Source organism: Mesorhizobium sp. P3_A2, assembly GCF_056403115.1.
Genome location: NZ_JBFUGC010000011.1, coordinates 52,365 through 107,820 on the forward strand (window position 1 = coordinate 52,365; position 55,456 = coordinate 107,820).

A 55,456-nucleotide genomic window follows, 5' to 3' on the forward strand; every position below is an offset into this window, starting at 1 on the left:
GTCCAAAACGTTCCGCTCTCCGGGTCGCAAATGCCCGAACACAAAATTTATCGCACGGAAACGTGATAGTTGCAAGATAGCGCCGCGGGCCGCGACCATCGACGCATCCCAGCGCAGGCGCTTCGATAAACCCGGCCCCGTTGGTGGTCATCAGCCAGAGCCCGGCCACGCATGGTCCAGCTGATATAGTCCAAGGTTAAAACAGTGTGGGGAGGGGTATCGCATGGCTCCACCGCGCCGCAAACAGGGGTTGCATTTGGCAAGGGAATGGCGAGGATCGACCGGCGCTTTTTGCGCCGGGACGGGGTTTCCCGAGGGTGGCATATTCATGAGATTTCTTGCGACGATCTTCTCGCGCCAGGGTTTTACCATTCTCTTCCTGTCGGGTCTTCTTGCGGCCTGCACCGTCGTCGTCGATGACGGGCCGGGACCCCGTCCGCGGCCGCCACGGCCGGAACCGGAATTCTGCACCAGGGAATATGAGCCGGTCTGCGCGCGGCGCGGCGGTGACCGCCAGACCTTCGCCAATGCCTGCCTCGCAGAGCGCTCGGGCTACCGCATCGTGCGAGACGGCCCTTGCCGTGACGGCGGCGGTGAGGAACCGACATTCTGCACGCGCGAATATGCGCCCGTCTGCGCCCGCCGTCATGGCGAACTGCGCACCTTCCCAAATGCCTGCGAGGCACGTGCCGCCGACTATCGCGTCGTCGACAACGGTCCGTGCTGAGAGGGCAAAGGATGGGGCGAGACCCATGACTCGCCCCGGGCGGTGGATCGCCGCGCCAGCGCCGAGGCCGGGAAGGGTGGCTGGACGGAATGAGACGAGCGCTTGGGGTTGGCGCGCGGATCAGATCGGAATGGTTGCCTACGCCGGATACGCCCCGTCGGCGGGGCCGGCGTAGAGCTCTGCGCCGTTCTCGTCGCAGATACGCAGACGGTCGGGGATCTGCGGCATGGCCAGTGTATGAAACAGCGCGGTGGCGCCCTGCAGGGCGGCGCGCAGGTTGGGCGCTTCCAGCGACACCTTGTCGAGCGTGGCTTCGTCGGCGTCGCGCGAACGGTAGAACTCGATGAAGAAGTTCAAGCAAGTCTCCGTGGCAGAGCGTTGCGCGAGCTTGTTGCCGTCACCTAAGGCGACGGAGGGGCGCACGAGGCGCCCCTGGCTGGTCAGTTCTTGGACTTCGGCTTCAGGCCGCTCTCGGCCTGCTTGACCGACGAGCCGAAGGGGGCGGCGGGCTTGGCCACGACCTTATCCTTCTTCGGTTTGCGCGTTTCGCGGTTGCTTCGCTGTTGACCCTTGGACATGGACTGCTCCTGGTGCGTGTTGGCTTGGCTTTGCCGGCGTTTCAGGCGGCCGGGTTGTTGGAAACAACCGGGTTGTTGGCAGCAACCAGATCGTCGGCCACTTCGAGATTGTCTTCCGTGGTGACCCGCTCATAGGTCTCCTGCTCGCTGCGGATGCGGTATTGCGGCGAGCCGTCCTTGACCGGCAACCTGCTCTTGATCTCGAACAGTTCCACGGGCTTCTGGAGCATCCCGATGCGGCTCTTCATGCGGACCGTCTGGCCGACGGCGAAGCGGTGCGAGGGCGTGTCGGTGCGCGGACGCGCATTCTGCTGGAAGCGGATCATGCTGCGTTCTCCTGGTCGCGCCTCAGCGCTGTTTCGAGTTCGAGGTAGTCGATGGCGACAAGCTGGCTGGTGGTCGGGTTCTTCACCGCCCTTGCCGGCAAATGGATGAAGGTGGCGACGCGACGCCAGGCAAGCCGCGACATGCCTTCGATCAGCTCCTCATCGTGATCGATGTCATAGTCGCCGGCCGGCAGTTGCCCTTCCAGTCCGCCGAGCACGAAGGGTGCCGCGAAATGGGCGATGGAATGGGTGGTGCGCTCCGACATTGACTTGGCTCTGGTTCCGCCTGGACGCGCTGCACGCCACTGTGCCGGCAATTCAGATATCGGCGATTTGGAATGAGTTTGGCGGGTCGAGAACTTCTGACGCCGCGATATGCCAAGCTTGGCCCAAAAACGATCTTACAACTCATAGCCCTAAACAGCGGCTTGTTCAAGATAATTTCCATCTCGATTCAGCCATCCTAAAAATTTAAACCTATAAATCTTGGATAAAACTGCTATGACCTCATTATATCAACAAATCCCTTATCGATGGCGCGCCGGAATAATTGTCCTGTCGCCTGCTTTTATTTTTCCTGAAAAGGCGAAAACTATGAGAATCATGAAAACACCGGACGGCCCAGCCATAGCCATCGCGCCAATCGTCGCATTCCCGAAAGCCCTCTCTGTGCGCCTGACGATAAGGAGCGACGAAGCGGCACGGCGCAAGGTCGCTGACACCGACGGCACGCTGCGGCGCGAGCGCCGGCTTGCCGAAAGCAACCGGTTGATCTGATCGGGCAAGCGTTGTCGTGACCTGAGTGCTGCGCGCTCGCTGGACACCTCCGCAGAACTTTGATTTTACACACGGTTGTTGCCCTGACCGAAGACGATACCCGGCTGCGATCTGCCCTTGAATCTGTCTCTTCCATGCCTTAGGTCCGGCAAGCGGACAAACACGGCAGGTTTCCCATCAACAGAGATCAGAGAAGAGCTGCGGGTGCTGGAGCTGGCGGACAGCCGCCGCTGGGCCTCGACCAATATGTGCAGCAGGCGCTGCAACTTCATCAGGCCGGGCGCCGGCAGGAGGCCGAGACGCTCTACCGACAAGTGCTGGCGCGCAAGGCCAATCACGCGGCGGCGGCGCATTTCCTTGGCCTGCTGCTGCACCAGACCGGGCGCAGTGCCGAAGGGCTGGAGCTGATCGAGCAGTCGGTGCGTCTGCAGCCGAAGAATCCCGATTTCCTCAACAATCTCGGCACGGTGATGCGCGATCTCGGTCGCGTTGCAGCAGCGGCCGATTTCTTCCGTGGTGCGGTCGATCTCAAGCCCGACCAGCTCGCGGCACGCGATAATCTGGGTTCGGCGTTGAAACAGCTCGGCCAGTTCGAGGGTGCGGAGGACATTTATCGTGGCACGGTCGGGCGCAATCCCTTCCATGTCCGTGCCCGCATCGGGCTTGCCGAAACGCTGCAGGAGGCTGGGCGTCTGGACGAGGCGCTGGCGACCTTCCGCGAGGCGTTGGCGATCCGGCCCAAGGATGCCGACCTGTTGCACGGGCTCGGCGTCGGGTTGATGGAAAAAGGCAAGCTCGATGAAGCTGCCGACCTGTTCCGACAGGCGCTGGCGATCTCGCCCGGCATGGCCAAAGCCTGGCTGATGCTGACGCAGGTCAAGCGCCAGAAGGAGCGCGATGTCGAACTCGCCGGCATGGAGGCACAGCACGCGAAGGCGCCCGCCGACAGCCTGGCGCGCATGCAACTCTCCTTCGGCCTCGGCAAGGCCAATGACGATTTGAAGGATTACAGCAGGGCCTTCGACTATTTCGCCGAAGGCAATGCTATTCGCCGCAAGGGCATCGACTACGATCCCGTCAGGACACGCGACGAATTCGAGGCGATGAAGACGGTGTTCGACACCGGCTTTTTCGAAAAGCACAAGCCGAGCCCGATTTCCAATGACACGCCGATCTTCGTCGTCGGCATGCCGCGTTCGGGCACCACGCTGGTCGAACAGATCATCGCCAGCCATCCTGAGGTCTACGGTGCGGGCGAGCTCAGCATTTTGAAGACCGCGGTCGGCAAGCAGTTCCCGACAAATATGCCCGGCGGCTTCCCCTGGGGACTGGTTGATGTATCCGACACGGAGTTTGCCGAGGCGGGCCAAGCCTATCTCGATATGCTGCATGCCCGCTATCCCGACTTCAGGCATGTCACCGACAAGATGCCCGGCAACTTCCTGCTCATCGGCTTTATCCATATGATGCTGCCGAAGGCGAAAATCATCCATTGCGCGCGCGATGCGGCCGCGACGTGCCTTTCGATCTACAAGGTCCATTTCCGCGGCGACAGTCACCGCTACGGCTATGATCTCGGCGAACTCGCCGACTTCCACAATCTCTACACCGACATCATGGCGCATTGGCGCAGCGTGCTGCCCGGCGTTGTCCATGACGTGCGCTACGAGGATTTCGTCGCCGACCAGGAGGGACAGACGCGGGCGCTGATCGCGCATCTCGGCCTGCCCTGGGACGACAAGGTGCTGTCGTTCCACGAGACCGATCGTCCGGTGCGCACGGCCTCGGCCGCGCAGGTACGCCAGCCGATGTATCAGGGCTCGGTCGATCTGTGGAAGCGCTATGGAGACAGGCTGAAGCCTCTCCTCGACAAGCTGGCCTGATATTGAGGTCAGGCCGGCCTGCGAACGGCTGATACCTGCGCTTCCGGTGCTCACGTACTTTAAGTACGCTCCGCTCCGGTTCTCGGTATCAGCCATTCTCGGCTCGGCCTGACCTCAATCTCGACCTAGCTTGGAGCGATTGCGTCAAAGTTCCACGAACGGTTGGAAGCCGCCGTAGATCATGCGCTTCATATCGAAGGGCATAGGTCCCCAATCGGGTGTGAAACGCGGGTCGGCCATCACCTTGGGCATCACCGTGTCGCGGCTTTCCCTGGATTCATAAACCACCCAGGCGAAGACGACGATCTCGTCGTCCTTGGCCTGAACGGCACGCGGAAACGAAGTGACCTCGCCATTGGGCACGTCGTCGCCGATACATTCGACATAGGCGAGCGCGCCGTGCTCCATCCATATCGGGCCCGCGAGGTTGGCCAGTCTCTTGTAGTCATCGAGATTTGCCTTGGGCACGGCGAGCACGAAACCATCGACGTAGGACATTGGGTTCTCCCTGGAGTGTCTCAAAAAGCTGCCTCACCGGCGCCAGCCGGTGAGGGACTTCGTCGTTGGCGATGGTCAGCCTTTCTTCGCCGGTGCGTTCATCGCCCACTCGACACCGAAGGGATCGCGCATATTGCCCCATCGGTCGCCCCAGAACATCAGCTGGAGTGGTACGGCGACTTCGCAGCCGGCATCGACGGCGCGCTTCCACCAGGCGTCGATGTCGTCGGCGCCGAGATGGAGCTGCATGGTGTAGCCCTGCGGCTTGACGGCGGGCATGCCGTTTTCGGGGTAGAAATCGGAGATCATCAGCGTCGAGCCGTTGATATGGAGATGGATGTGCATGGTGCGGCCCTGGTCGTCGGGCGGATAGAAGAACACCTGCTCGGCGCCGAAGGCCTTCTTGTAGAATTCGGCTGCCTTGAAGGCGCCGTCCAGTTGCAGATAGGGGGTCAATCCACCGAGAACTTTCGCGGCCGGCTGAACGGGGGTCTGGTCGGTCATATCTTGCTCCTCTTTGCGTTTGGTCTGGGCGCTTGATCTGGTCTTGCGAACCCTAGGACGAACGAGGCGGCGGCAATCCTACATGGCCCGATGGGATTTTTTTGGCGTGAAATGAACTTGCGTCGGCGGCGCCCAATCAGAGCGCAATCCTCGCAGCCCGCGGGCTAGAAAAGGGACCGCTTCTTCAACCCGTTGAGACGACGATGATCCTCTACTACCAGACCCATTCGCCCTTCGCGCGCAAGGCGCTCGTCTTCGCCCATGAGGTCGGCCTTGCCGATCAGCTCGAGGTCATTCATCACGAGACCAGCCCGACCTTGCGCAATGCGCGCGTCTATTCCGAAAATCCGCTCGGCAAGGTGCCGGTGCTGTTGCGGCCGGACGCGTCGCCGCTCTTCGATTCCGATGTCATCTGCGCCTATCTCGACACGCTGCATGACGGCCGCAAGCTGGTGCCGCAAGACGGCGAGGCGCGCTGGCAGGCTTTGCGGCTGCAGGCGGTCGCCCAAGGCTTGGCCCAGACGGGCATAGGCTTGCGATGGGAGACGGAAAGGCGGCCCGAACAATTGCGTTATGCCACGCTCGCCCAGGGATACCGGGACAAGATCGAGGCGAGTTACGACTGGATCGACAGCATGCTGGATGATGAGGTGCCGCTCCATGTCGGCCACATAGCGCTCGCCACCACACTATCCTGGATGGCGTTCCGCCAGCTGCCGTCGTTTCGCGCCCGGGTGCGGCTGACGCGCTGGTTCGAGGCGTTCGAAAAGCGCGCATCGATGCAGGCGACGCCGCTTTCGGGCGATACGCATGACTGAGCAAAGGTTGCCCGGCGGCGGCCTGCATCGATACTTCCCGACGGCATGGTCAGGGCGCCCTGCAGATCCGCGGGCCGTTTTGCGCGTCGATGACGATTTCCGGCCAGCCGATATCCTTGCGCAGTTCGATCGGCAGGGCCAGCAACTCGCGCTCGCTGCGATGGCGGGCGCGGTTCTGTGCGTAACGGGTGGCGACGCGGCCTATGGATGACAGAATGGACATGATGCTTTCTCCTCAGATGAAGCCGGCATCATCGTGTCGGCATCCCAAGGACGCGGCAGGTTTAGGCGATCCGACAGAGCGCGGAGAAATTTATTGGCCGCAAGGCCGGATTCAATCGAAGACGGCTCAGATGACCGCTGCGGCCAGAGCGGTGTCGTAATACTCCACCATCCCGATAATCTTGCCGTCGCGCAGCGTCCAGAAATCGGCGGTGCGCATGACAAACTCCTCGCCGGTGGTTCGGCGCGTCATATGGATCTCGACCTGCGCCGCAACCTTGTCGCCCTCTTCGATGATCTCGACCGGGATGAAGCTCCGGTATTCGAAATCGTCGTCAAGCGCCAAAAGCCGAGCAAGGAACTCCTGCTTACCCTTGGCCACTCCAGCGTAGCGCGACTGCGCCGGGTCGGCGATCCAGCGGAAGACGATATCATTGGCGCAGTCGACCAGCGCGCCCTCGATGTCACGTTTTGCATAGGCATCATACAGGTTCCTGACGACGTCCGCGCCACGCATGATCGGTTTCCTCCCTCGGTTTGCGAGACCTCAGAATGCGCCTTTTTCGACTTTTGCGAAAGCATGACGAGCAGTCCTGATGGAGGGCCGGCCTGTCGGCCAAACCCTCAACCACCTGGTTCGGCCACCGAGCGGAAGAATTCTTCCGGGTCTTCGACTTCGGTCAGCTTCCGCCTGTCGATCAGCCAGAAGCGGTTGCCGATGGCGCGGATGAAGGAGCGGTCGTGCGAGGCGAGCACGCAGCTTGCCTGGTGCTTGAGCAATTCCTCCTCCAGCGCTTCCTGGCCGTCGATGTCGAGATGGTTGGTCGGCTCGTCCAGCAGGTAGAAATTGGGATTGGCGAGCCTGAGCGCCAGCATCATCAGCCGCGCCTTCTGGCCGCCCGACAGCACGCCGATCTTCTTCTCCTGCATCTCGATGACCACGCCGGCGCCGGCAAGCAGCGAGCGGGCGCGCTGCTCGCCGACATCGTAGCGGCGCGAGACCATGGCCAGCGGCGTGTCGTCGCCGCTGATGCCGGCCAGCGCCTGGTCGCTGTAGCCAAGTACGGTCGACGGCGTCACTTTCACACCGGGCGCCGAGTCCGGCTCGGCGATTGCGTTGCGGATCAGATTGACGAAACGCGACTTACCGACGCCGTTGCGGCCGAGCAGCACGATGCGGTCGCCCTGGCAGATGTGGCGCTTGCCGGTCCTGAACAGCAGCGTGCCGTCAGGCGTTTCCACGGCTGCGTCGTCAAGCGTGATCAGCACCTTGGCATGCGTGCCGCGGTTCGCCAGCCTGATCGCTCCGGCTGAGCGCTCGCGATGCGCCTGCACGGCTGCGTCTTCCAGCTTCTCCGCCCGTTCTCTCAACTGCTTGGTCTTCACCGTCAAAAGGTCACTGCCGGAATTGATGCCGATGTTGTTGAGCTTGGCCGCCTGTTTGCGCAGTTGCTGCGCCACCTTCATGTCGCGCTCGAATCTGCGGGCCATCGTGGCGTCGAGCTCGTCGAGGACCCGCCTCGCCCGCGAATAGGGCAGCGCAAACACCGGCGATTCCTCCGGGCGCAGGAACAGCGTACGGTTGGTGGTGGCGTCGAGAAAGGCGCGGTCATGGCTGGCGATCACCACCGGCACCTCACGCGGCAGCGCGTTCAGCCAGGTCTCGAGCTGGCTGATCTTGGCGAGGTCGAGATGGTTGGTCGGCTCGTCGAGCAGAAGCACATCCGGGTCGGTGACCCAGACGCGGGCGATCAGCGCCAGCCTTTGCCAGCCGCCGCTCAGCGCCTGCATGGGCCGTTCGCGCATCGGCTCGGGCACGTCGAGCGAATCCAGCACCACGTCGACCCGCCACATCTCGCTGTCGACCTGCTCTGGTGGCAAGGCATCGGCCACCACCTGATGGAAGGTGCGACCGAGAAGGGCAGGGGGAACCGACTGCTCGACATGGCCGACGCGCAGGCCGCGCGTGCGGCTGATGTCGCCGGAACTCGGCTCCATCCCGCCGGTCAGGCATTTGAGCAAGGTCGACTTGCCACGGCCATTGGCGGCAACAATGCCGAGCCGGTCGCCGGTGCCGATGGTGAGATCGAGATTGGAAAACAGCGGCGCACTCATGGTGACGCCGAGGGATTTGAGGCTGATCAGGGCCATTGTGATTTCTCTGGTCTAGCCGGAGACAACTCCGGATGCACTTTGACGGCGCGCGTGCCGGCCACCAGGCTCAGTGTTGCGCACCACGAAGGGCAGACCAAAAATCGAAGCGGGAAAAAACCCGTGATGTCCCTGGTCAGCCCTGCAAGCAAGCTCGCAGGGCAGAAATCGGGCCACGCTGACGATGGTGACGAATAAACGTAAACACGTGAGCCCTCCTTTCAAGACAAGACGTTGAGTGTGCGGGAGCGATTACACCAAAGGCCGGGGTGGAGGCAAGGGGCTGGGGGAGTGCGGGGCGGCGAGACTGCTGATCTCCCCCCTTGGTGTGGGGGAGATGTCCGGCAGGACAGAGGGGGGCGCTGTCCCGCCGGCGTTTTGAATGAATTACTTCCCCGGCCTGCCGGTCTTGCCCGGTCGGCGCTTTTCGCGACGGGCGTCGCCTGGGTCTTCGTAGGAACCAATACCGGCGCGCTGGCGAACGATTGGCTTGGCGGAATCGCTGCGATCCTTCGCGCCCCCCTCTGTCCTGCCCGTCCTTCGCTGCGCTGCAGCTTCGGAGGGTGAACCGGACATCTCCCCCACAAGGGGGGAGATTGGCTGTGGCTTGGCCGGCACTTTTCCTTCGACCGGCTTTTCCGTGCGCCGCACCGTCATCTCGTCCAGCGAGTTCTTCTTGAACAGCGGCTTGGTGGCGTCGCCGGGAATGCCGAAGTCGGAACCGTGCGCTTCCTGCGCCGACTGTTTCTTGAACAGCGAACGGGATACCGCGCCTGACGGTGTTGGCATGTCGGTACCAGGCCCCATATCGTCCAGCGACGGCTTGGCAAACAGCGGCTTCTTCACCGGCACGGCGCCGTCGGCGCCCATTTCGTCGAGCGCCGGTTTGCGGAAGAGGTTGGACCGGGCAGCCCTGGCCGCCTCTTCGGCGGCGCGTGCCGCGTCGAGCTTGCGGAAACGCTCCTGTTCCTCCGCCGTACGATGCTTGGCCACGCCCTTGTTGTGCTTGCCCTTCTCGCGGCCCGAAACCGGGCTTTCCATGTCGGCATACTTGGCCAGCGGGTCTTCCGAGATCGACAGTTCCATCTCGCGCAGCCGCTTGATCTCGTCGCGGATGCGGGCGGCCTTTTCGAAGTCGAGATTGGCGGCGGCGTCGCGCATCTGTTTCTCCATGGCATCGAGATGGGCCTTGAGATTGTTGCCCATCATGGCGCCGGCGCTGTCGGTGAACTGCGAGATGTCGGCGCGGACGTGGTCCTTCTCGTAGACCGAATCCAGAATGTCGGAGATGCGCGACTTCACCGATTCCGGCGTGATGCCGTTGGCCGCATTCCACTCCATCTGCTTTTCGCGGCGGCGGTTGGTCTCAGCCATCGCCCGCTCCATCGAGCCGGTGATCTGGTCGGCATAGAGGATGACCTTGCCGTCGACGTTGCGGGCGGCGCGGCCGATGGTCTGGATCAGCGACGTTTCGGAGCGCAAAAACCCTTCCTTGTCGGCATCGAGAATGGCGACGAAGCCGCATTCGGGAATGTCGAGACCTTCACGCAACAGGTTGATGCCGACCAGCACGTCGAAGGCGCCGAGGCGCAAATCCCTAAGGATCTCGATGCGCTCCAGCGTGTCGATGTCGGAGTGCATGTAGCGCACGCGGATGCCTTGCTCGTGCAGATATTCGGTCAGGTCCTCGGCCATGCGCTTGGTCAGGACGGTGACCAGCGTGCGGTAGCCGGCGGCGGTGGTGTCGCGGATCTCGCCGACGACATCGTCGACCTGGCTCTTGGCCGGACGCACCTCGACCGGCGGGTCGATCAGGCCCGTCGGGCGGATGACCTGCTCGGCAAAGACGCCGCCGGCCTGTTCCATCTCCCAACTGCCGGGCGTCGCCGAAACGGCGACCGAGAGCGGGCGCATGGCGTCCCATTCCTCGAAGCGCAACGGACGGTTGTCCATGCAGGAGGGCAGGCGGAAGCCGTATTCCGCCAGCGTCGCCTTGCGCCTGAAGTCGCCGCGATACATGCCGCCGATCTGCGGCACGGTGACGTGGCTTTCGTCGACGAAAACCAGCGCGTTGTCGGGAATGTATTCGAACAAAGTCGGCGGCGGATCGCCCGGCTGGCGCCCGGTGAGATAGCGCGAATAGTTCTCGATGCCGGCGCAGGAGCCGGTCGCTTCCAGCATTTCGAGATCGAATCGGGTGCGCTGTTCCAGCCGCTGCGCCTCCAGCAGACGCCCAGCCTTTTCAAGCTCTTGCAGGCGCTGCTTGAGCTCTTCCTTGATCGACTTGATGGCTTGATTCAAGGTCGGGCGCGGCGTCACATAGTGCGAGTTGGCGTAGATCTTGACGCTCTTCAGCTCGCCGGTCTTCTGGCCGGTGAGCGGATCGAATTCGGTGATCGCTTCGATCTCGTCGCCGAACATCGAGATGCGCCAGGCGCGATCCTCAAGGTGGGCCGGGAAGATTTCGATCGTGTCGCCGCGCACGCGAAACGAGCCGCGGACGAAATTGATGTCCTGGCGCTTGTATTGTTGGGCGACGAGGTCGGCGAGCAAAGCGCGCTGGTCGAGCCGGTCGCCGATCTGCATCTGGAAGGTCATTGCCGTGTAGGTCTCGACCGAGCCGATACCGTAGATGCAGGACACCGAGGCGACGATGATGACGTCGTCGCGCTCGAGCAGCGAGCGCGTCGCCGAATGGCGCATGCGGTCGATCTGCTCGTTGATCGAGGATTCCTTCTCGATGAAGGTGTCGGTGCGCGGAACGTAGGCCTCCGGCTGATAGTAGTCGTAGTAGGAGACGAAATACTCGACCGCATTGTCGGGGAAGAATTTCTTGAATTCGGAATAGAGCTGCGCGGCCAGCGTCTTGTTGGGCGCCAGGATCAAAGCAGGGCGCTGCGTCTCCTCGATCACCTTGGCCATCGTGAAGGTTTTTCCCGAACCGGTGACGCCGAGCAGCACCTGGGTGCGGTCATTGTTTTCGACGCCTTCGACCAGATCCTTGATGGCGGTCGGCTGGTCGCCGGCCGGCTCGAAATCCGACACCATCTTGATGGCGATGCCGCCTTCGGATTTTTCCGGGCGGGCAGGGCGGTGCGGTGTCCACAGCACGCCGTCCTTGTGCAGCGGATTGCCGGATTCGATCAGCGCCGACAGCGCCGCAACCGTTGCGGTGACACTGCCGGAGGCCATCGTCTCGGCGTCTTCCAGCGAAATGTCGAGACCGGCGACCGGATTGAGGCCGGCTGCGGTTCGCTCCCTGGCTGTTGCCGCACCGCCCATCGATGTGCCACGCGAACTGCGGCCGGGAGCGGCGGAACGCTCCGGGATCTTTTTCGCCGCCTTTGGCGATTTGCCGCCGTCACCCTTGCCGGAGAGGCGGCCTTCCTTCTCGGCCTCCTGCTCGATCTGCTCAGCCCAGTCCGCAATCGAGCCGGTCAGCGGCGTGCCGGTGAAGTCGGCTTGCGGCGCCTCGGCGAAGCCGCCCTTGTGCAGAGGCTCCGAGGCATCGAGGAAATCGGTCAGCGGGCTGCGCCGCTTGGGCGAAGCGCTGTTGTCACCCGCCGTCGAGGGCGTCTTTTTATCAGGGAGTTTGGCCATGCCCCGAATATGGGCAGAGTCCGCCAAAATGGAAAGGGTGCAGTGGCGAGGGGCGTGGTGCCAACCGAAGCTACTGACACAAGGGTGTCAGGAGCAGTGGCGCGAGTGCCTGGCGATTGTCCTCAGTTGAACCACAGCGCAAAGGTCAAAAACCCGGCGCCGCCGAACTGGCGCTGGATCTGGTCGAATTCGTCGCTGGTCAGGATCTTGCCGCTCTCGAGATAGGGCGCGATGGCAGGGCCGGTGATCGACAGTACCAGGTCGAACGGTTTGGGTTCTTCGAAGAAGCGCTTCATGTTGATGCCCTTGTCGGCGATACGGAAATGCGGCAGCAGCACGCGGCCTTCGAGCAGATCCTCGGCCATGGTCAAAGTGGCAAGCCATGCTTGTACCTGCTCCTCGCCGACCTCGAGGCCGGTCAGCGGGTTGGGGCCCTTCTGCTGCGGGCCGGGCAGCCATTCGCGGTCATTGTCGGTCTCAGTGCGGATCGCCTTCCAGTCCTCGCGCGACAGCCGGATCATTTCCAGAAGGTGGCGGCGCGCCGCCTGCCGGCGTTCCGGCTCGACCACCGGCCAGTTGACGAGATGCACCAGCGAGATGAAGTCGGCAATGCGCCATTCGGAGGCCAGCATGCCGCCGCTGGTGCCGCCGTCCAGCGGCACGAGAATGTCCTGCAGTGGTAGTTTGGCGTGCGGGAACAGCATGTGGAACGAGCCGTCGAACATGTTCCTGAAATCATGCGCCAGCCAGAAATCAGCTTGAGCCATGAGGAATTCGGCGTAGCCCTGCAGCCAGTAACCGTCGGCGCGGTCGAAGCGGAAGGCGAGCGACGGCGCGGTATCGTCCGGGGCGATGCCGCCGCGCGCCAGCGACGCCATGATGGCAGCCATGCTTTCGTCGGGCGCGATGGTGCCGTCCTCGTTGAGATCGATGCCGACATGGGTGAGGTCGATGACCATGCCGATATCGGCGTCCGCCGGCACCGAGCCCAGCGTGTCGGCGGACTTTTCCAGCCGGTCGCGGAAGGCGACCAGGATGGCGCGGAATTGATCATAGGTCAGCGGTTCGGGGTTGGGATTGTCGGGAACCGGCAGCCGCATCAGCGGCAGCATGAAGGATTGCGGGCTGTCGAAGCCGTGGCGGTGCAGGCCGCCGGCGAGGATTTCCAGCGCGGTGAAGAATTCGCCGGCGCCGGCGGCGTAGGCCGACGCCGGATCGCCTGGTGCCGCAGCCTCAAGCGTGGTCAGCGCGGTGTTGCGGTCGGCCACGGTCCTGGCTTCGAACAGGGCGGTTGCCGCTTCGGGCGCCGCGGCCGACGCCGAAGATAGTGGCAGTAGCAAAATCAGGGCGGAGGCCAACAGGCTTGCTACACGTGTCATCTCATTCCTCCCCTATGCGACTGCGCGGACATTACACGCATTTGGCGCCATGTCTGCCGGCGGCAGTGTTTCAAGGACTGACGGTCGACACTTCCCGGGCAGACCGTCTACACAAGGCAAACGATTGGGCGTCGCGTGTCAAATTATCCGCTCTCCTACAAACTGTCATGGCTGCCGCGCCTCCTGAAGCCGTCACTCGGCGGCGATGTCAGGGACTTTGCGCCGATTGCGGCGACAACCATCATCGATCCGCCGCTGGCGCGGAGGGTACGGCTGGCTTTCGTCGGCGACATTTCGGCGGTGGCAAACCGCAGCGCGCCGGAGTGCGATCCGATGATCGCAAAGCTCTTGGGCTCGGCCGATCTGGTGATCGGCAATTGCGAAAGTCCGGTCGTTGAGCGGCCGAGCATGGCACTCGGCACGCGGCTCGGCACGCACCATGCGATGAGCGAACGGTTTCTCGCCGACGCACTTACCGCCGTCGGTATCGCGCGCGAAAAACTGGTGCTGTCCCTGGCCAACAACCACGTGCTGGACCAGGGCGTCGCCGGTTTCGACGAGACCGTTGCGGCGCTAAAACGGCTCGGCATCCGCACCATCGGCACCGCGAAAAAGGGTCCGGTGGAGCGGGTTGCAGCCGGGCCGCTGACGATCGGCTTTGCCGCCTTCACGCTGTGGCGCAATGCCGACGCTGCGTTGTTCAATGAGCGTGTGTCGATGCAAAGCGATCCAGCGACATGGCAGCGAGGCGCGGCCGACAAGAGCATCGATATGCGCTGCGCCATTCCGCATTGGGACTGGGAGTTCCGGCATTTTCCGCACCCGCAGACGCAGGCGCTGGCCAGGCAGCTTGCCTCGCATGGCGTCGGGCTGATTGCGGGTCACCATGCCCATGTCGTGCAGCCGGTGCAGTGGGTCGGCAAGACGCTCGTCGCCTATGGGCTCGGCGACTTCTTCGGTACCGCTTTGGCGCGCCAGCCATGGCCCGGCCGCATCGGCGGCATTTTCGTCGTCGATGTCAGCGCCGATCTCGGCAAGCGCGGCACGATCGCCGGTTACCGGATGTACCCCTTCATGCGATTGGGCGCCGGCGGGCATGAGCGGCTGGTTCCAGTCGAGGCGCTGGTGGGGCGGATGAAGAGCAAGGTCGAGGCCCGGCTGAACGCGATTTTCGGCGACTGACGACTTTCCGCAAAAACGGTATGATAGGCGAAATGGGGCTTGCGAGGGGGCGATGGAGACAGCGGATTTCATGCCTGATGAAACGGTCATCGCCGGCATCAGGAAGAACATCGAAACCTATGAGGCCGGACGCGCCTCGGCCTATCGCCAGGTGCGCTGGCGGGTGCCGGTGTTTCTGGGGCTGCTGCTGGTCTTTGTTGCGCTGGTGGCCTGGCTGTTCAACAAGGTCGCCGACTTGAACGAGCAGTGGTTCTCGACGCCGCATGTGTTCCTCTATGTCGGCGGCTTCTTCGCAGCGCTGCTGCTCTATTTCCTGGCGATGAGACCGGCGACGCGGCTGCAGCAATCGTTCCGCGATACGCTGCTGCCGATCATCTTCGGCTTCATCAGGGATGTGCGCTATCAGCACAGCGTGACGCCGAATTCCTTCGACCGGCTGCCGCGCGCCGTGGTCGGCGCCTTCAACCGGCAGAGCTTCGACGACATCGTGTCAGGCCGCTACGAGGAGTTTCCGTTCGAACTTTACGAGGCGGAGTTGCGCCAAGGCTCGGGCAAAGGCTCGTCGACGGTCTTCAAGGGGGTCATCGTCGCCTTCGAGACGATCGCGCCATTTCCCGGCACATTGGTGGCGACGCGGCGCAGCAATGCGGTCGTCGGGTTCTTCCGCGGCATCTTCGCCGGCAAGATGCAGGAACTGTCGAGCGGCGATCCCCTGCTCGATGGCGACTATGAATTCCGCACCGACAATGTCGCCGCCGCCCAGCCGCTGGTGGCTGGCCGGCTGGCAAAGGCGCTGAAATGGCTGCATGAGACATGGCGCGATGATCCGGCGCGGGTCGCACTCAACGGCAGTGACGGTTTCCTGCTGTTGCCGCAGCCGAAGAATTTTTTCGAATTGCCCGCCATTTCCGTGCCGCTCGACTACACCAGCCATATTGCGCCGATGATCGCCGATATGGGCGCGATCCTGGCCACGGCGGCGCTGGTGCGCAAGATCGGCGCGACGGATGGCGAGGTTCAGTCCAGCTGACGCGGATCAGCAGTCGAAGCTGTGAGATAGCCCGAACGGCGCGTCCGCTCACAACCCGCCGGGCACCAGCCCTGCCAGCCAGTTCGCAGACCGCTTGGCCATACCGACCGTTGCTGACGCGGCGCGGCCGAGGTCGGTCTTGACCAACGCATAGCCGTTCCTGGTGCGGTAGAGCACGCCGGTTCCGCCATCGACCACTTGCTCGTAGGCGACGGGCCGGGCTGCTGCTGCTTCCATGGCCGTCGTCGGCGAGCCGACGGGAACGCTCGGCCTACGGCTCAGTTCCGGTGGCAACGGGCTTTCGGATTGAACACTCCGACTGGCCGGCTTCAGTTCCGGGCGGGATGCGGTTGCCGCCAGTTGCGAAGAGGATGCCGAACCCTTGGTGCGGCAGATACCGGAAACCAGCGGATAGTCGAAGTTCTTCTGGCGCAGCATCTGGCTTTTCATCGCCGCTTCGCAGTCGGCGATGGTCGCCCACTTCGCCGGCGTCTCGCCGATATATTCGCAAAGCTTGGCGTCGCAGTCGCAACCGACGATGGTCATGGCGACAAGGGCGGTCTTGATCACGGTCTTGTCCTTCGGATTGCCCCCCGGCAGCCCACCTTTCCATCGCGCGCGAACAAGGCGGGATTTTGGCCGCGCGCGCAATGAGCCCAGGCGATACGTTTTCGGGAGCGGCTCAATATAGGTGGATTCGAAACGCCCGGAAGCAGATGGGGTTGCGGCCATGGCGCGTTTGCGGAAAGAAGCGCGAAATAAACAGTGCCTTCTATCGCCGCGACAACTGTTTCCTGGAGCGGTTTTCTATTACGATACTGACGGGGCGATACAACAAATATCGGAGGGGTTACCATGGGAAGAATTGTCCGGTCCGCGGTGGTGTCGAAAGGCAGGCCGGGGCTTGAGGCCGTTGCAGGCGCTGAAGACGACGAAGGCGGGCAGAACGGTCAGGGCGAAACGGACTCGAAAGGCGGCGACGGCTATCTCGACCGGGTGGCGAAATATGTGCCCGCCGAAGTCGTGGCGTTCTTCATCTTCGTCAACTCCATCCTCGCCAATGCGGTCGAGAAGCCCGTCGCCAAGGCAATGGCGGCGGCATCGAATGATGAAGCCATTTCCGGTAAGGTGCGGGAGGCGATCGATCTCGAAAAAATGGCGGGCATCAGCGTCTGGACCATTTCATGGGCCGTGCTGTTCATCGCGTTGGCAATGACGCCAGTGTATCTGAAATCGGTGAGCGATTCCGCCGACAATGCTGAGGCTCCCGGCGCCAACATCGTCATGTCGATGCTCGCCTTCCCGTTCTGGGCTTACGCCGTCGATGCTCTCGCCTTCAGGCCATGGCATGACGGGGCGCTGGCCAGCATCATGCTGGCCACCTTCACGATCATCAGCGGCGCCATACGGCCGGAATATATAAACGCTGGTCTCAATTTGATCCCGGGCATCGGGCCAAAGAAGTAGGCCGGCGCGGGGGCCGGCCTCGTCGCAGGACGGTCGTCGCGGCTTCAGTAGTCGTAGACATGTTCCAGCCTGGCGCCGGCGCTCAGCAGCGCCGGCAGCACAAGGTGCAGCTTGCGCACGGCGACGATCAGCCCGGTGCGGCGGGTGGCCGGATCGACCGGAATCGGCTGGCTGAACAGCGCGCGGGCGCCTTCGGGCGGCGCAAGCTCGGCCGCCGACAGAATCGTGATCATGATTTGGTCATTGCCGCCGATCTCGACAAAGGACACGCCTCTGTCGATCAGCCGGGGGATCATGTCGGTGAACGGCTGACCGCGCCTGGTGATGAAGATGGTGCCGTCGGCGGCGAAATCGCGTTCCAGCAAAGTGTCGGCTTCCTCGCGCGTCGCTTCGCCAACCGGACCCTTGGCCCAAACATGGATGTCGAGCACGGTGGGGTCGGAGGGCACGCTGAGTGTGCCGACCAGCCAGGCGGAGCCCTGCTTGACCGTGTCGGCGAAGCCGAAGGCGAGCTTGCGCTCCCCGTTGCGCACCGCCCCGTCGCCGGGTGCGGGCTGCACGGCAAACAGTTCGGCACGCTTTTCGGCGTAGGGGAATTGGTACCATGATGACCGACCGAGAAAGCCGGCATAGTCGGCCGCCGCCTTGGCCTGGTAGATGTCGGTGGCGGTGCGCTTGCCGGCGGTGGCCTCGGTGACACGGCCGACCGTGTTCTCATAGGCCCACTGCAGTACGTAGCCGAGCGTGTAGCCGGTGCCGATGACGACCGGCATCTGCTGGTCGTCATAGTTGAATTTCTCAATGGGGCTGGCGCGCAGGATCGCGGCGTAGTCCTGCCAAAAGCTGCCGATATAGGACCAGTATGGGAAGCCGCTCGGCTGGTCCTTTGCGACAAAGCCGGCATAGTCGCGCGCGGCATGGGCGGTCGCCCATTCGGGATAGGCGAGAAAGGTTGATGCTTGCGAACGCTGGTAGCCCGCAATCTCGGCGCGGACCTTGTCGGCCAGTGCCTTGGGCGGTGCGCTGCCGGCAACACCGGTCAGCAGTTCCGGCGACGACGTGGTCAGGAAACCGTAGGCGAGGCCGGCGATCGGGACCAACACGACGATGACGACCAGCCAGAGGAGGGTTCTTGACGATGCGCTTCAGCCAGCGGAGCAGGATCATGGCCGGTCAGGCCGTGGCAGGACAGCAGCATCGATGCGGAATGCAGGTGGCGGCCGGCTTCCGGATCAGCGTCATGAAGTATCCCCTTCAAGCGACACTGGACGTTAGCCGATTTTACCGGAAGTTGCAGCCCAGCTAGAAAGGTATGTGGGAGGCCCGAAAGACAGTCGGCGCCGGGATTTCTCCCAGCGCCTCCCTGTCAGATCAGGACACGGTCGGGCAGCAACTTCCCTAGAGATGTCGCGCCATGCCGGCCTTGATTTTGACGGCCCTGCCAGTCACCACCCGAGGGCGAATGTCCGTTCCAGGCCACGCCGTTCTCCACCCTTGCGAGCTTCGCTCAGCGTGCCATCGAAGGTTTTGCCGTCCTTCATGGCAGCATCGGTCCGCCGTCGGCGTTCGCACGCTTTCCGCGGCCCCGTAGGTCTCGGCTTCCGTCCCTCGAACAGGCAAGCCTGCTCTCGCTTCGGGCCGTACGGGCCTCAGGAAATCCGCCTTTTCGCTTTGCCTTTCGGCGTGGCGATCGGTAGCCGCCTGAGATGGGTTTAACGTACGCCGGGTAAGGGTTTTGGGGAATGGGCGCGAGCCTGTGGATAACGGGATTATCGGGGATGGTTTGCCACGAACCTCCGAATTTTTGCGGCTGCTGCTTTAGACAGCCTTCCCCCTTTTTTGGCACTCCAATCGGCAGCGCCCCTTGCTCCGGCGGTCGGCACGGGTTTCAATGCCGGCAAAGGACTCTGCGGCCACCACGTCGCGCCGTCCTTTTGGGGAGGCGTCGTTGAAAGTCGGGGTGGTGCTCAATCCGATTGCCGGTGGCGGCCGGCTGAAACGGCATTGGCCGGAGATCGCCGCTTCGCTGAACAAGCATTTCGGCGACTTCGAGCTGCGCGAGACCCAGGCCGAGGGCGACGCCGAAAGGCTGGCGCTCGACCTCGCGGCCAGCGGCTTCGACTTGGTGATCGCAGCCGGCGGCGACGGCACCGCCAGCGAGGTGGCGGACGGCTTGTTGCAGGCATTCGATGAGCGTGGCCGGACAACCGAACTCGGCCTGCTGCCTTGCGGCACCGGGATCGACTTCGCCCGCGGGCTCGGCCTGCCGAAAGAGGTGGATGCGGTGCTGAAACGGATCGCCGAGGCCAAGGCGCGCAAGGTCGATGCCGGGCGCATCTGCTACATCGATGATCACGGCGCGCTGGCGAGCCGCCATTTCATCAACATCGCCAGCCTCGGCCTGTCGGGCGCAACCGACCGCGCGGTCAATGCCGACAAGCGCAAAGGCAAGATGTCGGCCAAGGCGCTGTTCCTGTGGCGCACCGTGGTCGAGTTCATCCGCTACCGGTTCCAGGATGTCCGGATCACCGTCGATGACGGCGCGCCGGTTGAAGCGCGCATGGCGCTGGTGGCGGTGGCCAACGGCAAATTCTTCGGCGGCGGCATGATGATCGCACCGGATGCCGAGCTCGCCGACGGCCAGTTCGATATCGTCATCCTGCGGGCGGCCGGCAAGCTGAAGCTGATCTGGGACATCCGCCTGCTCTATGGCGGACGGCACCGCAACCATCCGGCCATCACGATTCTGCGAGGCCGGAAAGTGGTGGTCGAACCGCTCGGCGATGTCGAGAAAAATGGCGCGCTTGTCGACATAGATGGCGAGTCGCCGGGGCGTATTCCCGCGACCTTCGAGATTTTGCCCGGAGCGCTGACGCTGAGATATTGAATCAAGTGCCTTAGGCGCTGATTCTGAAGGCCAGACTAAGCCACTGAAGACATTGGCTAAATACTTTGCCGGCTAGGTCTCAAGTTTGGCCGGGAAGCCGGGCGCGCGCAAGTCGGTATCGACGGCATCCTCGAGCAATTTGACGATTTGGGTCGACCAGGCGTTGCCCCCATATTCCTGTTTGCCCATCAGGAAAATCTCATTCACAAGCGGCGCCAGTTGGAGTGGCAGTCTGAATTCCCTGCCCATGGCGAGCGCAAAGCCGAGGTCCTTCAGCGCCAGGTCCATGGTGAAGCCGATGTCGTAGGAGCCGTTCAGGATCAGCTGGCTTTCGGTCTCATGAACGAAGCTGTTGCCCGAGGAGGCCACGATGGCGTGGTAGGATTGGGCGAGGTCGAGCCCACCCTGCTTGGCCAGCATCAGCGCCTCGCCGGCGGCGACGAGATGGATGAAGGCCAGCATGTTGGTGATGACCTTGATCACCGCCGCCGAGCCAACCGGCCCCATCAGGAACGATTTCGCGCACATTGCTTCGATTGCTGGACGGTGCCGTTCGTAGAGGGCAGCATCGCCGCCGACCAGCGCGGTGATCTTGCCGACCGCCGCGAGGTGCACGCCGCCGGTGACCGGGCATTCCAGCGTCTCGACGCCCTTGGCCGAGGCGAGGGCTGCCAGGCGCAGAATCTCATCGCGACCATTGGTCGACATCTCGATCCAGGTGCCACCCTTGGGTAGGCCTTCGAGCAGGCCGTCGGCACCAGTCAGCACAGCTTCGCTGACCTTGGGCGAGGGCAGGCAAGTGATGGCGTTGCCCGCGCGGGCGGCCGCCTCAGCCGAACTGTTCGCCGCCAGCGCCCCGAGCGCCACGAGGCGCTCGACGGCGACGGGGTCGCGGTCGAAGACGGTGACGGCAAAACCGTTGCGCAGCAGGCTGGCGGCAAGGTTGCCGCCGAGATGGCCAAGGCCGATGAAGGCGTAGCGTTCGCTCACGGCATCAGCGGTGTCTGCATCATCTGCAAATGCAAATCCTTACCGGTGTAGGGATGCGCATCGCAGACGGCTTCGTTGAGTTCGACGCCAAGGCCGGGTTCCTTCGACGGGATGACATTGCCGTCCTGCCACTCGATCTTCTTCTTCAACAGCGTGGCGTGGAAACCATCCCACTGCTTCAGCGATTCCAGGATGAGGAAGTTGGGCAGCGTCACCGCCAGCTGGATGTTGGCGGCGCCGACGATCGGCCCGCAATAGCAGTGCGGCGCGACCTGGATGTGGTAGGCCTCGGCCATGGCGGCGATCTTCTTGGTTTCGAGAATGCCGCCGGAACGGCCGAGGTCCGGCTGCAGGATGGTCGCGGCGCGGTTCTCGATGACGCGGGCGAATTCGAATTTCGTCGTCAGCCTTTCGCCGGTGGCGATCGGGATCGACGTGCCGCGGGCAACCTGCGCCATCACTTCGGGCATATCGGGCGGCACCGGCTCCTCGAACCACAGCGGATCGTAAGGCTCGATGGCGCGCGCCATGCGCAGCGCGCCCGATGCCGTGAACTGGCCATGCGTGCCGAACAGAATATCGGCGCGGGTGCCGACCGCCTCGCGGATCGCCTTCATCATGCGGGTGGAGACATCGATGTCGATGAGGCGCGGCTGGTGGCCGTCAAAGGCGGTGTAGGGACCGGCCGGATCGAGCTTGACGGCGTTAAAACCCTGCTCGACATATTCGAGCGCGCAGGCTGCCGCCAATTCGGGATCGTTGTAGACATTCCTGCCGTCCGGCGCGTCCTCGGAATGGACACTGCCGGTGTGCGGATAGAGATAGGTGTAGGAGCGCAGCATCTCATGCACCTGGCCGCCGAGCAGTTTGTAGACCGGCTTGTCGGCTTCCTTGCCGATAATGTCCCAGCAGGCCATTTCGAGTGCGGAAAAACAGCCCATGCCGGAAACATCCGGGCGCTGGGTGAAGCCGGAGGAATAGGCGCGGCGGAAGAAGTTTTCGATGTCGTGCGGGTCGCGCCCGACGAGATAGCGTTCGGCCATATCCTCGACCATTTTCGCGGTCGTGTGCGCCGAGAAGGTGGCGTTGTAGGCCTCGCCATAGCCGACGACACCGCCATCGTTGGTCAGCTTGACGAAGATGAAATACTTGCCGCCGATGCCCGGCGGCGGATTGCCGACAACCCAGGTCTTGACGTCGGTGATCTTCATTTTTGGTCCTCCAGAACCAGTTCGGCGCCCTTCCATCCGGTCATGATGGCGGCGGCGTTGGTGTTGCCGGTGATGTTGGCGGGAAAGATCGAGGCGTCGATGACGCGTAAGGCGTCGAGCCCGTGCACTTTCAGGCGCGGATCGACGACGGCGGACCCGGCATCGGGGCCCATGCGGCAGGTCGAGACCGGGTGATAGACGGTGCCCGAGCGCTTCCTGAAATCCGTAATCAGGTCGGCATCCGACTGGATCGATGGCCCCGGCAAAACCTCCTCGGCGATGATCTCGGCCATGGCCGGCATCGAGGCGATCTTGCGCACGAATTTCACCGCCGCCAGCATCTCGTCGACATCGGCGTTGGTCGAATAGGCGTTGGCGACGATCTTGGGATAATCGCGCGGATTGCTGGAGCGGATCATGATCTCGCCGCGACTCGACGGGCGGCAGTTGGACAGGCCGATGGAGAACCCTGGCCATGGATCTGGCGTCAGGATCGGCCGCTCGCCGCTTTTCGGGATGACGGTCGAGAAGGCCTGGAAATAAAGCTGCATGTTGGGGCGCGAGAACGCCGGGTCGGTGCGGAAGAAACCGCCGCCATGGTTCATCGACAGCGACAGCGGACCCGAGCGCGTCAGGATGTATTGCATGCCGACCAGCAGCTTGCCCCACCAGGGGCGCAGGATCTGGTTCAGCGTGGGCACCTTGCCCTTGAAGGTGTAGTTGATGCCGACATGGTCCTGCAGATGCGCGCCGACATTGTCGTTGGCATGCACGACTGGAATGCCGAGGCCGCCGAGCAAAGCGCCGGGACCGACGCCGGACAACTGCAGCAGCTGTGGCGAGTTGATCGAGCCGGCGGAGAGGATGACCTCGCGACCGGCGCGGGCGGTCCTGGTCTCGCCGTTCTGCTGGTACTCGATGCCGACGGCGCGCTTGCCTTCGAACAGAATTTTGCTCGCCAGCGCATGGGTTTCGACGCGCACATTCGCGCGCTTCATCGCCGGACGCAGGAAGGCGCGCGCGGCTGACATGCGGCGGCCATTCTTGGTCGAGATCTGGTAGACGCCGACGCCTTCCTGGGCAGCGCCATTGAAGTCGGGGTTTAGCGGCAGGCCGGCCTGCTGGCCGGCAGCGAGGTAGCGTTTGGTCAGCGGATGGACGGCGTTCGTCGTGTCGGTGATGTGCAGCGGGCCGCCGGTGCCGCGCCATGCATCGGCGCCGGCCTCATTGTCCTCGAGCGCCTTGAAGCCCGGCAGCAGATCGTCATAGCCCCAGCCGGGATTGCCGGCATCGCGCCAGTCGTCAAAGTCCTCGCGCGCACCCCTGATCCAGACCATGGCGTTGATCGAACTGGATCCGCCGAGCAGCTTGCCGCGCGGCCAGTGGTCGACATTGCCGCCGAGACCGGGATCCGGCTCGGGCTTGTAGTTCCAGTTGACCGCCGGGTCGAAGAAGGTCTTGCCATAGCCGAGCGGCATCTGAACGTAAAAGCGGCGGTCGGTGCCGCCGGCTTCCAGCACCAGCACGGAGTAGCGGCCGGAAGCCGACAGCTTGTCGGCGAGAACCGAGCCGGCCGAGCCGGAGCCGACGATGATGAAATCATAGGTCTGCATGATTGGTGTTGGCGGCTCCGCAAAACTGGGCGCAGCCTAGACGCGACGGCTTCGCCAAGTCGCCGCACCTTCCGGCATGCGTTGTGAAAAATGCGACCGCGAGACGCCTGATTCGGAAATGCCAACAGGGAAACGACATTGCGCCACCAGCCTCGCACATCACGTTGACCTCCCGGCGCCGTGACGCTACGGGATCGAGGGCAATCTTTTCAGGGGATTTGGCGCATGGTGCATTACGCGGACGGACAGCCGATCGGCGATCTGACCTTGCGCACGCTGGCCATGCCGGCCGATGCCAATGCGGCCGGCGATATCTTTGGTGGCTGGGTGATGGCGCAGATGGATCTTGCATGCGGCATCCGCGCCGCCGAGCGCGCCAAGGGCCGCGTGGTGACGGCGGCGGTCAAGGAGATGTCCTTCGCCAAGGCGATGAAGATCGGCGACACGCTGTGCATCTACACCCATGTCGAGCGTGTCGGCCGCACCTCGATGACGCTCAAGGTCGAGGCCTGGGCACAGCGCTACCTCTCCGACCTGATGGAGAAGGTCACCCATGCCGATTTTGTCATGGTGGCGCTGGATAGCGACGGCAAGCCGAAGCCGATTCCAGCGGAAAGCTGACGCAGTCGATTCTTCCAAGCTTGCGCATATGTAACATCCCCCACGCGGGCGATGCGCTGCGCGACATCCAATGGTTGCCTTCTCATCCGATTCTGCCGATGGCGGAGGGAAGACAATGCGTCAACACATGCTGAACGGCTGGCTCGTGGCGGCCCTTGTCGCGGTGATCTGTCTGCTTGGCACCACCGCCTATACCGAGATCAGGAAAGAACTTCCGAGCGTCGTCTGCAAGCACGACCGGACGGTCGACAACCAGCGAACTGCAAGGGCCGATACGTGCGGCACGATGTGTTGCAGCAACCCTGCGTCAAAGGCCTGAAGGCCTCTCAGCGAAGACGCTTATTCGCCTCAAAATGATGGTGCGCCGGCGAACGAGATGCGGCAGCTGGATCGCGACGGCGTGGCCAAGGATGCCAGGCGGACCTGGCCAAATCTGAAATGCGTGTCTTCGAGGACGAAGTCCTTGCGATGCAAGGGTTTCAGGCGTGCGCGCTGTCGAATTTTTCGCGCGCTGCCTGGACGCGCACGGTGTTTTTGCGCGCCCATTCACCCAGCGCACCGACCGGGACCAGCAGCTCATGGCCTAGCTCGGTCAGCTCGTAATCGACGCGTGGCGGGATGGTCGGGAACACGCTTCGGGTGACGAAGCCGTCGCGCTCGAGGCCACGCAAAGTGGTGGTCAGCATCTTCTGCGAAATGCCGCCGACGGCCGCGCGCAATTCATTGAAACGCAGCGGCCCGCCGCCGAGTTTGCCGACGACCAGCACTGTCCATTTGTCGCCGACGCGCTGCAGGATTTCCGAGACGGCGCGGCAGTCTTCGGTGTTGTGCGGGTGCCTCAGTAACAAAACGGTGCCTCCTTGCGCAGTGGTTTGACAGTATCTCATATAGCGCCGGTATCCAAACGATACCAGCTTTTACATATATGGAGAGCCCCATGTCCAAGCCCAAAATCGCCATCGTCGTCGGTTCGACACGCGCCGCGCGTTTCGCCGATGTGCCCGCCCAGTGGATCGCCAAGATCGCCAAGTCGCATGCCGACATCGATGTCGAGATCGTCGACCTGCGCGACTGGCCGCTGCCCTTCTTCGATGAAGTTGCCTCGTCCGCCTGGGCTCCATCGCAGAACGAAGTGGCGCAGCGTTGGCAAAAGAAGGTCGCCGAGTTCGACGGCTTCATCTTCACCGCCGCCGAATACAATCACGGCCCGACCGCTGTGCTGAAGAACGCCATCGACTATGCCGCCAATGAATGGAACAAGAAGCCGGCCGGCTTCGTCGGCTATGGCAGCGTCGGCGGCTCGCGTGCTGTCGAGCACCTGCGCCTCGCCGCCGTTGAGCTGCAGATGGCGCCGGTCAAGTCCGCCGTCCACATCGCCTGGGGCGATTTCCTGGCGGTACGCCAGGGCGAAAAGAAGCTCGAGGAGATCGAGCATCTGAACCAGGCTGCTGCCGCGCTGGTCAACGATGTCGCCTGGTGGGCCCGGGTGCTCAAGGCAGCACGTCAGGCCGACGCGATTGCCGGCGAAGCCCAGGCGGCCTGAGCCTTATCCTCCCAAGGATCAAATCATCTTCCCAAGGGGCGGCGCTTGCGTCGCCCTTTTTCATTTCCGCGAATCCGTTGGTGCCTTGAGTATCTTGCTCGATTAATCGCGCCGGCCGCCCGTCATAGCCAACCGCCGGAAAACCCGGCTCGGCGAAGTCCTGTGGCGACGGCCGGCACGCGGCGCATCAGCTGCCACAGGAAGTCCGACCGGTAATTCTCGATCATCAGGGCGATCGGCCCCTGATTGATGCCGACGTGGTCCGGCGATACCCAGCCGCATGCACGGCCGTCGGCGGCGGCGATCGTCGGATTGAAGCTTGCGGCGAAGCCGTAAGGATTGCCCACATGCAGGTCCATCTCGTGGAAATGGCGCAGCGCTGGCAGCACGATTTCCGGTGCAAAGGGCAGGGAGGTGATCGCCGCCCATGGCGACAGCGTGCCGTCATCGGGCCCGAAAGGTGCGCCGCGCGCGAGATAGCCGAAGAAGCGGCGGCCATCGAGCCTCATTTCGCGCTTGGTCGGGCCCGGACCGTCGCTGGCGGTGACGCCCCAGCAATTCTCGCCATAGCCGCTCAGTCCCTTCGGATTGCGGATGGCATAGTCGCGCTGCAGGTAGGTCGCCTGGCGGCTGTTTTGGAAATAGTCGCTGTCGCGGCTGCGCATGAAAGCATCGCGTATGTCGCGAAAATCGATCCAGATATGCGAGAACTGGTGGATGAAGAGCGGGCCGGCATAGACCAGCTCGCGGCCGTAGATTGTCTTCCACTTGTAGCTGGACAGCCAAGCCGCGTAGCTCTCGGGCGGCAGCGAGTGGGTCGGCGAACCGAGACCCAGAACGTACAGGATCAGCGCCTCGTCAAATCCTTCCCAACGGTAGCGCAGAAAACCTTTTTCAGGCCGCCAGCCATGGGTGACGGTGGCGCCGCCATTTTGTGCCCAACGCCAGTCGGCGCGGCGGTAGAGCGAATCGGCCAGCTGGCGGATTTCCAGTTCGGATTCATCTTCCTGGTCAAAATAGGCGCCGGCGGCCAGAACGCCGGCCAGCAGGAGCGCGGTATCGACGGTGGATAGCTCGCACTTCCAGACGCGGCGACCGGTCTGCATGTCGAGGAAATGATAGTAGAAACCCTTGTAGCCGGTGGCATCGGGCTCTGGCCCGTGCGGAGCGTTCCAGAAGAAACGGAGCGTGGCGAGCGTCCGCTCGATTGCGGCCGCGCGCGTCATGAAACCGCGCTCGACACCGACGGGGTAGGACGACAGAGCGAGCCCGACGGCGGCTATGCTGGCGGGCGACGTTGGCGTGTTGCGGTCGGCGACCAGGCCGTTGGCAGGATTGGCCTCGTTGAGAAAATAGTCGAAGGACAGGCGCTGGATATCTTGGAGAAGCTCGTCGTTCCGGGCGTGTTCGTTCGATGCATCCATGCCCCTCGATATAGAGGCTTTGGCGGCATTTGCCATTCTTCCGGCGGATCAATCATAGGTGAGGAGGCGAAGGCCTGCACCCAGGTAAGGCCGGTCCGGACTACCATTTCACCTTGAAGCCCACCGAGCCGCCGACGGCGTAGCTGCCGCCGAAATCCTCCAGGCTCGAGCGCGCGAGCAACTCGCCATGGACGGCGTAGCGGTCATCGGCCCAGCTCAGCGAGCCGCCGAGCCCCAGCCCACCCCAAAGCGCCTGCGTCTCGCTGGTGAGCGGGGCGCCCGACACATCGACATCGGAGCCGTCGAGGGCATCGTAGTAAAGGTTGGCGATGCCATAGACATGCGAGCGGCTCGACTGGCCGGCTTTGTCCTTCCATTCGTTCTCATAGTCGGCGGACAGGCCGATGCGGCCGACAAGGCTGTCGCTGCTGCCATTGGAGACGACGGCGTCGTAGGGGTCGGTGAAAGTGTCGAAATCGACCGAGGAATAGCTGAGCTGCGCCTGCGGCGTCAGCGACCAGTTGCCCTGAAGTGCAATCTTCTGTCCGGCCTCGATGCCGAGACTATAGCCAAAGCCGTTATTGCCGTCGGCGAGCCTCCGGCTAAGCGTTTCGGAATCGAGATCGCTGTCGAACCAGGTCAGCTGCGCCTGCGTGTCGACGTAGAAACCGTTCTTGCCGTACCAGGTCAACGTGCCGCCGACGCCGTAGCCGGTCGTGTCGATCGAGCCGAGGCCGAACGCCGACGAGACGTCAGACTTCACCGTGCCGTAGTGAACGGTCACGCCGCCGATCACCACGCCGGCTGCCGTTTCGGAAAGCAGGACATCGAGACCGGCCTGCAGCTTCCAGAGGTCCGAATCATAGTCGGTTCCGGTCGTGCTCGTGCCGGGATCGAATTCACTGTGCGCCGCTTCGATGCGGCCCCAGATCGGGTTGCCGGTCTCGACGCCGCCGCCCGCACCGGATTGCGGTGCCCATGAGCGGTTGCCGATGCGCTGCTGCAGCGTGCCGAGCTGGTTGAAACTCTGCAGCACGCCGGCATAGGCCTCGTAGACCGGCACGCTGGGCGCATAGAGCGGTGCGGTCGGGATCAGTGCGGAGCGCAGATACCAGTCACCGTCGGCCGGCGTCGAGACGCCGTTCTGGAAGAGACGGTAGGCATAGGCGCCGGCGACCACGGCCTGGTCGCCCTCGAAGACATAGTCGCCCTGGAGGCTGAAGGTGCCGGCCGAGGTGCCGCCGACATCGACGATCTTGATGCCGTCGATCGTCTGAGCGCCACTGCCGCCGAGAGCGACCACCCTGACATTGGTGGTGCCTGATGTGTTGCCGGTAATGACGAGCTTGTCGGCGGGGGAGGCGTCGCCATCGAGCATGGCTTCGATCTCGAGTGTGCCGCCAGCGCCGACATAATTGCCATTGACCGTCAGCGTGCCGATCGAATTGCCCGGCGCGATCACGCCTCCGGCCATAAGCGTCGTGGTGCCCACCATGCCATTGCCGCCAAGCGCGCCGCCGTAGAGGACAGTTACTGTGGAGCTGGCCAGCGAGCCGTTCACCGAAAGCTTGCCGGCCTGGATCGTGGTCGCGCCGTTGAGGGTGCTGGTGCCGGTCAGGTTGAGATTGCCGAGGCCAGTCTTGATGAGCGAACCGCTGCCATTGATGGCGGCGGCAAAGGTAGCGTCGACCGGCTGGGCGAAGACGAGCACGGCATTGTCGAGGATGTCGCCGGTGCCGAAGCTCGCCGCCTGGCCGATCAGCCGGCCGGCGGCAACCGTTGTGCCGCCGCTGTAGGTATTCGTGCCGGTGAGCGTCGTGCTGCCCGCGCCCTGCTGCACCACCGTGCCGCTGCCGGAGATGGCGCCGGCAAAGGTCACATTGTTGGAGCGGTCGAAGGCGAGCGTGCCGTTGTTGATCACGTTGCCGACGATGCTGCCAGCAGTGCCGCCATTGCCGAGTTGCAGCGTGCCGCTGGTGATGGTGGTGCCGCCGGCGTAACTGTTGTCACCGGTCAGCACGATGGTGCCGGTGCCGATCTGGTTCACCTTGCCACTGCCGGAAATGACGCCGGCAAAGATGGAGGTGTCAGAGCGGTTGAAGGCCAGCGTAGCGTTGTTGGTGACGTCGCCGATGATGGAGCCGCCGGCGCCGCCATTGCCGAGCTGCAGGGTGCCGGCCGAGATTGTGGTGCCGCCGGTGTAGCTGTCGTCACCGGTCAGGATCAGCGTGCCCGCGCCAAGCTTGCTCAGTGGACCACCGCCCGCAAGCGTTTGGCTGACCGTGAAATTGTTGGCGGCATCGACGATGTCGAAGCCGCCGCCGGAAGGCCCCCAGGCAATAGTGCGGGACGTGCCGGTGAAGCTGGTGCCGGTCACCTGCAATATGCCGCCATTGAACGTCAGGCCGCCCACGGCATCGCCGAGATTGTTGTCTGCCGACACCGACAGGATCCCGGCGGAAATCGTTGTGCCGCCACTGTAGGTGTTGGCGCCGGTAAGCACTGTCATCCCGGTGCCGATCTGGTTCACCGCGCCGGAGCCGGAAATGATGCCGGCAAAGCTGTAGGTGTTGGAGCGGTCAAAGGCGAGCGTACCATTGTTCGCCACGTCGCCGATGATGCTGCCCGTCGTGCCGCCATTGCCGAGTTGCAGCGTGCCGCTGGTGATCGTCGTGCCGCCTGCGTAGTTGTTGTCGGCAGTCAGCACCGTGGTGCCGGTGCCGATCTGGTTCACCGAGCCACTGCCTGAGATGGCGCCGGCGAAGGTGTAGATGTCGGAGCGGTTGAAGGCGAGCGCGCCATTGTTGGTGACGTCGCCTGATATCGAACCGGCCGTGCCGCCATTGCCGAGCTGCAGCGTGCCACCGGAGATGGTCGTGCCGCCGGCGTAGCTGTTGTCGGCGGTCAGGATCAGCGTGCCCGCGCCAAGCTTGCTCAGCGGTCCGCCGCCTGTCAGCGTTTGGCTTACCGTGAAATCATTGGCGGCGTCGACGATGTCGAAGCCGCCTCCGGAAGGACCCCAGGTAATGGTGCGGGACGTGCCGGTGAAGCTGGTGCCGGTCACCTGCAATACGCCGCCGTTGAAGGTCAGGCCGCCCGCGACGTCGCCGAGATTATTGTCGGCGGATACCGACAGGACACCGCCCGACAATGTCCAAGGCGTGACGGCGGTTGTCGTCCCTGTCAGCGTCCAGATGCTGTTCCCTGTTTTCTCGTAAAACCCGAACCCGTCATATTTGGCGCCAGCGCCGATCTGCGACACATCGAAACTGGCGCTGGTATCGCCGCCAAGCTTGAAGGTATCGGCGGCGCTGAAGGCAACCACATTGCCCGCGATGGTCGAAGTCGACCAGATTTCGAGCGAATTGACCCCGCCGGTGAATTGGATGGCTTTACCGGCTGTCGGCGTTCCGCCCCCTGCACCGACGGCACCGCCGCTGATCGTGCCCGCATTGACGACGGCGATGTTGGCGCCCTTGATCCCGGCACCGCCATCGCCGGCCGTCCCGGTCGCCCCGGCCTGACCGCCAATCCCGCCGACGATCGTCGCCCCCGTGCCGTTAATGACCGTTCCGCCCGAAAGCAGGAGAACACCGGCTCCGCCGTCGCCACCGCCCGCCGCCGCGAGGGTTCTTCCGCCTGTTCCCCCGAGCAGATTTCCGCTGTTCTGCACCGTTCCGCCGCCGGTCAGGACGATGGCGGCCGCGCCGCCGCCGCCCCCGGACTGAGTGCTGCCTCGGCCGCCAACACCGCCCGTGACGCTGCCGCCGGCATCTACGGTTACGTCGGCTGTCGAAAACACGCCGACGCCGCCACCGCCGCCACCACCATTGGAGTTGGAGCCTCCAATGCCGCCCGTGCCGCCTATGACCGATCCGCTGCCAGTAACGACAGTGTCGGCCGTGGCACTGACGCCGACGCCGCCACCACCGCCTCCGCCGCCCCTGACCACGCCACTGACGCCATTGGAGCCCGCACCGCCGGTCCCACCGCTGACGCCGGTGGAGATGGTCCCGCTTGTGGAAATGACCTGGCCCGTGCCACCGGTCGCACCTGGAGTGCCGTTTGGGGCGTTGAATGTCAGAGCTGTCCCTCCCGAACCGCCTGGCGCGCCATTGCCCGTCGTGAGGTCAACGCCGCCGCCGCCGCCACCGGCGGTCGCGCCATCGGCGGCATTCTGACCCGTGGCGCTTGCGAGCGCGCCATCCACGCCACCTTGTCCGGCACCTGCAGGGGCTCCATTGCCGCCATCAGCCCAAGCCGGCGCGGTGCTCAGCGCAAGGGCGACAGTAAGGACCGCAACGGCGGAAGGTCGCTCGCTCGCCAAAATCCGCCCCGCCATGCGCAACGCAACCGTGCGATTGCTCGATTTCATGGATCGCCCCGCCTTTGGCCGCCAATGCAATCTCGATGTTTGCAGCCTGGTCGGCGCGCGCCGACCGAAGCGCCCGCACGTTAACTTGGCACTTGTGTCTTGTCCTACGCTCGAACTATTAAAAATCGATTTTTTCTGACAGTTACTGCAAAGCAACACTATTTCCGTTATATTAGAAAGTAGATATATACAATTTTACTTGAAGAACGCCCGCCCGACTCCGAGGGGCAGTGGGCGGGCAGGGGCCGGTGCGGTGCCGGCCTTCAATCAAACCGCCGCCTTGGCCTTGCGCGGTTCGGCGGGCATGCCGAGGCCAAGGTTCTCGACCAACCGGGCCTGGATCGGCGCGGTCTGGGCGTTGATGTCGTCGGCGCCGAACGATTGTGGCCGACGACCACGCGCGCCGGGCGCGCGCGGTCTCGCCCCTTTCTTTCGGTGCCTATCCGCGATCACGCCTCAGTGACTTGCATAATGCAACTAACTCAGCTATTTGTGACTTTCATCATGAAAGAGACCGCTGTCATGGTTGCAAAGACAAGCTTCGAAAACCGCCCATGCCCCATCGCGCGCAGCCTCGATGCTGTCGGTGAGTGGTGGAGCATCCTGTTGCTCAGGGATGCATTCCAGGGCCTGACGCGCTTTGATCAGTTTCAGAAGAGCCTGGACATTGCGCCCAACATTCTGACGCGGCGGCTGAACAGCCTTGTCGAGCGCGGCCTGTTCGAAAAGCGCGTCTACTGCGAACGGCCGCTTCGCCATGAATATGTGCTGACCGCCAAGGCGCGCGATTTCCGCCCGGTGCTGCTTTCGCTGCTAGCCTGGGGCAACAAGCATTTGGCACCCGAAGGCCCGAGCCTGGTGGTGGCGGACAGGGCGGATGGACGCTGGGCCGAGCCGGTTCTGGTCGACCGCGACACTGGCAGGGAACTCGACAGCGAGGGCTTCACCCTGGCGGCGGGGCCGACCGCCACCGACCGTATGCGGCAGCGCTATCGCTTCAGCAGCGAAGGCTCAGGCCTTCCGCTGGTGGAGAACACAGTGATCGAGCATAGGTCGGATGAGGCGCGGGGCAAATGAACAAGGTTCTCTCCGCTGCCGAGTTGCAGCCGGTGCAGCCATCGGTCGTGCAAGTTCCCGCGCCTGCCAAGAAGCGTCGCAAGCCGTGGCTGACGCTGGCAGCCGTGATCGTCGTCGGTGCCGCCGGATGGTATGGCTTCGACTGGTGGCAGGCCGGCCGCTTCCTCGTCTCGACCGACGATGCCTATGTCGGCGGCAATGTCACGCCGCTGGCGCCACGCGTCGCCGGCCACATCGATCAGATCCTTGTCGAGGACAACCAGCACGTCGCCGCCGGACAGCTCATCATCCGCATCGACGACCGGCCGTTCAAGGCGGCGCTGGAGCATGCTCAGGCGTCCGTTCTGCAGCAGCAATCGGCCCTCGACAATCTGCGCGCCCAGATATCGCTGCAGAATTCGGTGATCGAGCAGGCCGAGGCCGATCTCGAAGCCAAGAGTGCTGCCGCGACTTTCACCGCCCAGGATGCCAAGCGCTATGAGGTGCTGGCCAGCACCCGGGCCGGAACGCAGCAGGATGCGCAGAGAAGCCTCGCCGCCGACGGTCAGGCCAAGGCTACCGTTGCCGCCTCGCGCGCCGGGCTCGCGGCCGCCAAGCAGCAGCTTGACGTGCTCAACACCCAGATTGCAGAAGCGACCGCTGCGGTGGCGGCCGCCAAGGCGGATGTCGATACGGCCGAGCTCGATCTCGGCTTCACTGAGATACGCTCACCCATCGACGGTGTCGTCGGCAACAGGCTGGCGCAGGTCGGCAGCTATGTCTCGCCGGGCAGCTATCTGCTGACCATCGTTCCGGCCTCGGGCCTGTGGGTCGACGCCAATTTCAAGGAAGACCAGCTGCGCAACATGACCGACGGCCAGGCGGCAACGGTCTATACCGACATTGCACCCGATGCGCCGCTGAAAGGCCACGTCACCAGCCTGGGGCCTGCGACGGGAGCGATCTTCAGCGTGATCCCGCCGCAGAATGCGACCGGCAATTTCACCAAGATCGTCCAGCGTGTCCCGGTCCGGATCACGATTGACCAGGACCAGGCGCAGAAGGTTGCGCTGCGGCCGGGCCTGTCGACAACGGTCACCGTCGATACCGCGTCACGCTGAGGGCATCATGTCAGAGCGCCCGCAGTCTTTCATCACCAGCATCCTGCCATTCATGGTGATGTGCGTCGGCATGTTCATCGCGCTGCTCGACATCCAGATCGTCGCCTCCTCGCTACAGGATATTGGCGGCGGCCTGTCGGCGGCGCAGGACCAGATCGGCTGGGTGCAGACCTCCTATCTGGTGGCGGAAATCATAGTCATCCCGCTGTCGGGCTGGCTCACCCGCGTGTTTTCGACACGCTGGCTGTTCACATTCTCGGCAGCCGGTTTCACGTTGGCCAGTATGCTGTGCGGCTTCGCCTGGAGCATCGAAAGCATGATCGTGTTCCGCGCACTGCAAGGGCTGCTCGGCGCGTCGATGATCCCGACGGTGTTCACCTCGTCGTTCCACTATTTCCAGGGGCCGAGGCGGGTCTATGCGGCGGCGGTGGTCGGCAGCATCGCATCGATCGCGCCAACGCTCGGCCCCGTCATCGGCGGCTGGATCACCGACACGCTGAACTGGCATTGGCTGTTTTATGTAAACGTCATTCCCGGCACCATCATCACCATCCTCGTCGCGGCTCTGGTCAAGATCGACAAGGCCGATCCGTCGCTGCTGAAGGGCGCTGACTATATCGGCATGGTGCTGATGGCGGTCAGCCTCGGCACGGCCGAATATGTGCTGGAGGAGGGCACGCGCTGGAACTGGTTCGACGACGCAACGATCCGCAACGGCGCCATCATTGCCAGCGTTACCCTGGTTCTGTTCGTCATCCGCAGCCTGACTTATGCGCAGCCGGTGGTCGACTTTCGCGCCTTCGGCAACCGCAACTTTGCCATCGGCTGCTTCCTCTCCTTCGTCACCGGCATCGGCATCTTTGCCACGATCTATCTGACGCCGCTGTTCCTCGGCTATGTCCGCGGCTACGACGCCTTCCAGACCGGGGTGGCGGTGTTTTCCACCGGCGTCGCCTCGATGGTCGGCGTGCCCGTCTACATTTTCCTTGCCAAGCGCTTCGACACGCGCTGGCTGATGATGTTCGGGCTGGCATCTTTCGGCGCCTCGATGTGGAGCTTCAGCGCCATCACCAGCCAGTGGGGTGCCGCGCAACTGCTTCTGCCGCAGATCTTTCGTGGTTTTCCGCAGGTCTTCGCCGTCGCGCCAAGCGTCAATCTCGGCCTCGGCAGCCTGCCGCCGGAGCGGCTGAAATATGCCAGTGGCCTGTTCAATACGATGCGCAATCTGGGCGGCGCGGTGGGCATTGCCATTTGTGGCGCGATCCTCAACGATCGCACCAACTTCCATTTCCTGACCATCGCCTCGCATCTGACGCCGCAAAACGAGGCGGCGATGCGCCTCCTCGACAATGTCGGGCAGCGCTATGGGCAGTTGCCGGGTGCTGTCGACGATGGTCATGCCGCGGCGCTGAAGCAGCTCTGGCAGTTGGCCTATCGCGAGGCCTCCACCATGGCCTATGCCGATGCGTTCCTGGTCATCATGGTCGCCTTCGTCATCGCCACCGCGCTGGTCCCGTTCCTGCGCAACGTCACACCGAAGGCGCCGCCGCCGGACGCGCACTGAGGCAAACTTGCCTTGGACCGGCATATGGACAGGGCTGCCATCTGGCCCTGCCGTTTTGCCCTGATATATCGGCCGCGATCCATCATATGAGCGGTCCCCGTGAAATCACCCAGCCTGACAGGCGTCGTTTCCCCCATGATCCCGGTGCTGGTCTGCGCGCTGGCGATCTTCCTTCTGTCGGCCATGGATGCAGCGATGAAGGTGCTGGTCATCGCCGTCGGCGTCTACAACACGGTGCTGTGGCGCAGCATGCTCGCGACCGTAATTGCGGGCACGGCCTGGGCGGCAGGACCGCGCTCGCTTCCCACGCCTTCCGTGCTCAGACTGCACGCGCTACGCGCCATCGTCGTCGGTATCGTCCTGCTGTCGTTCTTCTGGGGGCTTGCCAGGCTGCCACTGGCGGATGGGATCGGGCTTAGTTTCGTCGCGCCGCTGTTTGCTCTTCTGCTGGCCGCGCTGCTCTTGGGCGAACGCATCCAGCGTCAGGCGATCTGGGCGTCGCTGGCGGGCATTGCCGGTGTCGTCATCATCATGGCCGGACAGTTCGGGCAAGGGAACTATACCGGGGATGCTCTGCTTGGTACGGTGGCTGTGCTCGCATCGACGGTGTTCTACGCCTACAATCTGATCCTCTCGCGGCGGCAGGCGCTGGTGGCCAAACCAGTCGAGATCATGCTGTTCCAGAACCTGTGCGTTGCCGCCGTCCTTCTTCCCGCCGCGCCTTGGCTCGCCGTCGCCCTGCCGGGCAATCTCTGGCTTTCCCTGGCCGGCGTGACGGCATTGTCGCTCTCCGGCCAATACCTGATGAGCTGGTCCTATGCGCGCGCCGAAGCGCAATATCTGATCCCGACCGAGTATTCGGCCTTCATCTGGGCGATCGTGTTCGGCTGGCTGTTCTTCGACGAGGCGGCGACCTGGACCACGCTGGCTGGCGCCGCCCTGATCGTTGCCAGTTGCCTGATCGCCTCGCGTTCCAATCCCAGACTTGCCGAACCGATCGAAGCTGCGGTCTGAAGCCGCGCTGTTGTCAGCGCACCACTTCGCGATGGCCGCTCGGCAGGCGGGTGGCGATCAGCTTGTCGATGCGGCGGCCGTCGAGGTCGACGACCTCGAAGCGCCAGCCTTGCGCATCGACGCATTCGCCGGTCGCCGGCAGATGGTGCATGTGCGACAGCACATAGCCGGCGACGGTCTCGTAGTCGCGGTTCTCCGGCAGGTCGATGCCGAGAACTTCGGCCATCTCGTCGGCCTGCATGTAGCCGGCGAGCAGCCATGAACCATCTTCGCGCTTGACGGCGTTTTCCTCCTCGCCGGCGTCGAGGTCGGCGCGGAAGACGCCGGTGATGGCTTCGAGAATGTCGGCGGGGGTGACGATGCCTTCGAAATGGCCGTATTCGTCATGCACCAGGGCCATCGGCACGTCGGAATCCTTCAGCTTCTGCAGCACGTCCAACGCGTCGGCCTGGTCATAGACGATGGGGGCGGCGCGCACGTGCTTGCGTGGGTCGAGCGGGCGGCCGGCAAGCATCGCCGCCAGCACGTCGCGGGTCTGGACGACGCCGACCATGACATCGACGCCGCCATCGCCGGCCGGCAGGCGCGAATGCTGGGTGTCCATCAAGAGCTTGCGGATGGCGCTCTCATCGGCCTGCAGATTGATCCAGTCGACCTCGGTGCGCGGCGTCATCACCGCGCGCACGGCGCGATCGCCGAGCCGCATGACGCCGGCAATCATGCGCCGCTCGTCGGATTCGATGGTGCCGTGATGCTCCGCCTCTGCGACCAGCATCTTGATCTCCTCGTCTGTGACCTTTTCCTCGCTCTCGCCGCGCTGGCCGAGCAGCCACAATATGGCGCGGCCGGAAATGTCGAGCAGGAAGACGAGCGGCGCCGAGACAGTGGCAAGGATGGTCATCGCCGGAGCGGCGCGGGCAGCAACGCGTTCCGGATCGCGCAGCGCAATCTGCTTGGGCACCAGTTCGCCGACGACCAGCGAGAAATAGGTGATGATGGCGACGACGATGCCGACGCCGAGCGGGTCGGCGACGCTCTCGCGGATGCCGGTCGAGGCCAGGAAGACGGACAGCCTGTCGCCCAGCGTGGCACCGGAGAAGGCGCCCGACAGCACGCCGACCAAGGTGATGCCGATCTGCACCGACGACAGGAATTTGCCGGGGTTGGAGCCGAGCGCCAGCGCCCGCCCGGCGCCATTGACGCCGCGGTCGATCATCGCCTTGAGCCGTGCCGGGCGCGACGAAACGATGGCAAGCTCGGACATCGATAGAAGGCCGTTCACGCAGATGAGGACGACCACGATAGCGATTTCGACGTATAGCATCAGGGGTCAATAGCATTGCCGCAGGCCGCTGGAAAATAGTCCGCGTTGATTTTTGAAAAATGACAGTGGTTCAGGGAAGTTGCCTGAGCACGCCGACGATGGCCTTGCCGTCGGTGAAATAGGGATCGCCGCCGCCATTGCGTCCGGCTTTGGTGGTGCCGATGCCGGGGATATCGCTCACCGAGATCACCATGCCGGCCGCAGTCAGGTCGTGGATCACGAGATCGCGCTCAGCGTCGATGTCGGGGCCGATATGGTGGGTAATGGCGCCGGTGTCGTGGCTCAGCCCAACGCCACGATCGAAGCTGGCCGAGCCCAGCCAGAGCGGGCGGCCATCGTCGCCGGTCGCATCGGTGCGCCAGAAGCGGACATGATGACGCCGGTCGGCGCTGTCGCCGACCGGCTTTTCAAAGGCGAGGTCCTGGGCGCGGCCTTCGAACAGCAACCGGCTGACCGGGGCGTCGGGATAGGGACGATCGAACAGCACGCTTTCCCCGATTTCGATCGCGGTCTTCAGCGTCACGCCGTCGGCCGTGTCCCAGCCGGCCACGGCGAAGGCATGCACAAGCTCCTTTTCGCTGCCGACAAGGCCGACATTGATCGGGTCGCCAGGAATGCCTTGCGGCGTGTGCGTCACCATCTCGAAGGTCTGTTTGCGAAAGCCGCGATCCCTGAATGTCCAGAATTCAGGTGCGGCGACATAGGCGAGCGCCAGCCAGGCGGCCACGAAAGCCGCAAGCCAGATCGTTGCGCGTCGTCTGAGGCTTTTCTGTCCCACCTGTCGCCGCCTGCTTGCGAGGCGTCACCTTATGCGGCGTAACCGGGCTTTGGCAAAGAGCCGGCTACCTGCAGGCGCGGTAACCGCTCTTGCGGTTCTTGATGTCGAAATGGAAATGGTTGCGGTGGTCGTAATTGTAGCCGGGGCCGAGCACGGTGGTGAAATATTGACAGCCGTCGGCGCGCACATTGTTGAGGAAGCCACGGGTGCGGAAGGCGAACAGGCCGGGCTTGCGCACGTCGATGTCGTCGCCATTGTTAAGCTCGATGCTCATGACGTCGAGCGCGTTGCCCTTGCCGTGCTCGGACAAAACACCTTCGCCAGCGATGTTGCGGCAGGAATAGCTCGAGCCCTGGTGGATGGTCTTGACGCCGGAGAAATAGCGCCAGCGGGCGGAGGGAACGAGTTCGTTCTTCGTCCAGGCGGCGAAGCTGGCGGCCATGTCGCAGGTCAATGTCGCCGCTGGTTTCATCTGGATGCCGCCAATGGCCGAAACCTTGACCGGATAGTCGATGCCGCACTGTCCCTCATGGATTGGCTGGATGTCGGTGTAGACGACGCCGAGGCGCCGCAATTCTCCACGGCAGTCGGTTTCGCTGGCCGGCATCTGCTCGGGCTCCGACATCGGCTCGTCCATGCGCGGATAGGCGGCGGTCATGTAGGGATTGGACGGGACAAGCTTCTGCATGCCTTCATACTGCGGCACGGCAGAAGTCTGGGCGCCGACATCGACGGCCGGCTGCAGCGACAGCACGCTGCCGGTGTTGCAGGCAGAAACGGCGGCCAGCGCAAGGCCGGCGGTCACCATCGCTGCGCGTTTCGATTGGCGCGCGACCATCGCGGCGGCGCGAAATATTCCGGCCATGGGCGGAATCCCTGTCCCTAGATGTCCGGCATTTTAACGATCAAGGGTAAAGGAAAACTCAGCGGCCGCATTCACGCCTGCGGCTGAAATGCGGCAGGCGGACGATCATTGGCAGAAGGTGCCGCCGTGCCGACGCGGTTCGAGATCGAGATGGAAATGCAGGGCGTGATCAGAGTCCGCGCCTGGTCCGAGCACGGTCTTGAACGGTCCGCAGGCGGCCTTGCGCACCGCGTTGAGGAATTTTCCGTCCTTTTCGGGCGGCGTTGGACCGATTTCGATCTTCCTGCCGTCCGACAAGGTGAAGCTGGCGATGTCGAGGGCGTTGCCGAAGGCGTGTTCCGACAGTTTGCGCGTGCCATTGCGCGGCCGGCAGACAAAAGCCGATGCCTGGTTGATCGATTTCAGGTCGGCGCCGAATTCAACCTTTGCCGCCGGCTGGACGACATTGGCGGCAAAGCGGGCGGCGACCTCGGCCATAGGGCAGTTGAGCTCGGTCGCGGGGCCGATGGCGATGGATTTTCCGAGCGACTTCAACACGATGGGATAGGGGATCGAGCAGCCGATTTCGGGATTGTTTTCCGCCTTGTGCTCCTCGAACTCGACGCCAAGCGCCGTCAGCCGCTCGCGACAGGCAACTTCCTCCGCCGGCATTTTTGCATCCGGCAGATCGGCCGAGCGGGGGTCGGGGAGCATTTTCTTGTCTGCATCCGCGGGTTTTTCGGGCGGCTGCGGGGCGACGACGGGCGGCTCAACCTCCGGCTTCGTGACGTCGGGCCTTTGTGTCGGAACCGGCACCCCGGCAGGCGGCTCAGACTCGCTTTCGGTATTGGTTGACGGCTGGGTGGCCGGCGACTCCGGGGCTGACGGCCCGGGCCGAGCCTGCTTTTTCTGACGGGACTTTTCTTCATTGAACCGATCGTCATTGGACCGGTTGGGCGCACCACTGGCCTTTTGGCCCTCGGTCCTCTGCTCTTCGGTCTTTGCGGCGTCGGTCTTCTGCGCCTCCGCGGGCCGAGCCTCGGGCACCGGAACATCGCCAGGCGAGGGTTGCGGACCCGGCGTTTTTGGCCCTGCCTGGTTCGGCGCGACAAGCCGCTTGCTACGTGATTTCAGGCGATGCTTGCTGCGCGGCTTCGACGGCTGGTCGCTCGTCAGCAGTTGCTCAACCCAAGAAGGCTTATGAGACCGTCTATGCTTCGCATCGGCAGGCGCAACAAGCAATCCGGCCACCACCATGGCCAGCGCCAACCCGCACATTCTGGAAAAGACAAGCGCCGCCATCGGTCCTAAACGGCGTGGGCTAGCGGAGGTTGCCCGGAAAAGCGCATGCGCCCGATCACGATCGGTTACCCCGGCGTTACGCGCCGATCGCCTCCAGCCCTTCTTCCAGCCAGTCGGCCAGAAGCGGCATGCCGAGCAGATATTTTGCTGTGCGCTTGTTGGCGCGCTCGCGCGCGGCGGCCACCGCATCGGACCACTCCGCTGCGTCATAGTCGCCGCGGCCGACCCAGGCCAGCGCAATCAATTCGGCCGCCTCGTCGACATTGAGGTCGTTGATCAGTTCGCGCAGCTCTTCCTCGGTGAGGTTTTCAGAGCTCTCCTCTACAAGGCCGTCATGGTGGTGATTGTCGTGCGTGTCGCCGTCGAACTCGACCTCATGCTCGGCGCCGTCGGTATAGTCTTCGTTGACGGCAGCGCTCAGACCCTTTGCTTTAAGAATGAACAGGCGCACGGTGTCCGGGCCGATCGATAGCTCCCATTCCCGTTCACGGCGCTGTTGCACTCTCTCGCACTCCGCTGGTCATTTCCCGGATGATAGCGGATTTGCAGCGCGCGTCACGTCCGTTCGGCGCCTGCTCGGCTCACCGCCGGCGGGATTCCGACTCGCGCGCCTGTCTTTTGAAGTGGTTTTGGCAAATAGTTTTGGCGGCGCGGCTTTTCCGGGATGAAATGGCGTCCGCCTGGCGTTAGCATTTCATCAATATCCCTCAAGGAGGCTTCGATGCGCAGACGTTTGCTGATTCAAGTTCTAGCTGTTGTCGCTCTGCCGCTGTTTGCGGCGCCAGCATTTACCGCCGGCGAGGGCGGCGGAGGCGGCGACGGCGGGAGCACGAAATGCAAGAAGGGCGAGGTCTGGGACAAGAAGCTCAAGAAATGCGTCGCGCCGAAATACGGCATGCTCGACGACGACAACATCTATGAGGCCGGCCACGATCTGGCGATGGCCGGGCGCTATGATGAGGCGATCGCCGTGCTCAGCCTGGCCGCCAACAAGCAGGATCCGCGCATCCTCAACTATCTCGGCTATTCGCACCGCCATTCCGGCCGCGTCACGGTCGGGCTGGGCTATTACGAGGAAGCGCTGCGCATCAATCCCGATTACACGCTGGTGCGCGAATATCTCGGCGAGGCGCATCTGCAGATCGGCGACCTGGTCGGCGCCCAGGAGCAGCTGGCCGAGATCGAGAAACGCACCGGCAAAGGCTCGCGCGAATACGGCATGCTGGCCGAACAGATTTACCATTTCATGAGAAGCTGACCCCACCCCAATGGCTTCTCAAGCCGGCTGCGAGCAATCGCAGCCGGCTTTTTGTTGTCTTGGCCGCAACACAACGCGCATTCCGCGACGGCAACTGCACAATCGGCTCATGATTTTTCAAAAGCCCGCTTTTTCAGCGTGAAAAGCGCGCGAAGATCGCTATATTAGGGGAAATTGCGGTGAAACGGTTCCGTTAGCCCGAGGCTGCCGGACCCGTTTTCTTTTTGTACCCATCGACAAGGCTTTCCCCGAAACGCGGGGGTGGCGGCAGGAAAGGTTAGGCATCATGAACAAGGTCCCGATGACAGGCGAGGGGTTCGCGTCATTGAAGGAAGAACTGCGTTGGCGCCAGCAGGAAGAGCGGCCGCGCATCATCGAGGCGATCTCCGAAGCGCGCTCGCATGGCGACCTGTCCGAAAATGCCGAATATCATGCCGCCAAGGAGTCGCAGAGCCTCAATGAGGGCCGCGTCAACGAGCTCGAAGATTATATCGCGCGGGCCGAAGTGATCGATGTCACCAAGCTCAGCGGTGACAAGGTCAAGTTCGGCGCCACGGTGGTGCTGGTCGACGAGGACACCGAGGAAAAGAAGACCTACCAGATCGTTGGCGACCAGGAAGCGGACGTGAAATCGGGCCGCATCTCGATCTCGTCGCCGATCGCACGCGCGCTCATCGGCAAGGAAGTGGGCGACGCCATCGAGGTCAATGCGCCCGGCGGCGCACGGGGCTACGAGATCGTCCAGGTGCAGTTTATTTAGCACCTCAGATAATTCCGAAAGGTTCTAAGCCGGCGCTCGTGATTTGAGCGCCAGTTGCTTTTCAGCTTCCGCCACAACCTCAGCCGGCGTTAAGCGCTCCCCTGATGCGGCCAGCAGCGTTGAGGCATATTGCCCGCGCGGGCCGGTTAACCCCGGCTCCGTCGCCAGGAATACCGCGACCGTCGGCAGGCCGAAGGCGCTGGCGAGGTGGGTCAGGCCGGTGTCGGCGCCGATGACCAGTGTCGAACGGCCGAGGATCGCGGCGATATCGGATAGAGGCGATTTCGGAACCACGATTGTTGCCGGCACCGCTTGCGCGATCGCCTCGGCCACGGCCTTCTCGCGCTCGTTCGACCAGGTGGTGACCAGCGTCATCCCCCGCCCAACCAGCAGGCGAGCGGCTCCGATCCAGTCTTCGGCCGGCCATTTCTTGTCCTCGCGGCTGGTGCCGTGCAGCAGGAAAGCTGTTTTGCCGTCGATGTCGGCCAGGCCGCGAGGCGGCGGTACAATCCCTGATTCCAGCGCCGATAAATCCGGCTCGTAGCCAAGCGCCAGCCCGAACAATCGCCGCGTGCGTTCTATGGCGTGCATATCACGCGGCACGGCGTATTTGCGCTTGTAAAACAACGTTGCCGAGGGCTCCCGCGCGCTGGCGCGGTCGAAACCGGCAACCGGCGCGCCGGCCTGGATGGCGACAAAGGCCGACTTCAACAACCCTTGCGCATCGATGACCAGATCGTACTGGCTCGCGTGCAGTTCCCGGCGCAGGCCGGCCATCTCGCGCCATGTACCGCTGTCGAAAAGCTGCTTGCGCCAGCGCCGGACCGCCACTTTGTGGATGGTTGCGATCGCAGGATGCAGGGCGACGATGCCGGCAAAGGCCTCTTCAACGCACCAGTCGAAGGAAATATCGGGGCGGTTGTGGCGCGCATCCTCGACGGCGGGGAAGGTGTGGATGACGTCGCCCATCGATGACGTCTTGACGATCAGCACCTTCATGCGGCGGCCGGGACTTCCAGCAACCGGTCGGCCGCGGCCGCTACCTTGGCGACATCGAGCGTCTTCAGGCAGTTGAGATGGCCGAGCGGGCAGACCTTCTGGTGGCAGGGCGAGCAGGATAGATGCAGCCAGATCAGTTCGCGCTGCTCGGCAAGCGGCGGCGTGTTTTCCGGCGAGGTCGAACCGTAGACGGCAACGACCGGCGTTCCGACGGCGGCCGCGACATGCATCAGCCCGCTGTCGTTCGACACGGCCAGCCTGGCCGCCGCGATCAGGTCGATGGCGTCTTCCAGCCGCGTTTTGCCGGCGAGATCGACGACGCCGGGCGCCAGTGCCGCAATCTCGGCGGTGACGTCGCGATCGTTCTTCGAGCCGAACAGCGCCACCTTGAACCCCTTGGCCATCATCTCCCGGGCAAGGCCGGCATAGCTTTCGCTCGGCCAGCGTTTGGCCGGACCGAATTCGGCGCCGGGCATCATGGCCACGAATTTTCCCGGCTGCAGATCGAAGCGGATAAGAAGCTCTTTCTGATTGCCGGCATCGACGGTGAGCCGCGGTGGCCGGAAATGGCCGCCTTGGGCAAGACCGAAATAGGCCTGCGCGGTTCGCCGCTTGACGCTGTCGGGCAGCGGAACGATGTCGGTCAGCAGGCCATAGCGCATTTCGCGCAAATTGCCGAAGCGACGTGGAATGCGGGCAAAGAACGGGATCAGCGCCGATTTCCAGCTCCCCGGCAGGACATACGCCATGTCGTAGCGGCCGCGCAGCAGGCGGCCGAAGCGGCGGCGAATGGTGAACTCGAGCGCGCCGGGTTTCAGCGGAAAATCGATCTGCTGGCGCAGTTCGGGCATGCGCTTGACCAAGGGGGCTGCCCAGGCCGGAGCCAGCACGTCGATGGCGGCGTTGGGATGGAGTTCCTTCAGCGCCGAAAACAGGCACTGCGCCATGACCATGTCCCCCACCCAGCGTGGGCCGATCACGAGGATCGTTGGGCTTTCAGCCATTCGACATAGTCTCTGACGCCGGTTTCCACGCTGCGGAATTGCCCATTATAGCCGGCTGCGCGCAAGCGGGACATATCAGCCTGGGTAAAACTCTGGTAGCTGCCCTTGAGATGGTCGGGGAATTCTATGAACTCGATCTCGCCTTTGCCCAGCGTGTCGATGACGGTTTCGGCGATGGCGCGGAACGGCTGGGCGCGGCCGGTGCCGCAATTGAAGATGCCGCTCGAGCCGCGCTTCCAAAGCCACAGATTGACGTCGGCGACGTCGCCGACATGGATGAAATCGCGGCTCTGCTCGCCTGGCCCGAACCCGTCATAGGCGCCGAACAGCTTTGGGTTCTCGCCACGCCCGACCTGGTTGAACAGATGGAAGGCGACCGAGGCCATGGCGCCCTTGTGCGCCTCGCGCGGCCCATAGACGTTGAAGTAGCGCAGGCCAGCCACCGGCGAATGATCGGTATCGAAGACGGTGCGCCTGACATAGTCGTCGAACAGTTTCTTCGAATAGGCATAGACGTTGAGCGGACGCTCGAGCGCCGGGTCCTCGCGAAACTCGGAGCCGCCGCCATAGACGGAGGCCGAGGAGGCGTAGAGGAAGGGCACGCGCAGCGACAGGCAGGCATGCAGCAGCCGCTTCGAATAGGCGTAGTTCACCTCCATCATGTACTTGCCGTTCCACTCGGTGGTGGTCGAGCAGGCGCCCTGATGGAACACAGCCTCGATGCGGCCGAGGTCGCCGGCTTCCAGGCGCGGCAGGAATTCGTCCTTGTCGAGATAGTCGGCGATGTTGAGATCGGCCAGGTTGGCAATCTTGTGGCCGTCGGTGAGGTCGTCGACGACCAGGATGTCGTCATGGCCCTCGGCATTGAGTGCGGCGACGATGTTGGAGCCGATCATGCCGGCGCCGCCCGTGACGATGATCATGAAGGCCTCTGGTTGCTTGCGATTCCGGTCCTTATAAGGGAGCCCAGCCGGGCTGTCGATGAAGCAGGCGGCTGCGCCACTGGGGGCTGCAAGGCTCCCGCCTCAGTCGAAGCCCGCATAGTGAGGGACAAAAATGCCGTCGACCGACCTGCTCATTGCGTTTTTCGTCACCACGGCGATCTTCGCCTATATCCCGGGTCCAGCCATGCTTTACGCGGCCGCGCAGACCATGGCGCGCGGGCGCTGGTCGGGGCTGACGGCGGCGCTCGGCATCCATCTTGGCGGTTATTTCCATGTCTTTGCCGCGGCCGCGGGCCTGTCGGTGCTGTTCCACGCCGTGCCGCCGCTCTACATGGCGGTCAAGCTGATCGGCGCGCTCTACCTGATCTGGCTCGGTGTCTCGCTGTTTCGCAAGCGCGGGGAGGGCGATGCGGCAATGCCGGCCATCGAGCGGAAATCGGCGCGACGGGCCTTTTTCGAGAGCATCACCGTCGAGGTGCTCAATCCGAAGACGGCGATCTTCTTCATGGCGTTCCTGCCGCAGTTCATCGATGCCTCGGCGGCGCTTCCGGTCTGGCTGCAGTTCGTCGTTTTGGGCACCATCGTCAATCTGATGTTTTCTTCCGCCGATATCGTCTGCGTGTTTTTGGCCGGTGCGGTCATCGGCCGGCTGCGGCGTTCGAGCCGTGCGCAGCGGATGATGCAGCGGGCCGGCGGGGCGGTGCTGGTTGGACTGGGCGTCCACGTCGCCCTGCAGAAGACCTGACGGCTGCCCTGACGTTGCGCTGCGTGGATTTGCGGTATATCGGCTTCGCCATGAACGATCCGGCCCGTAAATTGACAATTTTCAGCGTGATTGAGATCGGCCTTTCCCTCGCATTGCCAGTGACATGATCAAGCACAATCCGCCTTCTCCCGAACCCTTGCATCGCGCCATTGCCCGCTTTGGCGACGTCGCCGTGCTGGTGGTCGGTGACTTCATCCTCGACCGTTTCGTCAATGGCGTCATCGAGCGGATATCGCCGGAAGCGCCGATTCCGGTGCTGCACGGGCGCGGCGAGACCTCAACGATGGGCGGTGCCGGCAATGTCGTCGCCAATATCGTTTCGCTGGGCGCCAGGGCTATCCCCGTGTCGGTGATCGGCACCGACGTGGCCGGTGACAATGTGGTGCGCATGCTTGGCGAGCTTGGAGCCGACACGGCTGGCCTGGCACAGGCGCGCGGCCGCATGACATCGTCGAAGAGCCGCTTCAGCGCGCTCAACCAGCAGGTGCTGCGCTTCGACGAGGAAGAGATCAAGCCGCTCGACGCAGATGAGCGGGCCGGCCTGATCCGGCATTTCCGGGAAGCGCTCTCTCGCGCCGACATCGTCATCCTGTCCGATTACGGCAAGGGCATCCTGCTCGACGGTGTGGCGGCCGAACTGATCGCCATCTGCCGCGACGCATGGAAGCCGGTGCTGGTCGACCCCAAGGGGCGCGACTATGCGCGCTATGCCGGCGCGACCGCCATCACCCCCAACCGCAAGGAGCTTGGTGAAGCGGTCGGTCATCCGGTTTTCGCCGATGACGAGATTGTGGCTGCGGCTCGCGAATTGATTACGGCGCACGGCTTCGACTTTGTCGTCGCCACGCGCAGCGAAAAGGGCATGAGCGTCGTCGGCGCAGATGAGGCGCGCCACATCGCCACCCAGGCGCGCGAAGTGTTCGACGTTTCGGGCGCCGGCGACACGGTGATCGCCAGCTTCGCGCTGGCCCTGGCCGCGGGCGCCGATCGCGTCATGGCCGCCTCCATCGCCAATGCCGCCGGCGGCGTGGTGGTGGGCAAACGCGGCACCGCACGTCTTACTGTCGAGGAACTCACCGGCGCGCTGTTCCGCTCGCACGGCCCGACCGCCCACAAGGACGCCATCCTCGATGCCGCGTCGGCCGCGCGCATGGTCGCGACGTGGAAGGATGAGGGCCTCAGCGTCGGCTTCACCAATGGCTGCTTCGACATCCTCCATGCCGGCCATGTCAGCCTGCTGCATGCGGCGCGCAGCCAGTGCGACCGGCTGGTGCTCGGCCTCAACAGCGATGCCTCGGTGCGCAGGCTGAAAGGGCCGGGCCGTCCCGTCAACGACCAGCATGACCGCGCCTGCGTGCTCGCCGCCTTGGCTTCCGTCGACGCTGTCGTCGTGTTCGAAGAAGACACGCCGCTGGCGCTGATCGAGGCGCTGCTGCCCGACATTCTGGTCAAGGGTGCCGACTACACCGTCGAAACCGTTGTCGGCGCCGATGTGGTGCAGAAGGCCGGCGGTCGCGTCGTGCTGGTCGACCTCGTCGCCGGCAAGAGCACCACCGGCACGATCGGCAAATTGCGCGCCGGTGGCGCCACCAACTGAGGGATTTCATGTCCGGACTGAACGATTATCTTGTCCGCTCGGCGGCCGCGATCAACGCGATGGTCGAGCGCGACCTGACCGGCGAGATGGAGCGGGCGGCAGTGGCTATCGTCACCGCGCTTTCGTCCGGTAAGGCTTTGCTGATCGCTGGCAATGGCGGTTCGGCCAGCGACGCCATCCACATTGCCGGCGAATTGGTCGGCCGCTTCCTTAGGGAGCGCAAGGCCTACAATGTCATCGCGCTGCCGGCCAATGCCGCCGTGCTGACTGCCTGGGGCAACGACTACGGCTTCGACACGGTGTTTTCGCGCCAGGTCGAGGCGCATGGCGCCGCCGGCGGCGTGCTTTTGGCGATCTCGACCAGCGGCAATTCGCCGAGCATTCTTGCCGCTGCCGAACAGGCGCGGATGATGGACATGACGGTGATCAGCCTGACCGGCGACACCGGCGGCAAGCTGAAGCCGCTCACCGACATCCTGCTCAACGTGCCCTCGACCTCGACGCCAATCATCCAGCAGGGGCATCTCTGCCTCTATCACTATCTCTGCGAAGTGGTCGAAGCGCGTCTCAGCGATGGCTGACGGCAAGCCGCCGTATCCGCTGGCTGAGCCCGGCCTGTGGGTCGAGCGGGTCGGTTCTCGGCTGTTTCCAGCCAACGCACCGGCGCTGTTCCTCGACCGCGACGGCACCATCAATGTCGATACCGGCTATCCCGGCGATCCCGCTGACATCGTCCTGCGGCCGGAAATGCTGCCAGTAATCCGAACCGCCAATATCGTCGGCCTTCCTGCGATCATAGTGTCCAACCAGTCGGGCATTGCGCGCGGCTACTTCGGCTGGCCTGAATTCGCCGCCGTGAATGCCAGGCTGCTGGCACTTCTCGAAGCCGAGCAATGCCGCATCGATATGGTGCTTGCCTGTGCCTACCATTCGAGCGGCACGGGTGAACTGGCGATAGGCGATCATCCGATGCGCAAGCCTAATCCAGGCATGCTTTTGCGCGCTGGTGATGTGCTGGGCGTGGACGTCGGTCGATCGATCATCGTTGGCGACAAGGCTGACGACATGGAAGCCGGTCGAAGAGGTGGGCTGGTAGAAGGGTGGCTCGTCGGCGGCAGGTTCAACAAAAAGGCCCCGGACGGCAGTTTCACGACGCGCAAGCTGATGACGGGCAATGACTACCGCAGACTGTGCGACGTAATCGCCGGGTTGGGCGTGGCTTAGAACGCCACCAGCCCTTCGTCCTTGACGCGGCGGATGGTGAGCGCGGTGCGCACCGTGTCGACATTGGGTGCCGAGGCTAGCTGTTCGATGACGAAGGTCTGGAACGTGCCGAGGTCGCTCGCCACGCAATGCAGCAAAAAGTCGGATTCGCCCGATACCATCCAGGCGTCGCGTACGATCGGCCAGCCGCGCGTACGCTCGGCGAAGGTTTTGAGCTCCGCATCGGCCTGGTGATGCAGGCCGATCAGGCAGAAGGCGACGACGTCCATGCCAAGCGCCGGCGCGTTGAGCAAGGCACGATAGCCCCTGATGATGCCGGTTTCCTCCAGCCGCCGGACACGGCGCAGGCAGGGCGGGGCGGAAATGCCGACGCGGCTCGACAGTTCGACATTGGTCATGCGTCCGTCGCCCTGAAGCTCGCGCAAAATCTTCCAGTCGATGGCGTCGAGGTCGGCTTTCAGGGGCATGGTCGTCTCGGCTTAAGCGCAAGAATCTTTCGCGATCTTGTCATTAAACGACTTTTGTGGCGATGCCAGCCCTTGGTCAGGCGATTTTAGGGCGGTAACGAAAGCGGCGATTGCGCGAATATGTCTGTGGGCCGAAGCTTTCCGGGGACGACGGCCCGTTCGTCTTGCTGGCGTGGTTGGCAACCCTTACATTACCAGCGACATTTCACGTCTTTTTCCAAGGCACACTCGATTGTCTGCCCCGCAGAGGCTCTAGATGACCACCAAACATACGCCTGTCCTTATCATCGGTTCCGGCCCGGCCGGCTATACCGCCGCGGTCTATGCCGCGCGTGCCATGCTGAAGCCGATGCTCGTCGCCGGCCTGCAGCAGGGCGGCCAGCTGATGATCACCACCGATGTCGAAAACTATCCGGGCTTCGCCGATCCGATCCAGGGTCCGTGGCTGATGGAGCAGATGCTGAAGCAGGCCGAACATGTCGGCACCGACATCATCAACGACATCATCACCGAGGTCGATCTCAACGTGCGGCCGTTCCGCGCCAAGGGCGATTCCGGCACCACCTACACGGCGGACGCGCTGATCATCGCCACCGGCGCGCAGGCGAAGTGGCTGGGCATTCCGACCGAGCAGACCTTCATGGGGTTCGGCGTGTCGGCCTGCGCCACCTGCGACGGCTTTTTCTACCGCGGCAAGGATGTCGCTGTCATAGGCGGCGGCAATTCGGCGGTGGAGGAGGCGCTCTACCTCTCCAATCTGGCGAAGAGCGTGACCGTCATTCATCGCCGCAATGATTTCCGTGCCGAGCGCATCCTGCGTGAGCGGCTGCTGAAGAAGGACAATGTCCGCGTCATCTGGGACACGATCGTCGACGAGATCACCGGCCGGCCCGGCAAGACGCCGCTGCCACCTTCGGTCGAAGGGCTGAAGCTTAGGAATGCGGTGACGGGCGAGATCAGCCATCTCAAGGTCGACGGTGTGTTCGTGGCGATCGGCCATGCGCCGGCGGTCGAGTTGTTCGTCGGCAAGCTGAAGCAGAAGCCGAACGGCTATCTGTGGACGGCGCCCAATTCGACCCGCACCGACGTGCCCGGCGTGTTTGCCGCCGGCGACGTGACCGACGACATCTACCGTCAGGCGGTGACCGCCGCCGGGCTCGGCTGCATGGCCGCGCTCGAGGCGGAAAAGTACCTGGCCGGCATCGAGGTGCTCCGCGAAGCGGCGGAATAAAATCTATCAAGACGGCAGAGCAAGCCGTTCAAAAGCCTGATTTTTCATTCAGACGCCAAAAACAGAACGAGGGGAACTCAATGGCGTTGGACTGGGACAAGCTTCGCGTGTTTCACGCTGCGGCGGAGGCTGGGTCGTTTACCCATGCCGCCGAAACATTGCATCTGTCGCAATCGGCGATTTCACGCCAGGTCAGCGCGCTCGAACATGATGTCGGCGTGCCGCTGTTCAACCGCCATGCGCGCGGCCTGGTGCTGACCGAGCAGGGCGAGATGCTGTTCCGCACGGCGCATGACGTGCTGATGAAGCTGGAGACCATCAAGTCGCGGCTGACCGAAGCCAAGGACCGGCCGTCCGGCGTGCTTCGGGTGACGACCACTGTCGGGCTTGGCGCGGGCTGGCTGACCGAGCGGGTGCAGGAGTTCATCGAACTCTATCCCGAAATCAGCCTGCAGCTGATCCTGGCCAATGAAGAGCTCGACCTCACCATGCGCCAGGCCGATTGCGCGATCCGGTTGCGCCAGCCGCAGCAGCCCGATCTGATCCAGCGCCGCCTGTTCACCGTACATTTCCACCTCTATGCCTCGCCGGCCTATGTCGGCAAACACGGCAAGCCGACCTCGGTCGCCGATCTGAAGAACCATCGCATCGTCACCTTCGGCGTGCCGGTGCCGTCGCATCTGTCGGAACTGAACTGGCTGGAAACGATCGGCGATTTCGAAGGCGGGCAGAGGGTGCCGACGCTGCAGATCAACGACATCCTGTCGATCAAGCGCGCCGTGCAGGGCGGCGCGGGCATCGCCATGCTGCCCGACTATGTGATCTCCAAGGAGTCGGATCTGGTGCAGTTGCTGCCGGAGACCGAGGTGCCGTCCTTCGACACTTATTTCGCCTATCCCGACGCGATGAAGAACCAGGCCAAGCTGCACGTGTTCCGCGATTTCATCATCGCGAAAGCGCGTAGCTGGTCGTTTTGATCCTCACGATGCTCTGTAGCTATTTCCGCCACGGCGTCAGCCGCGGCAGCCAGCCGGGGACGTTGCGGCGGTAGGTCTCGTATTCGGCGCCATACCGGCGGGCCAGCGTCGGCTCTTCGTAGAGCTTCACGAAGGAGCCCATGACGATCGCGCCGATGACGGCATAGGCGATGACGGTCCAGCTTGAAAACAGCAGCGCCTGGCCGAGGATAATCGACAGCACGGCGACATACATCGGGTTGCGGACATGGCGGTAGACGCCGCCGATCACCAGCCTCTCGGTGGGCGCGACCGGCGCCGGTGTGCCGAGGCCTTCAAGCGCGAAGCGGGCAAAGGAATGAATGAGCAGGGCGATGGCCGCGACGATCAGAAGCCAGCCGAGCGGAACGAAACCGGGCACAGTCGATAGCGGCACATGGTAGTGATCCGTCAGCAGCCAGGGCACCACACCGGCGACGACGCAGGGCGCTGCGATGAAGAAGACCGCGCTGCCGGCGATCGCCTGAGGTGTCCGCATTTCAGGTCTCCCTTGCCGACGGCCTGATGTTCTGATTCCGACCGATGCCGAAAAAATAAACGCGCTCTGCCTGATTCCGTGTCATTTGGCATTTTCGCGCTTTGGCGCAAAAATCGGTCCGGTTACGGTTCTGTGACAGCTATGGGCCGGTCGCGCAGGCCATTTGAAGTCTTTTTCTGGTCCTATCGTGCCCTAAAATGGGTTAGACCACAGCCTGCGCCTTTTTGCATGCGTGTGTTGCAAAATAGATGCTTGTTTCTTGGGCATGATGAGCACATATATAGATCATCTCCTGGGCGCGTTCTCCTCCCATTAGCGCCCTCGAGTGTTCCCCTCTGGAGGTTAGCCTTAACAGGCACTTCCAATCAAACTCAGCCGGATCTTCATTGATCCGGCTTTTTTGTTTTCAGGCCTGCCGCAACCGGTGAAAAACCGACCGGAATTGCCGCGTAACAGTGACATGTAACCTCAGGTAACATATCGCAGGCGCGATTCATCGTTTAAGCAGATCATAGGACGCGGTGTGGTTCGTCCGAGAGATGGGGGCATCACTCGGAAGATCCGGGCTCAGGCGGCTACCGCGTCCGAACCTATTCGTCTGCCAGTGCCGTCGGGCGCGGCGGATACATGCGGCGGACCTGCCGTTTTCCTTCCAAGAAGACGGTCCGCAATAAGAGCGGCGTCCGGATCATCCGGGCGCCGTTTTTTGTGCGAATCAGCCACCGCCTGTCAGGCAGCCTTGCCGTTGGCGTTCATCGCCTCGTCGGCCAACCGCCCGGTAAGCTCGGCCATATGGTCGAAGGCACAGCGATAGCTGGCGACGCCGGCGGTCGCCGAGCGCAGTTCGATGATCAGATCGCCGATCTCGGCCTGCGGCATGGTCGCCTCAACGACATCCCATCCCGGCCAGTCGGGCCGTGCGTCGTAGCCGAGGATCTGGCCGCGCCGCTGCGGGATCAGCGCGATGATCTTCGAGGTGGCTTCGGACGGCGTGACGATCTCGACCTTCATTATCGGCTCGAGCAGCACCGGCGAGCACGCCGCCATGCCTTCCTTCATCGCGAGTTTGGCTGCCATCTGGAAGGCCATGTCGGATGAATCGACGGCATGGTAGGAGCCGTCGGAGAGGTTGACGGCAACATCGACCACAGGGAAGCCGAGCGGGCCGGATTTCAGATAATCGCGCACGCCGGTTTCGACCGACTGGATGTAGGTCTTGGGCACGACGCCGCCGGTGATGGTGTCCGAGAACTGGAAGCCGGAACCGCGCGGCAGCGGCTTGATCTCGATCACCACATCGCCGAATTGGCCATGGCCGCCCGACTGCTTCTTGTGGCGGCCGCGCTGCTGCACCGTCTTGCGGATCGTCTCGCGATAGGGGACCGCAGGCGCGTGGCCTTCGACCGGGATCTGGTTCTTGCCTTCCAGCCGCTCGCGCACGACCCGCAGATGCATCTCGCCATGGCCGGACAGCACGGTTTCGGCGGAGTCTTGGTTGTGGCGCAGGCTGAGCGAGGGATCTTCCTCGGCCAGGCGCTGGATGGCCGCCGACATCTTGACCTCGTCCTTGCGCTCCTTCGGCCGCAGGGCGAAGGCGAAGACCGGCTGTGGGGGCGCGAGCGTAATCAGCGGCTTGATGCCGCCCTTGGTGGAGCTCAACGTCTGGCCGGTCTTGACATCGTCCAGCTTGCCCAGCGCCACCGTGTCGCCCGCCTTGGCGGCGGTGAGCTTGGACTGGTCCTTGCCGAGCATCTTGTAGATGCCGGAGACCTTCGCCGTCTCGCCGTTCGACAGGAAAAGCTCTGTGGCGTCGGCGAGTTGGCCCGACAGGATGCGTGACACAGACAGCTTGCCGCCATGCGCGGTGTGGATGGTCTTCATCACCTGGACCACCGTCTGATTGCCGTCCGGCACCCCGAGGCGCTTGCGGGTCGCCTCTACATCCGGCGCGTCATGGCGGATCGCCTTCAACAGACGCAGCACGCCATTGCCCCTTTCGGCGGTGCCGATCAGCACCGGCGTTATGGCGCCGGCCCGCAGGTCGGCGGCGAGGTCGTCGAAGACCGCGTCTTTCGGCGGCTCGATCTCCTCCAGCAACTGCTCCATCAGCTGGTCGTCGTGATCGGCAAGCGTCTCCAGCATGGAGAAGCGGGCCTCAAGCTCGCGCGCCTTGTCGTCAGTTGGTATTTCGGCAACCTGGCTTTCGGCATATTCGCGGTAGATGTAGGCGCGCTCCAGCGCCAGGTCGATCGAACCGATCACCACATTGTCCTTGCGCAGCGGAATCTGGCGCAGCAGCAGTGGCGCCGCGCTCGTCGGCTGCAGCATCTTCAGCGTGTCGCGCACGCCGGCGATCGCCTTGTCGACCTTGTTGAGGAACAGGATGCGCGGCACGCCGAGATCATCGAGCTTGCGCATGATCAGCTGCAAGGCCGGGATCTTCTTCTCGTCGGCCTCGGCGACAACCACGGCGAGGTCGCAGGCGGCCAGCACCGGCTCGGCCTCGAAGGAGAATTCGATCGAGCCGGGACAGTCGACGAAGGTGACCTGCTCGCCCATGAATTCGGTTGTGGCAAAGGTAGCCTCGACGCTCATGGCGTGCGCCCGCGCCTCGGGCGAATGATCGGAAACGGTGCTTCCCGATGAAACGGGATTTTGGCGGGGGATGGCGCCCGTACGGGCGAGGATGGCTTCGAGAAGTGTCGTCTTACCGCTTGCAAAGGGACCGACTATGGCAATGCATTTCGGTCCCGTGCGTCGTCCTCCGGCGCGAGTACCCATGGCTGACCTCCACTCAGGCGTTGCCCTTGGAGTGCGATCAGCAAAAGTGGAAACGGTTTTGCGCCGATCGCACCCTGTCGTGAGCGGCGGCCGGCCTGTTCGACCGTCGCGGGCGGGGTTGT

General features: G+C 63.5%; 54 protein-coding genes. 23 read left to right on the forward strand and 31 right to left on the reverse strand.

Annotation, left to right across the window (positions count from 1 at the left end; all coding sequences use genetic code 11):
- The first annotated feature begins 328 nt into the window (after window positions 1–328).
- Window positions 329–727 (forward strand): Kazal-type serine protease inhibitor domain-containing protein, encoded by a 399-nt coding sequence (locus tag AC1DXM_RS23845; RefSeq protein WP_477236760.1) that lies wholly within the window; start codon window positions 329–331, stop codon window positions 725–727.
- A gap of 138 nt (window positions 728–865) precedes the next feature.
- Here AC1DXM_RS23845 and AC1DXM_RS23850 read toward each other — a convergent pair whose 3' ends face one another.
- The 4 genes from AC1DXM_RS23850 to AC1DXM_RS23865 form a co-directional block, all read right to left on the reverse strand.
- The gene (locus AC1DXM_RS23850) at window positions 866–1,084 is read right to left on the reverse strand and encodes a hypothetical protein (protein ID WP_477236762.1); all 219 of its coding nucleotides are present in this window, start codon (window positions 1,082–1,084) and stop codon (window positions 866–868) included.
- A gap of 83 nt (window positions 1,085–1,167) precedes the next feature.
- A complete protein-coding gene (locus AC1DXM_RS23855; protein WP_192257804.1) occupies window positions 1,168–1,305 on the reverse strand; it encodes a hypothetical protein in 138 nt (45 codons plus the stop codon).
- A gap of 41 nt (window positions 1,306–1,346) precedes the next feature.
- Window positions 1,347–1,631: a hypothetical protein gene (locus AC1DXM_RS23860; RefSeq protein WP_477236765.1), complete on the reverse strand. Its 285-nt coding sequence runs from the start codon at window positions 1,629–1,631 to the stop codon at window positions 1,347–1,349.
- Window positions 1,628–1,897, reverse strand: a complete 270-nt coding sequence (locus AC1DXM_RS23865) for a hypothetical protein (RefSeq protein WP_112561035.1) — start codon at window positions 1,895–1,897, stop codon at window positions 1,628–1,630. The genes AC1DXM_RS23860 and AC1DXM_RS23865 overlap by 4 nt, the downstream gene beginning before the upstream one ends.
- A gap of 235 nt (window positions 1,898–2,132) precedes the next feature.
- Here AC1DXM_RS23865 and AC1DXM_RS23870 point away from each other — a divergent pair, with 235 nt between their 5' ends.
- Both AC1DXM_RS23870 and AC1DXM_RS23875 read left to right on the forward strand, forming a co-directional pair.
- On the forward strand, window positions 2,133–2,408 hold the full coding sequence (locus tag AC1DXM_RS23870) for a hypothetical protein (RefSeq protein ID WP_477236767.1): 276 nt from the start codon (window positions 2,133–2,135) through the stop codon (window positions 2,406–2,408).
- Window positions 2,409–2,656: 248 nt separating this feature from the next.
- Entirely contained in the window at window positions 2,657–4,291 is a 1,635-nt protein-coding gene (locus tag AC1DXM_RS23875) for a tetratricopeptide repeat-containing sulfotransferase family protein (RefSeq protein WP_477236769.1), read from the forward strand.
- 144 nt (window positions 4,292–4,435) lie between these two features.
- Here the strand turns inward: AC1DXM_RS23875 and AC1DXM_RS23880 are convergent, their stop codons facing one another.
- On the reverse strand, window positions 4,436–4,789 hold the full coding sequence (locus tag AC1DXM_RS23880) for a DUF1428 domain-containing protein (protein ID WP_112561032.1): 354 nt from the start codon (window positions 4,787–4,789) through the stop codon (window positions 4,436–4,438).
- A 75-nt stretch (window positions 4,790–4,864) separates the two neighbouring features.
- On the reverse strand, window positions 4,865–5,293 hold the full coding sequence (locus AC1DXM_RS23885) for a VOC family protein (protein ID WP_477236771.1): 429 nt from the start codon (window positions 5,291–5,293) through the stop codon (window positions 4,865–4,867).
- 203 nt (window positions 5,294–5,496) lie between these two features.
- On the opposite strand from AC1DXM_RS23885, the gene AC1DXM_RS23890 reads away from it, so the two are divergent.
- A complete protein-coding gene (locus AC1DXM_RS23890; protein WP_477236773.1) occupies window positions 5,497–6,111 on the forward strand; it encodes a glutathione S-transferase in 615 nt (204 codons plus the stop codon).
- Between the two features lie 49 nt (window positions 6,112–6,160).
- On the opposite strand, the gene AC1DXM_RS23895 is transcribed toward AC1DXM_RS23890, so the two are convergent.
- From AC1DXM_RS23895 to AC1DXM_RS23915, 5 genes are all read right to left on the reverse strand, one after another.
- The gene (locus AC1DXM_RS23895) at window positions 6,161–6,334 is read right to left on the reverse strand and encodes a hypothetical protein (RefSeq protein WP_185970417.1); all 174 of its coding nucleotides are present in this window, start codon (window positions 6,332–6,334) and stop codon (window positions 6,161–6,163) included.
- 126 nt (window positions 6,335–6,460) lie between these two features.
- Complete coding sequence (locus AC1DXM_RS23900; RefSeq protein WP_112561029.1) at window positions 6,461–6,850, reverse strand: nuclear transport factor 2 family protein; 390 nt, start codon at window positions 6,848–6,850, stop codon at window positions 6,461–6,463.
- A 107-nt stretch (window positions 6,851–6,957) separates the two neighbouring features.
- Window positions 6,958–8,484, reverse strand: a complete 1,527-nt coding sequence (locus tag AC1DXM_RS23905) for an ABC-F family ATP-binding cassette domain-containing protein (protein ID WP_477236775.1) — start codon at window positions 8,482–8,484, stop codon at window positions 6,958–6,960.
- A 387-nt stretch (window positions 8,485–8,871) separates the two neighbouring features.
- On the reverse strand, window positions 8,872–12,084 hold the full coding sequence (uvrB, locus tag AC1DXM_RS23910; RefSeq protein WP_477236777.1) for an excinuclease ABC subunit UvrB: 3,213 nt from the start codon (window positions 12,082–12,084) through the stop codon (window positions 8,872–8,874).
- A gap of 122 nt (window positions 12,085–12,206) precedes the next feature.
- On the reverse strand, window positions 12,207–13,463 hold the full coding sequence (locus AC1DXM_RS23915; protein WP_477236779.1) for a hypothetical protein: 1,257 nt from the start codon (window positions 13,461–13,463) through the stop codon (window positions 12,207–12,209).
- A gap of 135 nt (window positions 13,464–13,598) precedes the next feature.
- Here AC1DXM_RS23915 and AC1DXM_RS23920 point away from each other — a divergent pair, with 135 nt between their 5' ends.
- Together AC1DXM_RS23920 and AC1DXM_RS23925 are read left to right on the forward strand one after the other, a co-directional pair.
- Window positions 13,599–14,645 (forward strand): CapA family protein, encoded by a 1,047-nt coding sequence (locus AC1DXM_RS23920; RefSeq protein ID WP_477236781.1) that lies wholly within the window; start codon window positions 13,599–13,601, stop codon window positions 14,643–14,645.
- Window positions 14,646–14,697: 52 nt separating this feature from the next.
- Window positions 14,698–15,675 carry a hypothetical protein gene (locus tag AC1DXM_RS23925; RefSeq protein ID WP_477236783.1) on the forward strand — a complete coding sequence of 326 codons (978 nt, stop codon included), beginning with the start codon at window positions 14,698–14,700 and terminating at the stop codon, window positions 15,673–15,675.
- Window positions 15,676–15,723: 48 nt separating this feature from the next.
- Here the strand turns inward: AC1DXM_RS23925 and AC1DXM_RS23930 are convergent, their stop codons facing one another.
- Entirely contained in the window at window positions 15,724–16,245 is a 522-nt protein-coding gene (locus AC1DXM_RS23930) for a hypothetical protein (RefSeq protein WP_477236785.1), read from the reverse strand.
- Between the two features lie 285 nt (window positions 16,246–16,530).
- Here AC1DXM_RS23930 and AC1DXM_RS23935 point away from each other — a divergent pair, with 285 nt between their 5' ends.
- Window positions 16,531–17,142, forward strand: coding sequence for a hypothetical protein (locus AC1DXM_RS23935; protein ID WP_477236787.1), 612 nt, complete (start codon window positions 16,531–16,533; stop codon window positions 17,140–17,142).
- A gap of 44 nt (window positions 17,143–17,186) precedes the next feature.
- Here AC1DXM_RS23935 and AC1DXM_RS23940 read toward each other — a convergent pair whose 3' ends face one another.
- Complete coding sequence (locus AC1DXM_RS23940) at window positions 17,187–18,245, reverse strand: hypothetical protein (RefSeq protein WP_477236789.1); 1,059 nt, start codon at window positions 18,243–18,245, stop codon at window positions 17,187–17,189.
- An 845-nt stretch (window positions 18,246–19,090) separates the two neighbouring features.
- Here AC1DXM_RS23940 and AC1DXM_RS23945 point away from each other — a divergent pair.
- A complete protein-coding gene (locus AC1DXM_RS23945) occupies window positions 19,091–20,029 on the forward strand; it encodes a diacylglycerol/lipid kinase family protein (RefSeq protein WP_477236791.1) in 939 nt (312 codons plus the stop codon).
- 72 nt (window positions 20,030–20,101) lie between these two features.
- Here the strand turns inward: AC1DXM_RS23945 and AC1DXM_RS23950 are convergent, their stop codons facing one another.
- The 3 genes from AC1DXM_RS23950 to AC1DXM_RS23960 are packed head-to-tail and all read right to left on the reverse strand — an operon-like array spanning window position 20,102 to window position 23,843.
- Window positions 20,102–21,019 (reverse strand): NAD(P)-dependent oxidoreductase, encoded by a 918-nt coding sequence (locus AC1DXM_RS23950; protein ID WP_477236793.1) that lies wholly within the window; start codon window positions 21,017–21,019, stop codon window positions 20,102–20,104.
- A complete protein-coding gene (locus AC1DXM_RS23955; RefSeq protein WP_477236795.1) occupies window positions 21,016–22,230 on the reverse strand; it encodes a mandelate racemase/muconate lactonizing enzyme family protein in 1,215 nt (404 codons plus the stop codon). Before AC1DXM_RS23955 ends, AC1DXM_RS23950 begins: the two co-directional genes overlap by 4 nt.
- Window positions 22,227–23,843 carry a GMC family oxidoreductase gene (locus AC1DXM_RS23960; protein ID WP_477236797.1) on the reverse strand — a complete coding sequence of 539 codons (1,617 nt, stop codon included), beginning with the start codon at window positions 23,841–23,843 and terminating at the stop codon, window positions 22,227–22,229. The genes AC1DXM_RS23955 and AC1DXM_RS23960 overlap by 4 nt, the downstream gene beginning before the upstream one ends.
- A 225-nt stretch (window positions 23,844–24,068) precedes the next feature.
- Between AC1DXM_RS23960 and AC1DXM_RS23965 the strand changes: the two genes are divergently transcribed.
- Both AC1DXM_RS23965 and AC1DXM_RS23970 read left to right on the forward strand, forming a co-directional pair.
- On the forward strand, window positions 24,069–24,464 hold the full coding sequence (locus tag AC1DXM_RS23965) for an acyl-CoA thioesterase (RefSeq protein ID WP_112561014.1): 396 nt from the start codon (window positions 24,069–24,071) through the stop codon (window positions 24,462–24,464).
- Window positions 24,465–24,579: 115 nt separating this feature from the next.
- Window positions 24,580–24,783, forward strand: a complete 204-nt coding sequence (locus AC1DXM_RS23970) for a hypothetical protein (RefSeq protein ID WP_477236799.1) — start codon at window positions 24,580–24,582, stop codon at window positions 24,781–24,783.
- Between the two features lie 160 nt (window positions 24,784–24,943).
- On the opposite strand, the gene AC1DXM_RS23975 is transcribed toward AC1DXM_RS23970, so the two are convergent.
- Entirely contained in the window at window positions 24,944–25,312 is a 369-nt protein-coding gene (locus AC1DXM_RS23975) for a winged helix-turn-helix transcriptional regulator (RefSeq protein WP_477236801.1), read from the reverse strand.
- 89 nt (window positions 25,313–25,401) lie between these two features.
- Between AC1DXM_RS23975 and AC1DXM_RS23980 the strand changes: the two genes are divergently transcribed.
- Window positions 25,402–26,007 carry an NADPH-dependent FMN reductase gene (locus tag AC1DXM_RS23980; RefSeq protein ID WP_192257837.1) on the forward strand — a complete coding sequence of 202 codons (606 nt, stop codon included), beginning with the start codon at window positions 25,402–25,404 and terminating at the stop codon, window positions 26,005–26,007.
- A gap of 122 nt (window positions 26,008–26,129) precedes the next feature.
- On the opposite strand, the gene AC1DXM_RS23985 is transcribed toward AC1DXM_RS23980, so the two are convergent.
- From AC1DXM_RS23985 to AC1DXM_RS23995, 3 genes are all read right to left on the reverse strand, one after another.
- Entirely contained in the window at window positions 26,130–27,431 is a 1,302-nt protein-coding gene (locus AC1DXM_RS23985; RefSeq protein WP_477236804.1) for a glucoamylase family protein, read from the reverse strand.
- 100 nt (window positions 27,432–27,531) lie between these two features.
- Window positions 27,532–31,806, reverse strand: coding sequence for an autotransporter outer membrane beta-barrel domain-containing protein (locus AC1DXM_RS23990; protein WP_477236806.1), 4,275 nt, complete (start codon window positions 31,804–31,806; stop codon window positions 27,532–27,534).
- A 267-nt stretch (window positions 31,807–32,073) separates the two neighbouring features.
- Window positions 32,074–32,259 (reverse strand): hypothetical protein, encoded by a 186-nt coding sequence (locus AC1DXM_RS23995; RefSeq protein WP_477236808.1) that lies wholly within the window; start codon window positions 32,257–32,259, stop codon window positions 32,074–32,076.
- A gap of 69 nt (window positions 32,260–32,328) precedes the next feature.
- Here AC1DXM_RS23995 and AC1DXM_RS24000 point away from each other — a divergent pair, with 69 nt between their 5' ends.
- The 4 genes from AC1DXM_RS24000 (at window position 32,329) to AC1DXM_RS24015 (ending at window position 36,561) form a co-directional block, all read left to right on the forward strand.
- A complete protein-coding gene (locus tag AC1DXM_RS24000; RefSeq protein ID WP_477236810.1) occupies window positions 32,329–32,883 on the forward strand; it encodes a winged helix-turn-helix transcriptional regulator in 555 nt (184 codons plus the stop codon).
- A complete protein-coding gene (locus tag AC1DXM_RS24005; protein WP_477236812.1) occupies window positions 32,880–33,983 on the forward strand; it encodes an HlyD family secretion protein in 1,104 nt (367 codons plus the stop codon). The genes AC1DXM_RS24000 and AC1DXM_RS24005 overlap by 4 nt, the downstream gene beginning before the upstream one ends.
- 7 nt (window positions 33,984–33,990) lie before the next feature.
- On the forward strand, window positions 33,991–35,547 hold the full coding sequence (locus AC1DXM_RS24010) for a DHA2 family efflux MFS transporter permease subunit (protein WP_477236814.1): 1,557 nt from the start codon (window positions 33,991–33,993) through the stop codon (window positions 35,545–35,547).
- A 135-nt stretch (window positions 35,548–35,682) separates the two neighbouring features.
- On the forward strand, window positions 35,683–36,561 hold the full coding sequence (locus AC1DXM_RS24015) for a DMT family transporter (protein ID WP_477237048.1): 879 nt from the start codon (window positions 35,683–35,685) through the stop codon (window positions 36,559–36,561).
- Between the two features lie 13 nt (window positions 36,562–36,574).
- Here AC1DXM_RS24015 and AC1DXM_RS24020 read toward each other — a convergent pair whose 3' ends face one another.
- The 5 genes from AC1DXM_RS24020 to AC1DXM_RS24040 form a co-directional block, all read right to left on the reverse strand.
- Complete coding sequence (locus tag AC1DXM_RS24020; RefSeq protein ID WP_477236816.1) at window positions 36,575–37,885, reverse strand: hemolysin family protein; 1,311 nt, start codon at window positions 37,883–37,885, stop codon at window positions 36,575–36,577.
- Between the two features lie 70 nt (window positions 37,886–37,955).
- Window positions 37,956–38,663 (reverse strand): LssY C-terminal domain-containing protein, encoded by a 708-nt coding sequence (locus AC1DXM_RS24025; RefSeq protein WP_477236817.1) that lies wholly within the window; start codon window positions 38,661–38,663, stop codon window positions 37,956–37,958.
- 64 nt (window positions 38,664–38,727) lie between these two features.
- Entirely contained in the window at window positions 38,728–39,528 is an 801-nt protein-coding gene (locus AC1DXM_RS24030) for an extensin-like domain-containing protein (protein ID WP_477236819.1), read from the reverse strand.
- Window positions 39,529–39,633: 105 nt separating this feature from the next.
- Window positions 39,634–40,998, reverse strand: coding sequence for an extensin-like domain-containing protein (locus tag AC1DXM_RS24035; RefSeq protein WP_477236821.1), 1,365 nt, complete (start codon window positions 40,996–40,998; stop codon window positions 39,634–39,636).
- Window positions 40,886–41,311 (reverse strand): DUF3775 domain-containing protein, encoded by a 426-nt coding sequence (locus tag AC1DXM_RS24040; RefSeq protein ID WP_477236823.1) that lies wholly within the window; start codon window positions 41,309–41,311, stop codon window positions 40,886–40,888. Before AC1DXM_RS24040 ends, AC1DXM_RS24035 begins: the two co-directional genes overlap by 113 nt.
- Window positions 41,312–41,530: 219 nt before the next feature.
- Here AC1DXM_RS24040 and AC1DXM_RS24045 point away from each other — a divergent pair, with 219 nt between their 5' ends.
- Both AC1DXM_RS24045 and greA read left to right on the forward strand, forming a co-directional pair.
- Entirely contained in the window at window positions 41,531–42,067 is a 537-nt protein-coding gene (locus tag AC1DXM_RS24045) for a tetratricopeptide repeat protein (protein ID WP_477236825.1), read from the forward strand.
- A gap of 286 nt (window positions 42,068–42,353) precedes the next feature.
- Complete coding sequence (gene greA, locus AC1DXM_RS24050) at window positions 42,354–42,827, forward strand: transcription elongation factor GreA (RefSeq protein ID WP_181058741.1); 474 nt, start codon at window positions 42,354–42,356, stop codon at window positions 42,825–42,827.
- 24 nt (window positions 42,828–42,851) lie between these two features.
- Here greA and waaC read toward each other — a convergent pair whose 3' ends face one another.
- The 3 genes from waaC to rfaD are packed head-to-tail and all read right to left on the reverse strand — an operon-like array spanning window position 42,852 to window position 45,753.
- Window positions 42,852–43,826, reverse strand: a complete 975-nt coding sequence (gene waaC, locus AC1DXM_RS24055; RefSeq protein ID WP_477236827.1) for a lipopolysaccharide heptosyltransferase I — start codon at window positions 43,824–43,826, stop codon at window positions 42,852–42,854.
- Window positions 43,823–44,830 carry a lipopolysaccharide heptosyltransferase II gene (gene waaF / locus AC1DXM_RS24060; protein ID WP_477236829.1) on the reverse strand — a complete coding sequence of 336 codons (1,008 nt, stop codon included), beginning with the start codon at window positions 44,828–44,830 and terminating at the stop codon, window positions 43,823–43,825. The genes waaC and waaF overlap by 4 nt, the downstream gene beginning before the upstream one ends.
- Window positions 44,803–45,753, reverse strand: a complete 951-nt coding sequence (rfaD, locus tag AC1DXM_RS24065; protein WP_477236831.1) for an ADP-glyceromanno-heptose 6-epimerase — start codon at window positions 45,751–45,753, stop codon at window positions 44,803–44,805. Before rfaD ends, waaF begins: the two co-directional genes overlap by 28 nt.
- Window positions 45,754–45,886: 133 nt before the next feature.
- Between rfaD and AC1DXM_RS24070 the strand changes: the two genes are divergently transcribed.
- The 4 genes from AC1DXM_RS24070 (at window position 45,887) to AC1DXM_RS24085 (ending at window position 49,361) form a co-directional block, all read left to right on the forward strand.
- Complete coding sequence (locus tag AC1DXM_RS24070; RefSeq protein WP_477236833.1) at window positions 45,887–46,519, forward strand: LysE family translocator; 633 nt, start codon at window positions 45,887–45,889, stop codon at window positions 46,517–46,519.
- Between the two features lie 124 nt (window positions 46,520–46,643).
- Window positions 46,644–48,137: a D-glycero-beta-D-manno-heptose-7-phosphate kinase gene (rfaE1, locus tag AC1DXM_RS24075; RefSeq protein ID WP_477236835.1), complete on the forward strand. Its 1,494-nt coding sequence runs from the start codon at window positions 46,644–46,646 to the stop codon at window positions 48,135–48,137.
- Window positions 48,138–48,145: 8 nt separating this feature from the next.
- Window positions 48,146–48,718: a D-sedoheptulose-7-phosphate isomerase gene (locus tag AC1DXM_RS24080; protein ID WP_436260997.1), complete on the forward strand. Its 573-nt coding sequence runs from the start codon at window positions 48,146–48,148 to the stop codon at window positions 48,716–48,718.
- Window positions 48,711–49,361 (forward strand): D-glycero-alpha-D-manno-heptose-1,7-bisphosphate 7-phosphatase, encoded by a 651-nt coding sequence (locus AC1DXM_RS24085; protein WP_477236837.1) that lies wholly within the window; start codon window positions 48,711–48,713, stop codon window positions 49,359–49,361. Before AC1DXM_RS24080 ends, AC1DXM_RS24085 begins: the two co-directional genes overlap by 8 nt.
- On the opposite strand, the gene AC1DXM_RS24090 is transcribed toward AC1DXM_RS24085, so the two are convergent.
- Entirely contained in the window at window positions 49,358–49,828 is a 471-nt protein-coding gene (locus AC1DXM_RS24090; protein WP_112560993.1) for an Lrp/AsnC family transcriptional regulator, read from the reverse strand. The genes AC1DXM_RS24085 and AC1DXM_RS24090 overlap by 4 nt on opposite strands.
- 256 nt (window positions 49,829–50,084) lie before the next feature.
- Here AC1DXM_RS24090 and trxB point away from each other — a divergent pair, with 256 nt between their 5' ends.
- On the forward strand, window positions 50,085–51,059 hold the full coding sequence (gene trxB / locus AC1DXM_RS24095) for a thioredoxin-disulfide reductase (protein ID WP_477236840.1): 975 nt from the start codon (window positions 50,085–50,087) through the stop codon (window positions 51,057–51,059).
- 80 nt (window positions 51,060–51,139) lie between these two features.
- A complete protein-coding gene (locus AC1DXM_RS24100) occupies window positions 51,140–52,036 on the forward strand; it encodes a LysR family transcriptional regulator (RefSeq protein WP_181058731.1) in 897 nt (298 codons plus the stop codon).
- Window positions 52,037–52,055: 19 nt separating this feature from the next.
- Here AC1DXM_RS24100 and AC1DXM_RS24105 read toward each other — a convergent pair whose 3' ends face one another.
- Entirely contained in the window at window positions 52,056–52,553 is a 498-nt protein-coding gene (locus tag AC1DXM_RS24105) for a methyltransferase family protein (RefSeq protein ID WP_477236842.1), read from the reverse strand.
- Between the two features lie 729 nt (window positions 52,554–53,282).
- Window positions 53,283–55,334 carry an elongation factor G gene (locus AC1DXM_RS24110; RefSeq protein ID WP_477236844.1) on the reverse strand — a complete coding sequence of 684 codons (2,052 nt, stop codon included), beginning with the start codon at window positions 55,332–55,334 and terminating at the stop codon, window positions 53,283–53,285.
- Window positions 55,335–55,456: the final 122 nt, after the last annotated feature.

Excerpts from the sequence above, each read along its gene's own strand:
- AC1DXM_RS24110 (WP_477236844.1), bottom strand. The coding sequence starts at position 55,334 with ATGGGTACTCGCGCCGGAGGACGACGCACGGGACCGAAATGCATTGCC.
- AC1DXM_RS23860 (WP_477236765.1), bottom strand. The coding sequence starts at position 1,631 with ATGATCCGCTTCCAGCAGAATGCGCGTCCGCGCACCGACACGCCCTCG.
- AC1DXM_RS23895 (WP_185970417.1), bottom strand. The coding sequence starts at position 6,334 with ATGTCCATTCTGTCATCCATAGGCCGCGTCGCCACCCGTTACGCACAG.
- rfaD (WP_477236831.1), bottom strand. The coding sequence starts at position 45,753 with ATGATCATCGTCACGGGCGGCGCCGGCATGATCGGCTCCAACATCGTC.
- AC1DXM_RS23960 (WP_477236797.1), bottom strand. The coding sequence starts at position 23,843 with ATGCAGACCTATGATTTCATCATCGTCGGCTCCGGCTCGGCCGGCTCG.
- AC1DXM_RS23935 (WP_477236787.1), top strand. The coding sequence starts at position 16,531 with ATGGGAAGAATTGTCCGGTCCGCGGTGGTGTCGAAAGGCAGGCCGGGG.
- AC1DXM_RS24010 (WP_477236814.1), top strand. The coding sequence starts at position 33,991 with ATGTCAGAGCGCCCGCAGTCTTTCATCACCAGCATCCTGCCATTCATG.
- waaC (WP_477236827.1), bottom strand. The coding sequence starts at position 43,826 with ATGAAGGTGCTGATCGTCAAGACGTCATCGATGGGCGACGTCATCCAC.
- AC1DXM_RS23900 (WP_112561029.1), bottom strand. The coding sequence starts at position 6,850 with ATGCGTGGCGCGGACGTCGTCAGGAACCTGTATGATGCCTATGCAAAA.
- AC1DXM_RS24045 (WP_477236825.1), top strand. The coding sequence starts at position 41,531 with ATGCGCAGACGTTTGCTGATTCAAGTTCTAGCTGTTGTCGCTCTGCCG.
- uvrB (WP_477236777.1), bottom strand. The coding sequence starts at position 12,084 with ATGGCCAAACTCCCTGATAAAAAGACGCCCTCGACGGCGGGTGACAAC.
- AC1DXM_RS23970 (WP_477236799.1), top strand. The coding sequence starts at position 24,580 with ATGCGTCAACACATGCTGAACGGCTGGCTCGTGGCGGCCCTTGTCGCG.
- AC1DXM_RS23915 (WP_477236779.1), bottom strand. The coding sequence starts at position 13,463 with ATGACACGTGTAGCAAGCCTGTTGGCCTCCGCCCTGATTTTGCTACTG.
- AC1DXM_RS23925 (WP_477236783.1), top strand. The coding sequence starts at position 14,698 with ATGGAGACAGCGGATTTCATGCCTGATGAAACGGTCATCGCCGGCATC.
- AC1DXM_RS24000 (WP_477236810.1), top strand. The coding sequence starts at position 32,329 with ATGGTTGCAAAGACAAGCTTCGAAAACCGCCCATGCCCCATCGCGCGC.
- AC1DXM_RS23965 (WP_112561014.1), top strand. The coding sequence starts at position 24,069 with ATGGTGCATTACGCGGACGGACAGCCGATCGGCGATCTGACCTTGCGC.
- AC1DXM_RS24070 (WP_477236833.1), top strand. The coding sequence starts at position 45,887 with ATGCCGTCGACCGACCTGCTCATTGCGTTTTTCGTCACCACGGCGATC.
- rfaE1 (WP_477236835.1), top strand. The coding sequence starts at position 46,644 with ATGATCAAGCACAATCCGCCTTCTCCCGAACCCTTGCATCGCGCCATT.
- AC1DXM_RS24090 (WP_112560993.1), bottom strand. The coding sequence starts at position 49,828 with ATGCCCCTGAAAGCCGACCTCGACGCCATCGACTGGAAGATTTTGCGC.
- AC1DXM_RS24030 (WP_477236819.1), bottom strand. The coding sequence starts at position 39,528 with ATGGCCGGAATATTTCGCGCCGCCGCGATGGTCGCGCGCCAATCGAAA.
- AC1DXM_RS23890 (WP_477236773.1), top strand. The coding sequence starts at position 5,497 with ATGATCCTCTACTACCAGACCCATTCGCCCTTCGCGCGCAAGGCGCTC.
- AC1DXM_RS24080 (WP_436260997.1), top strand. The coding sequence starts at position 48,146 with ATGTCCGGACTGAACGATTATCTTGTCCGCTCGGCGGCCGCGATCAAC.
- AC1DXM_RS24085 (WP_477236837.1), top strand. The coding sequence starts at position 48,711 with ATGGCTGACGGCAAGCCGCCGTATCCGCTGGCTGAGCCCGGCCTGTGG.
- waaF (WP_477236829.1), bottom strand. The coding sequence starts at position 44,830 with ATGGCTGAAAGCCCAACGATCCTCGTGATCGGCCCACGCTGGGTGGGG.
- AC1DXM_RS24020 (WP_477236816.1), bottom strand. The coding sequence starts at position 37,885 with ATGCTATACGTCGAAATCGCTATCGTGGTCGTCCTCATCTGCGTGAAC.
- AC1DXM_RS23845 (WP_477236760.1), top strand. The coding sequence starts at position 329 with ATGAGATTTCTTGCGACGATCTTCTCGCGCCAGGGTTTTACCATTCTC.
- AC1DXM_RS23955 (WP_477236795.1), bottom strand. The coding sequence starts at position 22,230 with ATGAAGATCACCGACGTCAAGACCTGGGTTGTCGGCAATCCGCCGCCG.
- trxB (WP_477236840.1), top strand. The coding sequence starts at position 50,085 with ATGACCACCAAACATACGCCTGTCCTTATCATCGGTTCCGGCCCGGCC.
- AC1DXM_RS23880 (WP_112561032.1), bottom strand. The coding sequence starts at position 4,789 with ATGTCCTACGTCGATGGTTTCGTGCTCGCCGTGCCCAAGGCAAATCTC.
- AC1DXM_RS24100 (WP_181058731.1), top strand. The coding sequence starts at position 51,140 with ATGGCGTTGGACTGGGACAAGCTTCGCGTGTTTCACGCTGCGGCGGAG.
- AC1DXM_RS24005 (WP_477236812.1), top strand. The coding sequence starts at position 32,880 with ATGAACAAGGTTCTCTCCGCTGCCGAGTTGCAGCCGGTGCAGCCATCG.
- AC1DXM_RS23985 (WP_477236804.1), bottom strand. The coding sequence starts at position 27,431 with ATGGATGCATCGAACGAACACGCCCGGAACGACGAGCTTCTCCAAGAT.
- AC1DXM_RS23905 (WP_477236775.1), bottom strand. The coding sequence starts at position 8,484 with ATGGCCCTGATCAGCCTCAAATCCCTCGGCGTCACCATGAGTGCGCCG.
- AC1DXM_RS23870 (WP_477236767.1), top strand. The coding sequence starts at position 2,133 with ATGACCTCATTATATCAACAAATCCCTTATCGATGGCGCGCCGGAATA.
- AC1DXM_RS23855 (WP_192257804.1), bottom strand. The coding sequence starts at position 1,305 with ATGTCCAAGGGTCAACAGCGAAGCAACCGCGAAACGCGCAAACCGAAG.
- AC1DXM_RS23980 (WP_192257837.1), top strand. The coding sequence starts at position 25,402 with ATGTCCAAGCCCAAAATCGCCATCGTCGTCGGTTCGACACGCGCCGCG.
- AC1DXM_RS23885 (WP_477236771.1), bottom strand. The coding sequence starts at position 5,293 with ATGACCGACCAGACCCCCGTTCAGCCGGCCGCGAAAGTTCTCGGTGGA.
- greA (WP_181058741.1), top strand. The coding sequence starts at position 42,354 with ATGAACAAGGTCCCGATGACAGGCGAGGGGTTCGCGTCATTGAAGGAA.
- AC1DXM_RS24105 (WP_477236842.1), bottom strand. The coding sequence starts at position 52,553 with ATGCGGACACCTCAGGCGATCGCCGGCAGCGCGGTCTTCTTCATCGCA.
- AC1DXM_RS23865 (WP_112561035.1), bottom strand. The coding sequence starts at position 1,897 with ATGTCGGAGCGCACCACCCATTCCATCGCCCATTTCGCGGCACCCTTC.
- AC1DXM_RS23990 (WP_477236806.1), bottom strand. The coding sequence starts at position 31,806 with ATGAAATCGAGCAATCGCACGGTTGCGTTGCGCATGGCGGGGCGGATT.
- AC1DXM_RS24035 (WP_477236821.1), bottom strand. The coding sequence starts at position 40,998 with ATGCGGTGGCCGCCGCGCGCGAGCGCGCCAACAAGCGCACAGCAAAAT.
- AC1DXM_RS24015 (WP_477237048.1), top strand. The coding sequence starts at position 35,683 with ATGATCCCGGTGCTGGTCTGCGCGCTGGCGATCTTCCTTCTGTCGGCC.